The sequence below is a fragment of the Heyndrickxia vini genome (assembly GCF_016772275.1).
In the GTDB taxonomy this organism is placed as follows: Bacteria; Bacillota; Bacilli; order Bacillales; family Bacillaceae_C; genus Heyndrickxia; species Heyndrickxia vini.
On record NZ_CP065425.1, the window covers coordinates 1,787,060 to 1,844,730 of the forward strand.

At 34.4% G+C, this 57,671-nt stretch carries 67 protein-coding genes and 1 riboswitch (2 of these 68 running past the window's edge); of the genes, 60 read left to right on the plus strand and 7 right to left on the minus strand.

What is annotated here, in order from left to right; translation table 11 throughout:
- The 6 genes from resB to I5776_RS08945 form a co-directional block, all read left to right on the plus strand.
- Positions 1 to 169, plus strand: the end of a protein-coding gene (gene resB / locus I5776_RS08920; protein WP_202780265.1) for a cytochrome c biogenesis protein ResB. The gene continues 1,463 nt to the left of window position 1, outside the view; the window shows 169 of its 1,632 coding nt (coding positions 1,464-1,632); the start codon falls outside the window, past its left edge; it ends in the stop codon at positions 167 to 169.
- A gap of 12 nt (positions 170 to 181) precedes the next feature.
- A complete protein-coding gene (ccsB, locus tag I5776_RS08925) occupies positions 182 to 1,390 on the plus strand; it encodes a c-type cytochrome biogenesis protein CcsB (protein WP_202780266.1) in 1,209 nt (402 codons plus the stop codon).
- A gap of 100 nt (positions 1,391 to 1,490) precedes the next feature.
- On the plus strand, positions 1,491 to 2,207 hold the full coding sequence (locus I5776_RS08930; RefSeq protein WP_202780267.1) for a response regulator: 717 nt from the start codon (positions 1,491 to 1,493) through the stop codon (positions 2,205 to 2,207).
- The gene (locus I5776_RS08935; RefSeq protein WP_202780268.1) at positions 2,204 to 3,979 is read left to right on the plus strand and encodes an ATP-binding protein; all 1,776 of its coding nucleotides are present in this window, start codon (positions 2,204 to 2,206) and stop codon (positions 3,977 to 3,979) included. Before I5776_RS08930 ends, I5776_RS08935 begins: the two co-directional genes overlap by 4 nt.
- 281 nt (positions 3,980 to 4,260) lie before the next feature.
- On the plus strand, positions 4,261 to 5,103 hold the full coding sequence (locus I5776_RS08940) for a peptidoglycan DD-metalloendopeptidase family protein (protein ID WP_202780269.1): 843 nt from the start codon (positions 4,261 to 4,263) through the stop codon (positions 5,101 to 5,103).
- A 91-nt stretch (positions 5,104 to 5,194) separates the two neighbouring features.
- Positions 5,195 to 5,341: riboswitch (FMN riboswitch) on the plus strand.
- A 199-nt stretch (positions 5,342 to 5,540) separates the two neighbouring features.
- The gene (locus I5776_RS08945; protein WP_202780270.1) at positions 5,541 to 6,113 is read left to right on the plus strand and encodes an ECF transporter S component; all 573 of its coding nucleotides are present in this window, start codon (positions 5,541 to 5,543) and stop codon (positions 6,111 to 6,113) included.
- Between the two features lie 32 nt (positions 6,114 to 6,145).
- On the opposite strand, the gene I5776_RS08950 is transcribed toward I5776_RS08945, so the two are convergent.
- Positions 6,146 to 6,397, minus strand: a complete 252-nt coding sequence (locus I5776_RS08950; RefSeq protein ID WP_202780271.1) for a ferredoxin — start codon at positions 6,395 to 6,397, stop codon at positions 6,146 to 6,148.
- A 229-nt stretch (positions 6,398 to 6,626) separates the two neighbouring features.
- Between I5776_RS08950 and I5776_RS08955 the strand changes: the two genes are divergently transcribed.
- The 5 genes from I5776_RS08955 to I5776_RS08975 all read left to right on the plus strand — a co-directional run bounded on the left by I5776_RS08955 (position 6,627) and on the right by I5776_RS08975 (position 10,962).
- Entirely contained in the window at positions 6,627 to 7,679 is a 1,053-nt protein-coding gene (locus tag I5776_RS08955) for a YpbB family protein (RefSeq protein ID WP_202780272.1), read from the plus strand.
- Positions 7,676 to 9,136 carry a RecQ family ATP-dependent DNA helicase gene (locus I5776_RS08960; protein WP_202780273.1) on the plus strand — a complete coding sequence of 487 codons (1,461 nt, stop codon included), beginning with the start codon at positions 7,676 to 7,678 and terminating at the stop codon, positions 9,134 to 9,136. Before I5776_RS08955 ends, I5776_RS08960 begins: the two co-directional genes overlap by 4 nt.
- Complete coding sequence (locus tag I5776_RS08965; RefSeq protein WP_202780274.1) at positions 9,133 to 9,720, plus strand: CPBP family intramembrane glutamic endopeptidase; 588 nt, start codon at positions 9,133 to 9,135, stop codon at positions 9,718 to 9,720. The genes I5776_RS08960 and I5776_RS08965 overlap by 4 nt, the downstream gene beginning before the upstream one ends.
- A 39-nt stretch (positions 9,721 to 9,759) precedes the next feature.
- Complete coding sequence (locus I5776_RS08970) at positions 9,760 to 10,383, plus strand: LysM peptidoglycan-binding domain-containing protein (protein WP_202780275.1); 624 nt, start codon at positions 9,760 to 9,762, stop codon at positions 10,381 to 10,383.
- A 126-nt stretch (positions 10,384 to 10,509) separates the two neighbouring features.
- Positions 10,510 to 10,962, plus strand: coding sequence for a DUF2663 family protein (locus I5776_RS08975; protein WP_202780276.1), 453 nt, complete (start codon positions 10,510 to 10,512; stop codon positions 10,960 to 10,962).
- A gap of 6 nt (positions 10,963 to 10,968) precedes the next feature.
- Here the strand turns inward: I5776_RS08975 and I5776_RS08980 are convergent, their stop codons facing one another.
- The 3 genes from I5776_RS08980 to I5776_RS08990 are packed head-to-tail and all read right to left on the minus strand — an operon-like array spanning position 10,969 to position 12,056.
- Positions 10,969 to 11,538, minus strand: a complete 570-nt coding sequence (locus tag I5776_RS08980; protein WP_202780277.1) for a manganese catalase family protein — start codon at positions 11,536 to 11,538, stop codon at positions 10,969 to 10,971.
- 28 nt (positions 11,539 to 11,566) lie between these two features.
- The gene (locus tag I5776_RS08985) at positions 11,567 to 11,797 is read right to left on the minus strand and encodes a spore coat protein CotJB (protein WP_246483997.1); all 231 of its coding nucleotides are present in this window, start codon (positions 11,795 to 11,797) and stop codon (positions 11,567 to 11,569) included.
- Positions 11,798 to 11,837: 40 nt separating this feature from the next.
- The gene (locus tag I5776_RS08990; protein ID WP_202780279.1) at positions 11,838 to 12,056 is read right to left on the minus strand and encodes a spore coat associated protein CotJA; all 219 of its coding nucleotides are present in this window, start codon (positions 12,054 to 12,056) and stop codon (positions 11,838 to 11,840) included.
- Between the two features lie 202 nt (positions 12,057 to 12,258).
- Here I5776_RS08990 and I5776_RS08995 point away from each other — a divergent pair, with 202 nt between their 5' ends.
- From I5776_RS08995 to I5776_RS09010, 4 genes are all read left to right on the plus strand, one after another.
- Positions 12,259 to 12,873, plus strand: coding sequence for a CBS domain-containing protein (locus tag I5776_RS08995; RefSeq protein WP_343066452.1), 615 nt, complete (start codon positions 12,259 to 12,261; stop codon positions 12,871 to 12,873).
- A gap of 131 nt (positions 12,874 to 13,004) precedes the next feature.
- A complete protein-coding gene (locus I5776_RS09000) occupies positions 13,005 to 13,556 on the plus strand; it encodes an adaptor protein MecA (protein ID WP_202780281.1) in 552 nt (183 codons plus the stop codon).
- Between the two features lie 211 nt (positions 13,557 to 13,767).
- Entirely contained in the window at positions 13,768 to 15,045 is a 1,278-nt protein-coding gene (locus I5776_RS09005) for a Glu/Leu/Phe/Val family dehydrogenase (RefSeq protein ID WP_202780282.1), read from the plus strand.
- 109 nt (positions 15,046 to 15,154) lie between these two features.
- Positions 15,155 to 16,114 carry a YpdA family putative bacillithiol disulfide reductase gene (locus I5776_RS09010; protein ID WP_202780283.1) on the plus strand — a complete coding sequence of 320 codons (960 nt, stop codon included), beginning with the start codon at positions 15,155 to 15,157 and terminating at the stop codon, positions 16,112 to 16,114.
- A 64-nt stretch (positions 16,115 to 16,178) separates the two neighbouring features.
- Here I5776_RS09010 and I5776_RS09015 read toward each other — a convergent pair whose 3' ends face one another.
- Positions 16,179 to 17,150 (minus strand): asparaginase, encoded by a 972-nt coding sequence (locus I5776_RS09015; RefSeq protein WP_202780284.1) that lies wholly within the window; start codon positions 17,148 to 17,150, stop codon positions 16,179 to 16,181.
- A gap of 112 nt (positions 17,151 to 17,262) precedes the next feature.
- Between I5776_RS09015 and prsW the strand changes: the two genes are divergently transcribed.
- The 8 genes from prsW to rpsA all read left to right on the plus strand — a co-directional run bounded on the left by prsW (position 17,263) and on the right by rpsA (position 24,001).
- Complete coding sequence (prsW, locus tag I5776_RS09020) at positions 17,263 to 17,967, plus strand: glutamic-type intramembrane protease PrsW (RefSeq protein WP_202780285.1); 705 nt, start codon at positions 17,263 to 17,265, stop codon at positions 17,965 to 17,967.
- A 150-nt stretch (positions 17,968 to 18,117) separates the two neighbouring features.
- The gene (gene sleB / locus I5776_RS09025; protein WP_425490377.1) at positions 18,118 to 18,903 is read left to right on the plus strand and encodes a spore cortex-lytic enzyme; all 786 of its coding nucleotides are present in this window, start codon (positions 18,118 to 18,120) and stop codon (positions 18,901 to 18,903) included.
- Between the two features lie 12 nt (positions 18,904 to 18,915).
- A complete protein-coding gene (ypeB, locus tag I5776_RS09030; RefSeq protein ID WP_202780287.1) occupies positions 18,916 to 20,265 on the plus strand; it encodes a germination protein YpeB in 1,350 nt (449 codons plus the stop codon).
- A 109-nt stretch (positions 20,266 to 20,374) separates the two neighbouring features.
- Positions 20,375 to 21,025 carry a flagellar brake protein gene (locus I5776_RS09035; RefSeq protein ID WP_202780288.1) on the plus strand — a complete coding sequence of 217 codons (651 nt, stop codon included), beginning with the start codon at positions 20,375 to 20,377 and terminating at the stop codon, positions 21,023 to 21,025.
- 87 nt (positions 21,026 to 21,112) lie between these two features.
- Complete coding sequence (locus I5776_RS09040; protein WP_202780289.1) at positions 21,113 to 21,316, plus strand: YpfB family protein; 204 nt, start codon at positions 21,113 to 21,115, stop codon at positions 21,314 to 21,316.
- 95 nt (positions 21,317 to 21,411) lie between these two features.
- Entirely contained in the window at positions 21,412 to 22,092 is a 681-nt protein-coding gene (gene cmk, locus I5776_RS09045) for a (d)CMP kinase (RefSeq protein WP_202780290.1), read from the plus strand.
- Positions 22,089 to 22,673, plus strand: coding sequence for a lysophospholipid acyltransferase family protein (locus I5776_RS09050; protein ID WP_202780291.1), 585 nt, complete (start codon positions 22,089 to 22,091; stop codon positions 22,671 to 22,673). Before cmk ends, I5776_RS09050 begins: the two co-directional genes overlap by 4 nt.
- Positions 22,674 to 22,861: 188 nt before the next feature.
- Entirely contained in the window at positions 22,862 to 24,001 is a 1,140-nt protein-coding gene (gene rpsA / locus I5776_RS09055; RefSeq protein WP_202780292.1) for a 30S ribosomal protein S1, read from the plus strand.
- Between the two features lie 99 nt (positions 24,002 to 24,100).
- Here the strand turns inward: rpsA and I5776_RS09060 are convergent, their stop codons facing one another.
- Entirely contained in the window at positions 24,101 to 24,235 is a 135-nt protein-coding gene (locus I5776_RS09060; protein ID WP_202780293.1) for a YpzI family protein, read from the minus strand.
- 103 nt (positions 24,236 to 24,338) lie between these two features.
- Between I5776_RS09060 and I5776_RS09065 the strand changes: the two genes are divergently transcribed.
- The 29 genes from I5776_RS09065 to I5776_RS09205 all read left to right on the plus strand — a co-directional run bounded on the left by I5776_RS09065 (position 24,339) and on the right by I5776_RS09205 (position 50,149).
- Entirely contained in the window at positions 24,339 to 24,941 is a 603-nt protein-coding gene (locus I5776_RS09065) for a YphA family membrane protein (RefSeq protein WP_202780294.1), read from the plus strand.
- 151 nt (positions 24,942 to 25,092) lie between these two features.
- Positions 25,093 to 26,403 carry a ribosome biogenesis GTPase Der gene (der, locus tag I5776_RS09070; RefSeq protein ID WP_202780295.1) on the plus strand — a complete coding sequence of 437 codons (1,311 nt, stop codon included), beginning with the start codon at positions 25,093 to 25,095 and terminating at the stop codon, positions 26,401 to 26,403.
- A gap of 57 nt (positions 26,404 to 26,460) precedes the next feature.
- A complete protein-coding gene (locus I5776_RS09075; RefSeq protein WP_202780296.1) occupies positions 26,461 to 27,501 on the plus strand; it encodes an NAD(P)H-dependent glycerol-3-phosphate dehydrogenase in 1,041 nt (346 codons plus the stop codon).
- A gap of 288 nt (positions 27,502 to 27,789) precedes the next feature.
- Positions 27,790 to 27,993 (plus strand): DUF2768 domain-containing protein, encoded by a 204-nt coding sequence (locus I5776_RS09080; RefSeq protein WP_202780297.1) that lies wholly within the window; start codon positions 27,790 to 27,792, stop codon positions 27,991 to 27,993.
- Positions 27,994 to 28,028: 35 nt separating this feature from the next.
- Entirely contained in the window at positions 28,029 to 28,736 is a 708-nt protein-coding gene (locus tag I5776_RS09085) for a hypothetical protein (protein ID WP_202780298.1), read from the plus strand.
- Between the two features lie 252 nt (positions 28,737 to 28,988).
- Positions 28,989 to 30,467 (plus strand): stage IV sporulation protein A, encoded by a 1,479-nt coding sequence (spoIVA, locus tag I5776_RS09090; protein ID WP_202780299.1) that lies wholly within the window; start codon positions 28,989 to 28,991, stop codon positions 30,465 to 30,467.
- Between the two features lie 248 nt (positions 30,468 to 30,715).
- Positions 30,716 to 30,988 (plus strand): HU family DNA-binding protein, encoded by a 273-nt coding sequence (locus tag I5776_RS09095; protein WP_066228667.1) that lies wholly within the window; start codon positions 30,716 to 30,718, stop codon positions 30,986 to 30,988.
- A 207-nt stretch (positions 30,989 to 31,195) separates the two neighbouring features.
- Entirely contained in the window at positions 31,196 to 31,762 is a 567-nt protein-coding gene (gene folE, locus I5776_RS09100) for a GTP cyclohydrolase I FolE (protein WP_202780300.1), read from the plus strand.
- Positions 31,763 to 31,852: 90 nt separating this feature from the next.
- Positions 31,853 to 32,671 (plus strand): heptaprenyl diphosphate synthase component 1, encoded by an 819-nt coding sequence (locus tag I5776_RS09105; RefSeq protein WP_246483959.1) that lies wholly within the window; start codon positions 31,853 to 31,855, stop codon positions 32,669 to 32,671.
- Between the two features lie 31 nt (positions 32,672 to 32,702).
- Complete coding sequence (locus I5776_RS09110; RefSeq protein WP_202780301.1) at positions 32,703 to 33,410, plus strand: demethylmenaquinone methyltransferase; 708 nt, start codon at positions 32,703 to 32,705, stop codon at positions 33,408 to 33,410.
- Between the two features lie 16 nt (positions 33,411 to 33,426).
- On the plus strand, positions 33,427 to 34,389 hold the full coding sequence (hepT, locus tag I5776_RS09115) for a heptaprenyl diphosphate synthase component II (RefSeq protein ID WP_202780302.1): 963 nt from the start codon (positions 33,427 to 33,429) through the stop codon (positions 34,387 to 34,389).
- Between the two features lie 103 nt (positions 34,390 to 34,492).
- Positions 34,493 to 34,939, plus strand: coding sequence for a nucleoside-diphosphate kinase (gene ndk / locus I5776_RS09120; RefSeq protein WP_202780303.1), 447 nt, complete (start codon positions 34,493 to 34,495; stop codon positions 34,937 to 34,939).
- A gap of 126 nt (positions 34,940 to 35,065) precedes the next feature.
- A complete protein-coding gene (locus I5776_RS09125) occupies positions 35,066 to 35,839 on the plus strand; it encodes a CheR family methyltransferase (protein WP_202780304.1) in 774 nt (257 codons plus the stop codon).
- A gap of 154 nt (positions 35,840 to 35,993) precedes the next feature.
- Positions 35,994 to 37,166, plus strand: a complete 1,173-nt coding sequence (gene aroC / locus I5776_RS09130) for a chorismate synthase (protein ID WP_202780305.1) — start codon at positions 35,994 to 35,996, stop codon at positions 37,164 to 37,166.
- 1 nt (position 37,167) lies between these two features.
- Entirely contained in the window at positions 37,168 to 38,226 is a 1,059-nt protein-coding gene (gene aroB, locus I5776_RS09135) for a 3-dehydroquinate synthase (RefSeq protein WP_202780749.1), read from the plus strand.
- Positions 38,227 to 38,242: 16 nt separating this feature from the next.
- Complete coding sequence (gene aroH / locus I5776_RS09140; RefSeq protein WP_202780306.1) at positions 38,243 to 38,608, plus strand: chorismate mutase; 366 nt, start codon at positions 38,243 to 38,245, stop codon at positions 38,606 to 38,608.
- 13 nt (positions 38,609 to 38,621) lie between these two features.
- Positions 38,622 to 39,734 (plus strand): histidinol-phosphate transaminase, encoded by a 1,113-nt coding sequence (hisC, locus tag I5776_RS09145; RefSeq protein ID WP_202780307.1) that lies wholly within the window; start codon positions 38,622 to 38,624, stop codon positions 39,732 to 39,734.
- Between the two features lie 24 nt (positions 39,735 to 39,758).
- A complete protein-coding gene (locus I5776_RS09150; RefSeq protein WP_202780308.1) occupies positions 39,759 to 40,862 on the plus strand; it encodes a prephenate dehydrogenase in 1,104 nt (367 codons plus the stop codon).
- Positions 40,863 to 40,898: 36 nt separating this feature from the next.
- Positions 40,899 to 42,191 carry a 3-phosphoshikimate 1-carboxyvinyltransferase gene (gene aroA, locus I5776_RS09155; RefSeq protein ID WP_202780309.1) on the plus strand — a complete coding sequence of 431 codons (1,293 nt, stop codon included), beginning with the start codon at positions 40,899 to 40,901 and terminating at the stop codon, positions 42,189 to 42,191.
- 77 nt (positions 42,192 to 42,268) lie between these two features.
- Positions 42,269 to 43,156, plus strand: a complete 888-nt coding sequence (locus I5776_RS09160) for a hypothetical protein (RefSeq protein ID WP_202780310.1) — start codon at positions 42,269 to 42,271, stop codon at positions 43,154 to 43,156.
- 36 nt (positions 43,157 to 43,192) lie between these two features.
- Complete coding sequence (locus I5776_RS09165) at positions 43,193 to 44,455, plus strand: tetratricopeptide repeat protein (RefSeq protein ID WP_202780311.1); 1,263 nt, start codon at positions 43,193 to 43,195, stop codon at positions 44,453 to 44,455.
- A 34-nt stretch (positions 44,456 to 44,489) separates the two neighbouring features.
- Positions 44,490 to 45,029, plus strand: a complete 540-nt coding sequence (locus I5776_RS09170) for a ReoY family proteolytic degradation factor (RefSeq protein ID WP_202780312.1) — start codon at positions 44,490 to 44,492, stop codon at positions 45,027 to 45,029.
- A 184-nt stretch (positions 45,030 to 45,213) separates the two neighbouring features.
- Positions 45,214 to 45,672, plus strand: a complete 459-nt coding sequence (locus I5776_RS09175) for a YpiF family protein (protein ID WP_202780313.1) — start codon at positions 45,214 to 45,216, stop codon at positions 45,670 to 45,672.
- A 156-nt stretch (positions 45,673 to 45,828) separates the two neighbouring features.
- A complete protein-coding gene (locus I5776_RS09180; protein ID WP_202780314.1) occupies positions 45,829 to 46,338 on the plus strand; it encodes a QcrA and Rieske domain-containing protein in 510 nt (169 codons plus the stop codon).
- Positions 46,339 to 46,352: 14 nt separating this feature from the next.
- Entirely contained in the window at positions 46,353 to 47,027 is a 675-nt protein-coding gene (gene qcrB, locus I5776_RS09185) for a menaquinol-cytochrome c reductase cytochrome b subunit (protein ID WP_058002373.1), read from the plus strand.
- A 57-nt stretch (positions 47,028 to 47,084) separates the two neighbouring features.
- Positions 47,085 to 47,858, plus strand: a complete 774-nt coding sequence (locus tag I5776_RS09190; protein WP_202780315.1) for a menaquinol-cytochrome c reductase cytochrome b/c subunit — start codon at positions 47,085 to 47,087, stop codon at positions 47,856 to 47,858.
- A gap of 89 nt (positions 47,859 to 47,947) precedes the next feature.
- Complete coding sequence (gene lhaT / locus I5776_RS09195; protein ID WP_202780316.1) at positions 47,948 to 48,547, plus strand: lipoprotein heptaprenylglyceryl N-acetyltransferase LhaT; 600 nt, start codon at positions 47,948 to 47,950, stop codon at positions 48,545 to 48,547.
- Positions 48,548 to 48,626: 79 nt separating this feature from the next.
- Entirely contained in the window at positions 48,627 to 49,412 is a 786-nt protein-coding gene (gene ypjB / locus I5776_RS09200; protein WP_202780317.1) for a sporulation protein YpjB, read from the plus strand.
- Positions 49,413 to 49,471: 59 nt separating this feature from the next.
- Positions 49,472 to 50,149, plus strand: a complete 678-nt coding sequence (locus tag I5776_RS09205) for a zinc metallopeptidase (RefSeq protein WP_202780318.1) — start codon at positions 49,472 to 49,474, stop codon at positions 50,147 to 50,149.
- A gap of 126 nt (positions 50,150 to 50,275) precedes the next feature.
- Here I5776_RS09205 and I5776_RS09210 read toward each other — a convergent pair whose 3' ends face one another.
- The gene (locus I5776_RS09210) at positions 50,276 to 51,148 is read right to left on the minus strand and encodes a YitT family protein (RefSeq protein WP_202780319.1); all 873 of its coding nucleotides are present in this window, start codon (positions 51,146 to 51,148) and stop codon (positions 50,276 to 50,278) included.
- A 270-nt stretch (positions 51,149 to 51,418) separates the two neighbouring features.
- Here I5776_RS09210 and I5776_RS09215 point away from each other — a divergent pair, with 270 nt between their 5' ends.
- The 8 genes from I5776_RS09215 to panB form a co-directional block, all read left to right on the plus strand.
- On the plus strand, positions 51,419 to 51,742 hold the full coding sequence (locus I5776_RS09215; protein ID WP_202780320.1) for a nucleotide pyrophosphohydrolase: 324 nt from the start codon (positions 51,419 to 51,421) through the stop codon (positions 51,740 to 51,742).
- Positions 51,743 to 51,767: 25 nt separating this feature from the next.
- Complete coding sequence (dapB, locus tag I5776_RS09220) at positions 51,768 to 52,571, plus strand: 4-hydroxy-tetrahydrodipicolinate reductase (protein ID WP_202780321.1); 804 nt, start codon at positions 51,768 to 51,770, stop codon at positions 52,569 to 52,571.
- A gap of 20 nt (positions 52,572 to 52,591) precedes the next feature.
- A complete protein-coding gene (gene mgsA / locus I5776_RS09225; RefSeq protein ID WP_202780322.1) occupies positions 52,592 to 53,005 on the plus strand; it encodes a methylglyoxal synthase in 414 nt (137 codons plus the stop codon).
- Complete coding sequence (bshB1, locus tag I5776_RS09230; protein ID WP_202780323.1) at positions 52,998 to 53,702, plus strand: bacillithiol biosynthesis deacetylase BshB1; 705 nt, start codon at positions 52,998 to 53,000, stop codon at positions 53,700 to 53,702. The genes mgsA and bshB1 overlap by 8 nt, the downstream gene beginning before the upstream one ends.
- On the plus strand, positions 53,699 to 54,853 hold the full coding sequence (bshA, locus tag I5776_RS09235; protein ID WP_202780324.1) for an N-acetyl-alpha-D-glucosaminyl L-malate synthase BshA: 1,155 nt from the start codon (positions 53,699 to 53,701) through the stop codon (positions 54,851 to 54,853). Before bshB1 ends, bshA begins: the two co-directional genes overlap by 4 nt.
- Positions 54,850 to 56,058 (plus strand): CCA tRNA nucleotidyltransferase, encoded by a 1,209-nt coding sequence (locus I5776_RS09240; protein ID WP_202780325.1) that lies wholly within the window; start codon positions 54,850 to 54,852, stop codon positions 56,056 to 56,058. Before bshA ends, I5776_RS09240 begins: the two co-directional genes overlap by 4 nt.
- Positions 56,028 to 57,011, plus strand: coding sequence for a biotin--[acetyl-CoA-carboxylase] ligase (locus I5776_RS09245; protein ID WP_202780326.1), 984 nt, complete (start codon positions 56,028 to 56,030; stop codon positions 57,009 to 57,011). Before I5776_RS09240 ends, I5776_RS09245 begins: the two co-directional genes overlap by 31 nt.
- 317 nt (positions 57,012 to 57,328) lie before the next feature.
- Positions 57,329 to 57,671: the start of a 3-methyl-2-oxobutanoate hydroxymethyltransferase gene (panB, locus tag I5776_RS09250; RefSeq protein WP_202780327.1), read on the plus strand. 491 nt of this gene lie beyond the right edge of the window; 343 of the gene's 834 nt are visible here — the first part of the coding sequence; it begins with the start codon at positions 57,329 to 57,331; its stop codon lies beyond the right edge, outside the window.

The following is a 57,671-nucleotide window of genomic DNA, read 5'->3' on the forward strand; positions in this document are numbered from 1 at the left end:
TTGGAATCATCGAAGAATTTGGTTGCAACGTGTGAATGGAGAAGTATTGATTGCCGCACATACAAATAAAAACTGGTTTGGAATAAAAAATGAAATTAAATATGTATTAGAAGATACAAATATTCCTGAACCGCTTGATCAACAAGAAAAGAAAAATGAGAAACATTAAGGAGGGGCGATTTTGTCTGAGTTAGTAAATATTAGCAGTAACTTTCTATATGCTGCATTTATTCTATATTTAATTGGTACGTTCTTTTTTGGTGGTGCTATTCGTCAAAAGAAAATACATGGAAATGAAGATAAACCAAATCGCTGGGGAAACATTGCCATTTTCGTGGCTATAATCGGTTTTATTTCACAATTAATATATTTTATTTTGCGATGGATTGCTTCGGGACACGCACCTGTAAGTAATATGTTCGAATTCGTAACATTTTTTGGGATGATGCTTGTAGCTGCATTTATCATTATTTATTTTATTTATAAGACACCTGTTCTAGGTTTGTTTGCTTTACCAATTGCACTGCTTATTATTGCATTTGCAAGTATGTTCCCAGGCGAATTGAATCCGCTAGTTCCTTCTTTGAAAAGTCATTGGCTTTATATCCATGTGACAACAGTTGCTGCGGGGGAAGCGATTTTGGCAATTAGCTTTGCTGCTGGTCTAATTTACTTAGTAAAAGCAATTGATCAATCCAAACGAAGTGCTCGTACTGTTTGGTTAGAAATTGTTATGTTTGCTTTAATTGCTGTATTAGGCTTTGTTGTTAGCACTACAATCTTTTCGGCAATGGATTATAAAGCTTCTTTCAATTGGGTTGATAAAAAGGGTGTTGAAAAGGTTAATGAGAACGGAATGGTTTATCATATGCCTGCTCTAGTAGGTCCTCATGAAGGTGAATTACAAACCGCAGATCGATTTGAACCGTTGTTCCATGTACCTGCTATTATCAATGCGTTAAAATTAAATACAGTTATCTGGTCACTAATAACAGGTGTTATCATCTACCTATTAATTAGACTCATTTTTAGAAAGCGTATCGGTGCGATTTTACAGCCAATTACAAAAAATCTAAAATTGGATTTTGTTGATGAAATTAGTTATCGTTCTGTTATCATTGGATTCCCAGTATTTACTCTCGGTGGTCTAATATTTGCAATGATATGGGCACAAATTGCGTGGAGCCGTCCGTGGGGATGGGATCCGAAGGAAGTTTGGGCACTTGTTACTTGGCTATTTTATGCCGCTTTTCTTCATCTACGCTTATCCAAAGGCTGGCACGGTGAGAAATCTGCATGGTTAGCAGTTATTGGTTTTGCAATCATTATGTTTAACCTTGTTGCTGTAAACTTAGTTATTGCTGGATTACACTCGTATGCTTCTAATTGATTTAGGATAATTTTAGTAATAAAATAAAGGAAGAATTACAATTTAAAGCCTTCACATTCGTGGAGGCTTTTTCACAAAATATATAAAGGGGAAAATATATATGGATTATGAAGCAAAAATATTAGTTGTTGATGATGAAGATCGTATCCGCAGATTGTTAAAAATGTATCTTGAACGGGAAAATTATTATATTGAAGAGGCGGGTGATGGTGAGACAGCTTTACTAAAAGCGTTAGAAAATGATTATGACTGTATACTTTTAGATTTAATGATGCCAGGGAAAAGCGGGATTGAGGTTTGTAAAGAATTAAGAGATAAAAAGGCTACACCTGTAATTATGCTTACAGCCAAAGGTGAAGAAGCTAATCGGGTGGAAGGCTTTGAAGTTGGGACAGATGACTACATCGTTAAGCCTTTCAGTCCAAGGGAAGTCGTTCTTCGTGTAAAAGCTTTATTAAGAAGATCTTCGACTACTAGCTTTTTGAATACGGATACGAAAACAAAAGATATGATCGTCTATAACCATCTTACGATTGATAATGATGCCCATCGTGTAAGTGCGGATGGAAACGAAGTGAATTTAACACCTAAAGAATATGAATTATTATACTTTTTAGCTAAATCACCGGATAAAGTATTTGATAGGGAGCATTTATTAAAAGAAGTATGGCATTATGAATTTTTTGGTGATTTAAGAACTGTTGATACTCATGTTAAACGACTGCGGGAAAAATTAAACCGTGTTTCGGAACAAGCAGCTAAAATGATTGTTACCGTATGGGGTGTGGGCTATAAATTTGAGGTCACCTCAGAATGAGATTATGGAGAAGTGTTGTAGGGAAACTCTGGTTAACGATATTAGTATTGGTCTCTTTTGTTTTATTTATTTTGACCATATTGTTACTAGAGTTTTTCGAGAATTACCATGTGCAGCAAATCAAAGACGATTTAACGTATACTGCACAAAAAGTAGCAAATATTGTTGAGACTCATGAAGGTGATGACATCGGCAAAGAACTAGCATTAGAATTTGTTGATAAATCAACAAAAGTGATGATCGCTTATAATAAGGATAATGTTTATTATTCCCCAAATATTAATAAAAACGACAAAATATCTCCAATAACCATTTTAGATGATCCTACATTTACTAGCGTTTATAATCAAGGGGAGACCAAGATTAAAGAATTTTCTTCTCCAGAAAATAAATCAAATAATAGATATGAAAATATAATCGTTGCATCTGCGCCCTTACATATTCGCCAAGGACAAACCGGAGCAATATTTATTTATCGATCTTTAGATGTGTTGCAAGAAACAACAAATCAAACGACAAAATTAATTTTATTAGCGGCAGGTATCGCAATTATTTTAACTACTGGATTTGCTTTCTTTTTATCTACTCGAATTGCTGCCCCTTTAAGAAAAATGCGTGAAGCCGTTTTTGAGATAACAAAAGGGAAATTTGACAAAAAGGTCCCGATCCTTACCCATGACGAAATTGGTGAGCTTGCAACTGCCTTTAATCAAATGGGAAAACAATTAAAATTTAATATGAATGCATTAAATCAAGAAAAAGAGCAACTAACAAGTATTTTAAGTAGTATGGCGGATGGGGTGCTTACGTTTAATCGTGATGGGACGATATTAATAACGAACCCACCGGCGGAACGATTTCTTCAACAATGGTACAACGAACAAGGTGAACATGAAGACTTTTTACCTCCTGAAGATTTGCTTTTACAAAAGGTTCTTGAAACTGAAATGGAAAAAACGGATGAACTGACTATACAAGGAAGAACGTATGTTGTAATTGTTAGCCCCTTGTATAATCAAGATAGTGTTCGGGGAGCCGTTGCTGTAATACGGGATATGACGGAGGAACGCAGGCTTGATAAACTTCGGGATGATTTCATTGCTAATGTTTCACATGAGCTGCGGACTCCGATAGCGATGCTCCAAGGATATAGTGAGGCAATCATCGATGATATAGCGGCTTCTGAAGATGAGAAAAAAGAATTTGCCAAAATCATTTACGATGAAACATTACGTATTGGAAGATTAGTTAATGAATTATTAGATTTAGCAAGAATGGAAGCAGGCCATATTTCACTATTTAGAGATGAAGTCCAGATTCATCCATTTATTGAAAGAGTGACGAATAAATTTTACGGGTTGGCAAGAGAGAAACACGTAAATTTATCTTGTGAATTGAATTCAACTACTGAGTCAATATGTTTGGATCCAGATAGAATTGAACAGGTTTTAACAAATCTTATCGATAATGCAATTCGTCATACATCAGTTAATGGATATGTAAAAGTCAAATTAGAGGATCATATTAGCGGAATTGAAATAATGGTGGAAGATAATGGGTCTGGGATTCCCGAAGAGGATCTTCCATTCGTTTTTGAACGATTTTATAAAGCAGATAAAGCAAGAACGAGAGGCAAATCCGGCACTGGATTAGGATTAGCAATTGCGAAAAATATTGTTGAAGCACATGATGGAAAAATATCTGTAAAAAGTAATGTTGGACAAGGGACGACATTTTCCTTCTTTATTCCTAAAAAACATGAAGAATGCTGACGAGAAATCTTGTTTCATGAGAAACATTTTTCGTTTAAATGAGTGGAAAAGCGCAAATTTATTGCGCTTTTTTTTTTTTTTTTTTTTTTTGTGTGTGTGTTTGTATAAAATTTCCTAAATAGCATAAAATAAGTTTTGCTCTAGCAAACTAAATATTGGCATTTTATTCTAAGCTTATTTCAATTCGATTACGTTTTGATTTCAAAAAATGGGCTTTGTTCTAAAAAAAAACAAGCAGTCATATTAGTTTTAGCAAGAGTTTTTATCTGAGGAGGAAAAATATGCTCGACTATTTAAAAAGAATACTAATAGTAGCTTTAATGGGATTTTTTGTAGGTTTAATTTTAATAGGTGGTAGAGCCCAAGCGGCTGAAAATAGTATAAATAAAGCAACAAATGAATGGATATTCCCAGCAAAAGGTGAAATATCCGATGTATTTGATTCGCGTGGAGGTATACATAAAGGATTAGATATTGCAGGAGAATTTAAATCAGATGTTTATGCAGCTGCAGATGGCGTAGTAGTGCGATCTTATTATTCAAGTTCATACGGGAATGTTATTTTCATTCACCATAATAATGGATATGAGACAGTTTATGCGCATTTGAATAAACGAACTGTTAACGAAGGTCAGAAGGTGAAAAAAGGAAATGTCATTGGGCTAATGGGTAATACTGGGCAATCAACAGGAATACATCTCCACTTTGAAGTGCATAAAGGTAAATGGAAAATACAAAAAGAAAATGCAATTGATCCTTTTGTCGTTTTTGGTAAAGGGGAAATTGGTCAATATGTCTTTTCTTTAAATCATGATCCTTATGGAGTTGTAGATGTATCGGGAAAATTAACAGAAAGCAAAAAAAAGGTACATATTACTGCAAAGCGAATTATTGAGGATAACATGGAAATACCTAAACAACTATCGCACCTGAAATATGAAAAACAAATCGCTAAGGATAAGGTGGAGAAGAAAGAAATATACGTAGTCAAGACCGGTGATACATTAAGTAAAATTTCCCGATCTTATCATGTTTCAATCCAACAATTACAGTCATGGAATGATTTAGAAGATGTAAACCTCATCCAACCAAAACAAAAAATAATAATAAAAGCAAATAAATAACGGTAAGAGAAGAATATAAAACTTTGAAATCAAACAAATGGCTTCACAAAATATTTTATTTAAGATATAATTTATATGTAAAAATAATATGATTCGTCTTCGGGGCAGGGTGAAATTCCCGACCGGCGGTAATGAAGCTATTTTAACTATGCTTTTTAGCCCGCGAGCCTAGAAATTTTAGGCAGGATTTGGTGAGATTCCAAAGCCGACAGTACAGTCTGGATGGGAGAAGATGGAGGTGCCGGTATTCAAAAAATGCAGGCTTTGGATAGTTATGTTCAAATTTATGTTTGAACCTATTCAAAAATGCACTTTTGAATATTTATTTGTGCATGCCATTAATTCTCCCTCAAGGTAATTTCCTTGGGGGTTTATTTATTGTATGCATAAGGTAACTTTCTTCTGACATGAGATGAATCTCAAAAGGAGAGAGAGATTTGAAAAAATTGAGTTTAAAAGCATTTGTTGGTCTCGCCATGTTAAGCAGTGTGGCATATGTTCTAATGTTCATTAAGTTTCCTGTACTGCCAGTCTATTCATATCTGACAGTCGATTTTAGCGATATACCAGCACTAATCGCTGCGCTAATTTTTGGCCCTATCGGAGCGATAATAGTTGAAATAATAAAAAATCTATTGGATTACTTAACACATATTAGTGATGTAGGACTTCCAATAGGAAATGTAGCAAATCTTATTGCTGGACTACTATTCGTACTTCCAACTTATTTTGTTTATAATCGTATGAAAACAAAAATGGGAATGACATTCGCACTAATTATTGGAACGATTATTATGGCTGTATTGATGAGTGTACTAAATTACATTGCCATTCTTCCCGCATACTTAGCATTAATGCATTTTGATGTTGGAAATGTTAAAGATTATATCGTAGCTGGTATCTTGCCATTTAATCTTATAAAAGGTGCATTAGTAACAGTAATATTTATGGTTTTATTTACAAAAATGCAAAAGTGGATTAATAAACAAGCGCAGATTAATAATATATAAAAAAAAGCAAGTGCATTAAATGCACTTGCTTTTTAGTCTTCGAATTTTAAAGGGTCACCATCAAAAGGCTCGTCTGCTACTTTTATTGAATCAGTAGGACAACCTTCAAAAGCGTCGATCATATCATCTTCTAAAATATCAGGAATTTCTATAACACCTTTATTTTCGTCTAAAATGACATAAGCGATTCCTTCATCGTCATAATCGTAAATATCTGGTGCTGCCGCTCCACAAGCACCGCAAGCAATACATGTATCTTGATCAACAATTGTATATTTTGGCATGTATGTGACCTCCTAATATCTATATCATTCATTTACCTTGTAATATCAACGTAAAATGACCATTACTTCCTTCATTATAATAAAACTCATCAAAGAACTTTTCAATAGATAAGGATTAAAATAAAGTTTTTAGTTTATTTATACGACTTTATTTGAAAGGAATAATACTAACAATAAACAGCACTTTCATGATAAAATTAGACATAAAAAGACAAAGGGGTAAAAACAAATGACGTTTTTACATGCCTTAATATTATTGATGTTAAAAAAATTAAATGGCTCCCGAACGGTTTTTTCAATTTTCCATTTGTTAAAAGGCAAAAAGTCTTCTCAAACAATCCAAGATGCTCATTTATTTAAAATCGGACCATTTTTTCAAATGTACCCACCTTTACAAAGAAGTACATTTGATCGTTTTGTACAAGATCTAAATACTAAGGGATTAATTAAAGAAACAGAATTGAATAAATATATCGTCACGATTGATGGAGAAAATGAACTGAAGGCTTATTTTCTTCATCGACCTATTCCACAATATTTTAATGGGTTACAATATCAAGATACTGCTATCGTTTTCTGGAAGCGACTAAATTTATTAATTCAAGTTCTATCAAATGCTATTAATAATAAAAAAAAGTACTACCCAATCCAAAGTGATGCTGAGGTTCAAAGATGGGTTAAGACTTTCTTAAAGTCACAAGTAATAAGCAAAGAACAACAAGCAAAACAAATTTACAATGAATTAACTGCCATATTATCAAAGAATCCACCCGAAGATCCTTTGTTTTTTATCATCCGTTTAACAGGTGAAAATCAGATTGGTATTACGTTGGACCAAGCTGCAAAACATTTCACACTTGATAAATATGATTATTGGTTTCGTTTTTTGTTATTAATCCACTATATAATAGATACTTGTATAGGTAATAAAAATCAATATCCCATGCTGTATACGTTAATGTCGGATACATATCGAAATATACCTCTTACGAATTCAACAAACGAAACCTTTTTATTATTAAATAAGGGCTATAGCATCTCTGAAGTTGCAAAGAAACGGAAACTAAAGGAGAGTACGATTCAAGATCATATTGTTGAAATTGTGTTGAATAATTCTAATTTTGATATATCACAGTATGTAAGTAAAGAAATCGAACTAAAAATTATTAAAGTTTCCGAGAACATTTCACCAAAAAAATTGAAACCGATTAAGGAAACAGTCGGAGAGGTTACATATTTCCAAATTAGATTAGCTCTCGCAAAACAAGGGGAATGGGAATGATAAGGAACTTATACGATCACTTAAATAAACAGTTTGGATATGATATGTTTCGGATTGGACAAGAGGAAGTCATTACTTCGGTTATGGAAGGTAAGCATACATTAGCCGTTCTACCAACCGGAACAGGGAAATCATTATGTTACCAACTTCCTGGCTATTTGCTTAAGGGCATTGTTATCATTGTATCCCCTTTACTTTCGCTTATGCAGGACCAAGTTGAACAGTTAAAAATAAATGGAGAAAAGAGAGTTACTGCATTAAATTCTTTCTTAGATCCGAGGGAACGTAACCAAATTATTCAAAATCTACAAAATTACCGATTTATTTATACCTCTCCTGAAATGTTAACGAATAATGGCGTATTACAAAAACTGAAACAAATAGATATCTCGCTTTTTGTCGTTGATGAGGCCCATTGTATCTCCCAATGGGGCCCTGATTTCAGACCTGATTATTTAAATTTGCGTACGATTCGATCAGAATTGAATAATCCAACGACCCTTGCCTTAACAGCTACAGCTACGGAAGATGTCAGGGCCGATATTATAGAACATCTAAATTTATATGATGTAAATCAATTAGTTTATTCTGTTGACCGTCCCAATATTGCTCTAGTTGTAGAAGAAGCGGCCAATTATAGTGATAAGGTTAAAAAATTATTACAATTTGTAAAACAACTACAAAAACCTGGAATTATTTATTTTTCCAGCAAACGTTTAACAGAAGAAATGGCCGCTTTACTAAGAAATAATGGCATTGCTCAATCTGCTGCGTATCATGGAGGAATGGATAGGGAACAAAGAATCTTGATTCAACAACAATTTTTACATAATCAACTACAAGTAATATGTGCAACAAGTGCATTTGGGATGGGAGTAAATAAAGAAAATATTCATTTTGTTATCCATTTTCATATGCCTTATCAATTGGATTCGTATTTACAAGAGATAGGAAGGGCAGGAAGGGATGGTAAAAAAAGCATTGCCATACTTTTATATTCACCGGGAGATGAGTTTCTACCATTACAAATCTTTGAGAATGAGTTGCCATCGGATTATCAGATTGAACAATTTTATTTATTAAATAACAATAGTAGTGATAAAGCATCATTGCTTAACTTAACAGAAATACAACTGCGGTTTTTAACCTATTATCAAAATAAGTATGATAAAAGTGAAGTGGAAAAACATGTTAAACGGATTCGTGATATGCGGATTCAATATAAACAAAATAAATTAAACGAAATGATAAAATGGGTAAAATCAACGACATGTCGACGTGAGGGTATTTTGCATTACTTTCAGGAACAGAAGGTTAATAACGTAACTGATTGTTGTGATGTTTGTGGCGTGGATATCATTAATTATCAAACAGCCTTTCAAGACACTATTAGAAGTCAAAATGAAAATTGGCGATTGATGTTGAAGAATTTATTAATAAGAGGCGATGAAGAATGAAAAGAAATAAACAAGCTGAAATCATTAAACAGTTAACAAAAGAAGAATTATCTTTTCATTTATATATCACGCAACTAATCCTAATAGTAATTTCAATTATATCGGCCTTCTTTTTATTTAAAAATTTTTCGGCATTTTTTAATTTATTTCAATTAGATTCATCTATTTTTACACTTGGGCTAACAAATGGAATCATTATTGTTGTTTTAGATATTGTTTTTATGAAAATACTTCCAAATCATTATTATGATGATGGCGGAATTAATGAGAGTATCTTTAAGAATCGTTCGATTACAGAAATTGCCCTTTTAACTGCAGTCATTGCCATATGTGAAGAACTTCTATTTCGGGGTGTTATACAGACACACTTTGGTTTAATTATTGCAAGTGTAATCTTTGCAATTGTCCATATTCGGTATTGGGGACATTGGTTTTTAATTTTTAATATTTTACTATTAAGCTTTTGGATGGGACTTGTTTATGAATGGTCCGATCACAATTTGTTGGTAACGATAATGATGCATTTTATAATAGATTTTATATTAGGATTAATCATTAAATACAGGAATAAAAACATGGAATAAGGGCTAAAAAGGGCTAATAAGGACTTGGTGGTGAAATGTATGACGACAGATCCTTATCGAGATCAAGTTGAGAAATTAAGAAAAAGAATAGATAAAGTTACTATAGAAAATCAATCGGATTTGAAAAAATTGAATGAAGAGCAGTCTGAAATTTTACCTTCAAGAAGTGAAGTTCGACGCCAAAGAAGTCAATCGAAAAAGAAGAAAAGAAAGAAATTAAAGTTCCCTTTATTAAGGATATTATTAGTATTTTTTATATTACTGCCGATTGCAAGCTTATTATTCTATACGGATTTGTTAAAAAAGTCGCCTTTCCCGAGTTCGAAAGGACCAACTTCAGGTGTAGAGATTTCATATGAAACAAATGATTCTGTAACCAATACAAATTTACCCAAAGAAAATAAGGAAAATGACGATTCGGATTTACCTTCTGATAAACAAACAACTGATGAAAAGGGAAATATAGAAAACGAAAAGAATCAAAATAATCCAGACACGGATTCGAATATTGTCTATCATACTGTCCAAGCAAATGAATCGTTATATAGCATTGCGATGAAGTATTATCATACCGAAGAAGGAATTGAAATAATAAAACAATGGAACCACATAACGAATGACGGAATAATGGTCGGACAGGTATTACAGATTCATTTACCATAATTAATAAGTAGAAATAAAAAAAGATAGCATTTTTTGCTATCTTTTTTTCTATTTAATTAACATTACTTATTGTTTTTATGACATACATTATGGACTTGCTCATAAACTTTTAATGGGGGGATAGTTATGGATTCATCAATTATATCTTTGAAACTTACTGATCAAGCAACAAAGCAAATGTTGCAAAATTTAGTCGATCGAAAGTTAAAATTCGATAGACTTAAACAACGTCATATTTTTTTATTATGGGTTAGTGTTCTTTATAGTTTTACCTGTCTTTATTTTTTATACTACTTCATTTTAGAACCGTACTCTTATTCATTTGCTGACATATTCTCTATTATCGTAGGTGAAAATAATCATCTATTCTTTCTATTCATTGCAATAGGAACATTCGGGGCAACAAAAGTATTATATGAAAAAAAGGAAAAGGCGGAAAAGGAGTACCATGATTTACGTTGTGAAATTATTGATCGCAGTAAGGATTTATGGAAAAATGAAGCTTGGAATTCTAGGAATAGTGTATTTGAAATGATGAAAGAAAAATATAATATAAATCTATACCATGAGAGTAAATAAACGATATTAAAAAACTCTCTTTTTCCCTCTTTCTTCCTTAAGGATTTCTACTGCCTCTCTGAATCGCAGGGAATGGACAATTTCACGTTCTCTAAGAAATCTTAAACTATCATTAATATCTGGATCGTCGCTCATATTAATAATCCATTGATAGGTTGCCCTTGCTTTCTCTTCGGCTGCGATATCTTCATATAAGTCTGCAATGGGGTCACCTTTAGCTTGAATATAAGTTGCAGTCCATGGAACACCACCGGCATTTTCGTAGTAAAGTGCTTTATCATGATTGGCATAATGTGCGCCAAGACCAGCTTCTTTCATTTGATCTGGCGTTGCATCTTTTGTAAGCTTATACACCATTGTTGCAATCATTTCTAAGTGTGCGAACTCCTCGGTGCCAATATCGGTTAATAAACCGATGACCTTATCGGGTATTGTATACCTTTGATTTAAGTAACGGAGTGCAGCAGCTAACTCACCATCAGCTCCTCCGTATTGTTCAATTAAAAATTTTGCAAGCATTGGATTACATTTGCTCACCTTTACAGGATACTGGAGTTTTTTTTCGTATACCCACATTAGCAAAATTCACTCCTTAAAAATTTTTTTATACTTGCCATGGCCATGGAGCATTTTTCCAATCCCAAGGAGCTAGTGAATAACTATAACCGAAACTCGTTAATGCACCGAACTGTTTTTCGAACTCTTTTTTTGCTTTCTTTCGTTGTTGAATAAATAAATTGTATTGTTGAATAGCATCCTGGTCACCTGGATGTGTATCCAAATATAATGTTAGTTCGACAATTACAAAATCTAGAACCTGTAGTTCTTCAAGCATCTGGTAATATTCAGGAGGTACTGGCTTTGGCACTTTTCTTTCACTCCTTTGCTCTTTCGTATGGACTAAAATATGGATCATATAAAGGCTTCCATAATGTTCCTTTTCTTAATGCTTCTTGAGGTGTGAATTGCGGTAAATTGGGTGGTTGAAAATCAATATATAAATTAGGCGGTGTTGAAAAAGTTTTCACCTTAATTGGGGGACACGGGTCAAATGGACTGATGTAAGGTTTATAGCTTTTATAAAACGTAGGCATATTTCTCCCTCCTAAATTTGTCATCATTTAATTTTATGGAATAATATTGTCCATCATGTCTATAATCCAATTAATAAAAATGTTATTGTATTATTAATCAAAAAAATATAATATTTTAAAGGGTATTTTTCGAAATATGTTGAAATATAGATTCATGGTGGATTAATTTAATGAGGTGATGAATGTGTTTGCGAAAAATATAATGATTCCTAAGGCTCGCTGTTTTTATGTGAATGCAGAGGATACTGTCGATCACGCGCTACAGATGTTAAGGTCTAAAAAAGTGGATGGATTGCCAGTTTTAAGTGGAGATGAGTATGTTGGAATGATTACTCACTACCATATTTATAAAAACTTTTTTAACTCCGAAATGCAAAAGGATGAATTTTTAAAAACAAAAAAAGTAAGCGAAATAGCAACACACCAAGAAATATATTTTCAAGGGACAGAAATCTTTGAAAATACATTAGTCGAGTTAAAGGACTTTCCTCTATTTGCGGTAGTTGATGAGGAGAGAAAATTTTTAGGTGTCGTTACTCGATTTGATGTCATTGAGCAATTCCAAAGTGCGTTTGGAATTAAACGTCCAGGTATTCGAATAGCTTTTAGCTCTGTCGAAGTGGAAGGACGTATAGCAAGATTAGCAAATATTATTCAACAATATCACGAGTCCGTAATCTCACTTGTTACTTTTGATGAAACAGATAAATTGGTAAGACGAATTATTTTAAAAATTGAAAAGCGTGATAATGTTGACAAATTTATCAACACTTTGGAAGACTCTGGTTTCCGTGTTTTAAACATTACTGAAGACTAATAAAAAAGTTATTTCCTCCTTATACAATTGATAGGGAGGATTTTTTATCGATACGTCCTTCATTTTTAAATGAACCCTTCTTTTTCGCTTACATAGTATGGTGTTAGAAGCCATATCAGGGGGCGGATTTAATGAAATTAGAGCGAATATCTCAAAATAAAATTAAGTATTCGATTACTTTCGAAGAGCTTTTAGATAAAGGATTGCATGAAGAAGAATTCGAATCATTTATATGGTATGAATTATTTGATGAAATGGTGGAAATTGCCAAACAGAAATATCATTGTGATATACCCGATACGATCTCAATTGAAATCTTTTCACTAAATTCTAGCGAAATCGTTTTAATATTAACTATGGACGAACTTTCCGTTCAAGAGGAAAACCTGTCACCTCCAGTTCTTTCGACCAAAAGTAGTTATTCGACTTTTATTTTTGAATCATTCGAAGATGTTATCACATTGGCGATTTGTCTTGAAAATCTGCAAATACAGACTAAAAGTAAATTAATTTTATTTGAAGATCAATATTATTTGATTCTACCGTCTCAACAACCTGTTTCAAGCATTTGTGAGGAATACGGAAAAAAGACAAATCTGTCAGTTCATATGCTTGAGGAGTATGGAACGATTATTATTGATAATAATGCCTTAAAAATACTTACAAATTATTTTGGAAGATAAAATTTGGAAAAGAATGACCTGAACAAATTATTTTTGTTCAGGTCATTTCTATGAATTAATAAAATTCTTAATCAATTTCAAAAAGTTTGAGAGCGTTTACAAAAATTCTAAAAAGTATCCTATTTTATCTTGCATAAATACAGTAAAGGTGTATACTATGTCTGAAAGCATGATTACTTAATACCGAGTGGTTTTTAGGAGGTTTGCAACAATGGCAGCCGAGACGGGTGCAGATAATCAAGTATTAGAAGAGAAACATGATGTATTAAAGTCTACACAAACAGTAATTCACAAGGCACTTGAAAAATTAGGTTACCCTGAAGAAGTGTATGAATTATTAAAAGAACCAATGCGTTTATTAACAGTGAAAATTCCTGTTCGTATGGATGATGGTTCAATCAAAATCTTTACAGGTTACCGCGCACAACACAATGATGCTGTTGGGCCAACAAAAGGGGGAATACGATTCCATCCTAATGTAACTGAAAAAGAGGTAAAAGCTTTATCAATATGGATGACATTAAAATGTGGTATTGTTAACTTGCCGTATGGCGGTGGAAAAGGCGGAATTATTTGTGATCCTCGTGAAATGTCGTTTCGTGAGCTAGAGGCTTTAAGCCGCGGTTATGTTCGCGCAATAAGCCAAATCGTAGGTCCTACGAAAGACATTCCGGCTCCGGACGTATTTACTAACTCGCAAATAATGGCATGGATGATGGACGAATATAGCCGATTACGTGAAAACGATTCTCCTGGATTTATTACTGGTAAACCACTAGTGTTGGGCGGTTCCCATGGTCGTGAAACTGCAACTGCTAAAGGTGTTACTATATGTATTCGTGAAGCGGCTAAAAAGCGCGGGATTAACCTTGAAGGCGCAAGAGTAGTTGTTCAAGGATTTGGTAATGCCGGAAGCTTTTTATCTAAATTTATGCATGACGCAGGTGCTAAAGTAATTGGGATCTCCGATGCTTATGGTGCATTATATGATCCGAATGGTTTAGACATCGATTATTTACTAGACCGCCGCGATAGTTTCGGTACAGTTACAAAACTGTTTGACAATACCATTTCAAATAAAGAATTACTTGAATTAGATTGTGATATTTTAGTACCAGCTGCAATCGAAAACCAAATTACAGAAGAAAATGCGCATAATATTCGTGCACAAATCGTTGTAGAGGCTGCAAATGGCCCAACAACTTTAGAAGCTACACAAATATTAACAGAACGTGGTATTCTCCTAGTACCAGATGTTTTGGCTTCTGCTGGCGGGGTTACAGTATCTTATTTCGAATGGGTACAAAATAACCAAGGATATTATTGGACAGAAGAAGAAATAGACGAAAAACTTGAAAAGGTTTTAGTGCATTCTTTTGAAAATGTTTATAACACGGCTGAAACAAGAAGAGTGGATATGAGACTAGCTGCCTATATGGTAGGGGTTAGAAAATCTGCTGAAGCTTCTCGTTTCAGAGGTTGGATTTAGCACTTATATTGCAGCAAACATAAAAATCTCCTATCATTATAGATGGGAGATTTTTTGTATATGAACTTTACTGGAAACATTATTCAAAAGGAATTAAGAGGTGGCAACAATGCAAATAGAAGAGTGTATTATTGTTGGGGGAGGTCCATGTGGTCTTTCAGCAGCAATCGCATTAAAAGATAAAGGAATTGACCCACTAATAATCGAAAAAGGGAATATCGTTAATGCTATTTATAATTATCCAACCCATCAAACATTTTTCAGTTCCAGCGAAAAGCTTGAAATTGGTGGGGTCCCATTTATTAATGAGAATTTAAAGCCGAAAAGAAATCAAGCATTAACGTATTACCGAGAAGTGGTAAAAAGAAAAAAACTTCGTATCAATCGATTTGAAAAAGTGGAAACGATAGAAAAACAAAAAGATGCGGGGTTCGTGCTGAGAACGTCAAAAAACGAATACACTGCAAAAAATGTCATAATAGCAACAGGATATTATGATCATCCAAATTATATGAATGTACCTGGGGAAGATTTAGATAAAGTCTTTCATTATTTTAAAGAAGCACACCCTTATTTTGACACAGATGTAGTCGTAATAGGCGGAAAAAATTCTGCGGTTGATGCAGCGATTGAATTAAATAAAGCAGGTGCTAATGTAACAGTTTTATATAGGGGGGAAGAATATTCTAAAAGCGTAAAACCTTGGATTTTGCCTGAATTTGATGCTTTAGTTCGAAACGGCCAAATCAATTTAGAATTTAAGGCAGAACTGTTGGAGATTACAGATAGCACTATTAAATATCGCGTGGATGGAGTAATGAAGGAAATTAAAAATGATTTTGTTTTTGCGATGACAGGGTACCATCCAGATCATCGTTTCCTGCAAAAAATAGGAGTAGCGATAGATCCATTAACAGGTAAACCTGAATTTAATCCGGACACCATGGAAACAAATATAAAAGGAATATTTATCGCCGGTGTTATTGCCGCTGGTAATAATGCGAATGAAATATTTATTGAGAATGGACGTTTTCATGGAGAACTTATTGCTTCATGTATTTGCTCGTAACACACTAGCTAATTATAAAGACCTGTATCGGATCCATTAGATACAGGTCTTTTGCCAATATTGTTTAATGAAATATTTCTTCGATAACTTTCATATCGTTTGTTTGTGAAAGAGCAATCAAAAGCTTAATTCTTGCCTTTTGTCCATTCAGACCATTAGAAAAAATAGCGCCTAATTCTTTTAATTGTTTTCCTCCACCATCATATCCGTATATATCTTGTGCAATTCCATTAAAACATCTTGAGACGATGATTGTAGGAATATTTGTCTCAATCAAAGATTTAATTCCTAGCACTGTATCCGGAGGCATATTTCCTTGACCAAGTGCTTCAATGACAATCCCATCGTATTTTAAATCGCGAATGGCATTAAAGAGCAATGAGTCCATACCAGCATGGGCTTTTAATAATGCTACTCTTTTTGACATTTGATCGATATGGTATTTTTCTTTATGGGTAGGGGTATTATGAAAAAATACTCCTTGCTTTGTAATGATTCCTATTGGTCCATACTGAGGACTTTGAAAAGTCGATACATTACTCGCATGTGTTTTCGTAACGTTTTCCGCAGTATGAATCTCATCGTTTAATACAACTAAGACGCCTTTTCCATTGGCATCATCACATGCCGCAACACGTACGGAAGTAATTAAATTATATAATCCATCCGAACCAATTTCATTACTAGACCTCATCGCACCTGTTACAACAATAGGAATTTCCAGATCTATCGTTAAATCTAGAAAATAAGCTGTTTCTTCAAGTGTATCTGTTCCGTGGGTTATTACAACACCATCAATTGTATTTTGATTCACCTCTTGTTCAATTAATGTTTTTAGTTGGAGCATTTCTTTCATAGTAATATGTGGTGAAGGAAGATTGAAAGGTTCCTTTATGATTAAATTCGCTAAATTATTTAAACCTTTTGTCTGAGTTGACAAAGGATTTTCATTTCCGGGTTTAACTGCACCTGTTTTACTATCTTCGAACATTGAAATAGTTCCACCAGTATGCACAATTAAAATGTTTTTTTTCATGATTTATACCCCCATTAAAAAACAAAGCTTTTCCAAATTTTGAATAAAATATGTTCAATCTATATTATACATGTTACGATAAAAAAAACGTTATAGAAATGAGGCCGAAAAAATGCTGGTAATATTATCAGCAGGAATTGCACCAGGTTTAGCTTTATTAAGTTATTTTTATTTAAAGGATCAATATGAATTTGAACCGATTAAATCTGTATTTAAAGCATTTTTATTTGGTGCATTTCTTACTTTCCCAATTATGTTTATTCAACATGTATTGATGACGGAGAATGTATTACAAGGAAATATTTTTAATGCATTTATTAATATATCATTACTTGAGGAGTTTTTTAAATGGTTTATCCTCTATTTTGTTGTGTACCAATTTGGTGAATTTAACGAACCTTACGATGGGATTGTTTATGGTGCAAGTGTTTCACTCGGTTTTGCGACAGTGGAAAATATTTTGTATTTATTTGCAGACGGAGTATGGACCGCATTCGGGCGAGCCTTATTGCCTGTATCAAGCCACGCATTATTTGGAGTCTTAATGGGATATTATTTAGGAAAAGCGAAATTTTCAATTGATAATTTAAAAAAGAAACAAGCTTTGATATATTCTTTCGCCATACCACTTATTCTTCATGGTTCATATGATTACATTCTTTTATCAAAAACAAAATGGATCTATTATATGATCCCTTTTATGTTATTTTTATGGTGGTTAGCACTAAAGAAAGTAAAACATGCACATATTCTTTCGAAAAATCATCATGAATTAATAACAGAAAACAATAATTCGACAATCGATACAATCGGATAATATTTCCGATTGTTTTTTATTTAGAAATTTTGAATAAAAACCCTTCCGTAACAAAAACTAGGCATAATTCTAAATCATATTATGGAGGGTTAAGACAGAATGAAGTATAACACTTTGCTAAAATTTATGTTCGTGTTAGTTCTTTGTCTCATGACCTTGTCACTTTCAAGCAAGGAAATACCTGTTCAAGCTTTTACTAATCAGGTGATACAAAAAGGAGCGGTAGGTGATGATGTAATTGAACTGCAGGCACGTTTGCAAAATATAGGATTTTACAGAGGAAAAATAGATGGTGTTTTTGGTTGGGGAACATATTGGGCACTACGAAATTTTCAAAAAGACTTCGGATTGGCTATTGATGGACTCGCTGGACCAAAAACAAGAGCAAAATTAGTAAAAGCATCAAATTATAATAAGGCATTTGTAATGGACCAAATTAAAAAAGGAAATGAATTTACTTACTACGGTGGAGTAGATATTGATAAACAAATTAAACCTAAGAAATCGTCCAACGGTAAAACAACACAAAAAAAACCATCGAATTCATCAAATGCTAATGCTGCAAATGTTCCAAACGGTTACTCACAAAATGATATCCAATTATTAGCGAATGCTGTTTATGGTGAATCTAGGGGGGAACCGTATGAGGGACAAGTAGCAGTAGCCGCAGTTATATTAAATCGGATTGAAAGTTCGTCATTTCCTAACACCGTGTCCGGAGTCATTTTTGAACCTGGGGCATTTACGGCGGTAGCAGATGGACAAATATGGTTAACACCAAATGAAACAGCAAAAAAGGCGGTTATTGATGCGATAAATGGTTGGGATCCAACTGGTGAAGCATTGTACTATTTTAATCCTGCTACAGCTACAAGCAAATGGATCTGGTCCAGACCGCAAATTAAGCAGATTGGAAAACACATCTTTTGTATGTAAAGGGGGAGAAAGATGATTAGAGGTATTATTATTACAGTTCTCACGCTCGGGGTAATTGGTACGGGTGTTTGGGGCTATCAAGAGCATCGTGAAAAAAACGCAATATTAATGAATGCAGAAAATAATTATCAACGAGCATTTCATGATTTAGCTTATCAAATGGATACTTTACATGACAAAATTGGTACGACGTTAGCAATGAATTCAAGAAAATCATTGTCACCGGCACTTGCTGATGTTTGGAGATTAACATCAGAAGCCCATGGAAATGTCGGCCAATTGCCTTTAACATTATTACCATTCAACAAAACTGAAGAGTTTCTTTCAAATATCGGTAAATTCAGCTATCGAACAGCTGTAAGAGATTTAGATAAGGAACCACTTTCAAAAGATGAGTATGGAACATTAAAAAATTTATACTCACAAAGCACAAATATCCAGAACGAACTGCGTAAGGTCCAACATCTCGTGTTAAAAAATAACTTGCGTTGGATGGATGTTGAAACGGCACTTGCTACAGGTAAAGAAGCGTCCGATAACACGATTATAGATGGATTTAAAACAGTCGAAAAAACGATTAAAGGCTATGACGAATCCAATATGATGGATCCTTCGCTCGTTAGCTATCAAAAGAAAAACCAAAACTTTGAAGATGCTCCTGGGAAAAAAATTAGCAAAGACGAAGCCATTCAGATTACAAAAAAGTTTACAAAAAAGAATAATTTTTCAAAAGTGAAAGTAACTGAGAATGGGAAAGGTTCAAAATTTGGCTTTTTTAGTGTGACATTTGTAGATAATAATGGAAATGAAGGGAACATGGATATTACAAAAAAAGGAGGTCATCCTATCTATTTTATTGAACGTCGAGACATTGCAAAGCAAAAGCTAAGTTTAAATGAAGGAATGAACTCGGCTAAAAAGTTTATCCATAATAATGATATCCAAAATATGGAGGAATTTGAAACGACCCAATATGATACGATAGGAGTATATTCATTTGTAACAGTTGAAAATGGAGTTAGAATTTATCCGGAGACACTAAAAATAAAAATTGCTTTAGATAATGGTGAAATGGTTGGATTTACAGCTCAAGATCTTTTAAAGAATAAGAAGAAGCGAAATATTCCCAACCCTAAATTAACTAAAAATGATGCAAAAAAACATATCAATCCTAATTTAAAAATTATGGAAAACCGACTGTCCGTCATAGTCAATGACTTAGGCAAAGAAGTCCTTTGCTATGAATTTTTAGGAGTACTTAATGATGATACATATCGTATTTTCATTAATGCAGAATCGGGTGTAGAAGAAAAAGTAGAAAAGTTAAAAAATGCCGAAAAGGTTTATGAAAACACACTTTAAGAAAGGCTCTTGCCTTTCTTTTTTATATGGAAAGAATATCTAGAAAAGTTTAAATAGTCATGTCATAATAAATATAAAGTTAATTTTGCTTAGGAAGGATTGCAATGTCATGTTAAATGTAGGAATGGTCCTTACTCTTGAATCATTAGAAGAAGATGGCGAGAAATATAAATGTAAAGTAGCGGATATTGATGAGGATAAAATTTACATTGATTATCCCATTAGCATAACTACAAACCGTACTGCTTTTCTTTTAAATTCAATACAACTAAATGCAGTTTTCATCACTGAAAACAATGTGGCATATCAATTTCGAACACAAGTAATAGGAAAAGTAAAAAAAAATATACCATTAATTCTTTTACAATTCCCACCTGAGGAAACATTTCAGAAAATACAACGACGACAATTTGTACGAGTGAATTCTGCTGTTGACATATCGGTAAATTGTAAACAATCTGATTGTCATTTTACGACAATTACTGAGGATGTTAGTGCAGGAGGATGCGCGGTAATATTACCTAAACATATAAAGCTCGTTCAAAATGATATAGGTAACATGCTACTAGTTCTTCCGATGCAGTCAGGGGAATATCACTATATTCAAACGAATTTTAAAATCATACGAATTAATGAAGAAGAAAAAAGTATTGCTTCAATAGAATTTACTGATATTCAAGAAAAAGATAAACAGCTATTATTCCGATTTTGTTTCGAAAAACAGCTAGAGTTACGAAAAAAAGGATTATTAAAAAACTAAATTATAGTAACTTGGTATAAAATGTTTTCATAAACCCAATAATGAAAGACAAATTACGGATATTTGTTGTTGGGAGAGTAGAAATCTTTGAAAACAATTGAACGATGGTTTATTAAATTAATTGTCATTCATTTTATTTTTTTATTAATTATCCAAGTGTTTTTACATAATTCTCGTTACTTCCAAGACATACAGAAAATTACCTTCTATGAAGGAGTAAGTAAAATCAATGAAACTCCAATTGTAGAAACGTGGGGTCACTTAAAGGATTCTTTTAATGAAGGCAGATAATTTTCTGTCTTCTTTTCTTTCTTTATATAATATATGTTAAAATAAAAAAGATATAGTGAAATAAAGGTAATTTAATTAGAGTAGGGTGAAATGAAATGAACAAAAAAATTAGAATTGCAATTGATGGTCCTGCAGCTGCCGGAAAAAGTACAGTTGCCAAAATTGTGGCAGAAAACTTGTCGTTTATATACATAGATACAGGAGCTATGTATCGATCACTAACGCTTAAGGCAATTGAAAATGAAGTGGATACAAATAATGAAGAAGCATTAGCAGACCTTCTGCATGCGACTTCGATTGAACTTAAACCAGGTGTAAATGGACAACTTGTATTCGTAGATGGAATTGATGTAACAAATAAAATCCGTCAAGCCCATGTAACAAACAATGTATCGAATGTTTCGAAGCATCGTTTAGTGCGGGAAGATATGGTAAAACGTCAACAAGCATTTGCAAAAGATGGCGCCGTCGTAATGGATGGAAGAGATATTGGAACACATGTTATACCTGATGCGGAATTAAAAATCTTTTTACTAGCGAGTGTAGAAGAACGTGCGGTAAGGCGCCATAACGAAAATATTTCAAAAGGTTATACATCAGATCTTGCTCAATTAAAAAAGGAAATTGAACAGCGAGATAAGCTGGATACAGAACGTGAAGTTGCACCTTTGAAAAAAGCGGAAGATGCGATAATTATCGATACTACATCGTTATCTATCGATGATGTTGTAAATAAAATAATGAACCTTGCTAATGAAAGGATCGAATTAGCGTGACATTTTATTCTTTTGCAAAAGCCGTTGTTTGGAGGATTTTTAAACCTCTGTTTCGAATTCAGATAATAGGATTAGAGAACTTTCCTAAAAGTGGAGGGGTTCTTTTATGTCCTAATCATATCGATAATCTTGACCCACCCGTTGTTGGTATTACAGCTCCAAGACCGGTTATTTTTATGGGGAAAGAGGAATTGTTTAAAACACCTGTAATTAAGACATTAATGATACACTTAAATGTTTTCCCTGTAAAAAGGGGAATGAACGATAGGGAAGCTTTAAGAAAAGGTTTAAAGGTGCTTAAAGATGATCAGGTTTTAGGTTTATTTCCGGAAGGCAAGCGAAGTAAGAACGGAGAACTTGGGGAAGGGCTTTCAGGTGCAGGTTTTTTTGCCCTAAGATCAGAAGCGGCGGTTGTCCCATGTGCAATTATCGGTCCTTATAAGCCATTTAAAAAGCTTAAGGTTGTATACGGAAAACCGATTGATATGAAAGAACTGCGTGAAAAAAAAGCAAGTGCAAGTGAAGTTACTGCTGTTATAATGGATCAGCTTAAAAAGTTAATAGAAACTCATCGTTGCTAAGTCTATTTACTTGACAAAATGTAGCATTTGTTAGAAGTTTATAGAAGGATTATATTTTGAATTATAAGAAATTAGAAAAGTGCGGAAGCTAAATGGAAGTATTTATTCGAGTTTCATAGAAAATGAGAAAAGAACTCGAGAACACAAGTAGCATCAGCTTTCGGTATTTAGATTAAGGAGGAGTACATATGACAGATGAGATGAATCAAGTAGAAGTAAGGACCTTTTCAGAAAATGATAAAGTAAAAGGAACTGTTACAAAGGTTGAGGAAAAGCAAGTTCTTGTTGCCATTGAAGGTAGTAAAATAGATGGTATTATCCCAATCAGTGAATTATCAAGCCTTCATATTGAAAAAGCATCCGACGTTGTAGGTGTTGGTGATGTCCTTGATCTCGTTGTAACAAAGGTAGAAGAGGAAGCTCTTGTTGTTTCAAAACGTAAAGTTGACGCGGAATTGGCGTGGGACGAATTGAAACAACGTTTTGAAAATAATGTTGTGTTTGACGCTGTTATTAGCGATGTGGTTAAAGGTGGCCTAGTAGTTGATTTGGGAATTAGAGGTTTTGTTCCGGCGTCACTTGTTGAGGATTATTATGTTGAAGACTTTGAGGATTATAAGGGCAAAACATTGTCATTTAAAATTGTCGAATTAGATCGAGAAAAAAATCGAATTATACTCTCCCATCGTGCAGTTGTAGAAACAGAAAAATTAGAGAAAAAGAAACAGGCTTTAAATCATATCCAAGCTGGACAAATACTTGAAGGAGTTGTTCAGAGAATTACAGATTTTGGAGCTTTCGTAGATATTGGCGGTGTTGACGGACTTGTTCATATTTCTCAATTATCCCACGAGCATGTTGATAAACCGTCAGATGTTATTGAAGAGGGTCAAACAGTTAAAGTAAAAGTTCTTTCTGTTGATCATGATAATGAACGAATTTCTTTATCAATTAAAGAAACACAACCTGGACCATGGGCAAACATTGAAGAGAAAGCACCTAAAGGGGCTGTCTTTACAGGTAAAGTGAAAAGACTAGTTTCATTCGGAGCATTTGTTGAAGTTCTACCAGGTGTTGAAGGATTAGTTCATATTTCACAAATTTCCCATAAGCATATTAATACACCGCATGAAGTATTAAAAGAAGGTCAAGAAGTGCAAGTGAAGGTTTTGGAAGTGAATTCCGCGGAAAATCGCTTGTCACTTAGCATTAAAGATCTTGAAGAGCGTAATACGGAAGAAGTCATCGATTATGAACTTCCAGAGGAAGCAAAAGGCTTTCAATTGGGAGAAGTAATTGGCGAAAAATTAAAGGAATTGAAAAAGTAATTGTGAAATAAAAAAACTCTCAAATGAGAGTTTTTTTATTTTTGATTACGTATAACAAGGCATGCTTGTCGGGAATGAACTTGCCTCTCACAATTTATCTTACCCTCTTTGGTTTTTTCTGGCTTCTTCTGGTCCTTCAAGCTTTGTTGATCCGTTATAGTGTAGTGCTTGGTCTCTATCTGACTCTACTCGATGACTTGCCTTCAATTTTTTTTCTTGGCGATCTTTTCCCATTGCAAAACACCTCCTCATTAATTAGGATTTCTACAGAAAAAATAACTATTCATGGTTAGAACTTTTTTTATTTTCCCATAATGAGAATGAAGGAGGTGTTGTTGTGAGTGGTTTTTATTATCTTATTTTTCTTTGGAGTGTCTGGATTATCTCAACATTTATCATGAGTAAACAAAATAATATAAGATCGCGGTTAGCTGTTCTATCATTGCTTTTATTAATTCTTTTTCCCTATACCATCAACTTGTTTACAATGACTATTCAATTGCCATCACTTGTGATGTTAGGAATTTGCTTTTATTATTTTTCAATACTTTCATTTGTGAAGAAAATGTATATGGGCGTATCTATTCTCATTATGATGTCGGGTTTTTGTGGAGTATTATTGCTGGAATTATATGATCCTGTTTGGATGTTCTTTGATCGTCGATTATTACTTGCTGGATTCCTTTTCCTATTGTCAAAACTACTGTTTTCACAATCATTATATTCGCAAATTATTTGTACAACAGCAGGAACTTTGCAGGGGGAGGCAATCTATTCGCTAATTTTAAAAAAATGGAACTTTCCTTATACAATAGGCAGCTCTGATTATTTAGATATTTTTACAATATTTTTAGGCATTAGTCTAACTTGGACATTTGTTAATTATGTACTTTCGAATATCTCTTCGAAAAGTAATATTGAAAGAGAAAAGCAAGGTTAATCTTCATTTTTTAGCCTCTCTCTTCCAATCTATTTATTGCTTGTCATACATATTATTGATAAACTATCTAGGTTAGTCTTTTGCAACATCTTTTTTTAATGCACAAAATACGAATGAGATGGAAGAAAATATATATGAAAGGGTGATTACGGTGACAAAACCAGTTGTCGCGATTGTAGGTCGTCCGAATGTAGGAAAGTCAACAATTTTTAATCGTATTGTCGGTGAACGTATTTCTATCGTTGAAGATGTACCTGGAGTTACTAGAGATCGAATTTATAGTTCAGCTGAGTGGTTAACCCATGATTTTAATATTATTGATACGGGTGGTATTGATATTGGAGATGAACCATTTCTAGAACAAATTCGCAGTCAAGCGGAGATTGCTATTGATGAAGCGGACGTTATTATTTTTATCGCTAGCGGAAGAGAAGGGATTACTTCGGCTGATGAAGTAGTTGCAAAAATTTTGTATAAATCAAAAAAACCAGTCGTTTTAGGAATTAACAAAATTGATAATCCTGAAATGAGAGATCAGATTTATGATTTCTATTCCCTTGGATTTGGCGAACCATTTCCTATTTCGGGAGCACACGGTATAGGTTTAGGAGATCTTTTAGATGAAGTGGCCAAACACTTCCCTAAGTCAGAGGATACAGAATATGATGAAGATACCATTAAATTTAGTTTTATTGGGCGTCCTAATGTTGGAAAATCATCACTTGTAAACGCTATACTAGGAGAAGAGCGTGTAATTGTAAGTGATGTTGAAGGAACGACTCGGGATGCTATTGATTCAATGTATACGTTTGATGATCAAGAATATGTAATTATTGATACAGCTGGGATGCGAAAAAAAGGAAAGGTATATGAGAGTACCGAAAAATACAGTGTTCTTCGTGCGCTACGAGCAATTGAAAGGTCTGACGTTGTTTGTGTTGTAATAAATGGTGAAGAGGGAATAAGAGAACAGGATAAGCGTATTGCTGGCTATGCGCATGAAGCTGGCAGAGCAGTAGTCATTGTTGTGAATAAATGGGACGCAGTAGAAAAAGATGAAAAAACGATGAAGAAATTTGAAGAAAATATTCGTGAACATTTTCTCTTTTTATCCTACGCACCAATCGTATTTTTATCTGCTAAAACAAAAAAAAGGGTCCAAACATTAATTCCTGTTATTCAAACAGTTAGTGAAAACCATGCGATGCGTGTTCAATCAAGTATTTTGAATGAAGTGATTATGGATGCTGTAGCGATGAATCCTACACCAACAGATAAAGGGAAAAGATTAAGAATTTACTATGCAACACAAGTTGCCATTAAGCCACCAACATTTGTTGTTTTTGTTAATGAACCAGAATTAATGCATTTTTCTTATGAGAGATTTTTAGAAAATCGAATCCGTGATGCGTTTGATTTTGAAGGTACACCGTTAAAAATTATTTGTCGTCGGAGAAAATAAGTAAAACGCGTCGCTTGGACCAAAAGCTACATATTAATAGATAATTAGGTGATAAAAATGACTTGTGAAAAAGAAAAAATTGCAGTTATAGGTGCAGGTAGCTGGGGAACAGCGCTTGCAATTGTGTTAGCAGATAATGAACACCAAGTTCACTTATGGGGTCATAAGAAAGAGCAAATCGAGGAGATTAATCATACCCACACAAATAATAAATATTTGCCTGGTATTCAATTATCAGAATCTATTATTGGATTTGATTCTTTAGAGACGGCGATGGAGGAAATAAACAATATTGTACTCGCTGTTCCAACCAAGGCCATACGTGAAGTGCTTGGAAAAATCGTCGAATTTCAAACAAAACCAGTCACAATTATCCATGTTAGTAAAGGGATTGAACCTGATACCTTATTAAGAATATCAGAAATGATTAAGGAAGAAATGCCCAAAGATCTTCTGAAAGATATTGTTGTTTTATCCGGACCGAGTCACGCAGAGGAAGTAAGTTTAAGACATCCAACAACCGTAACGGTTTCCTCGCAAAACGACGAAGCTGCTAAACTTGTACAAGATTTATTTATGAATCAAAATTTTCGCGTGTATACTAATTCAGATATTATTGGTGTCGAAATTGGCGGGGCGTTGAAAAACATTATTGCATTAGCTGCAGGAATTTCCGATGGTCTTGGTTACGGCGATAATGCCAAAGCTGCTTTGATTACTAGAGGATTGGCAGAGATAGCCCGTTTAGGAACGAAAATGGGTGCTAAACCGTTAACGTTTTTAGGCCTTTCTGGCATTGGCGATTTAATTGTTACATGTACAAGTGTACACTCCAGAAATTGGAGAGCCGGAAATATGCTTGGAAAAGGAATGAAACTTAATGAGGTGCTGGAAAATATGGGAATGGTTGTTGAAGGAGTAAGGACAACCAAAGCTGCCCACCAGTTGGCTGATAAATATGATGTGCAAATGCCAATTACAAATGCATTGTACAGTGTATTATTTAATGAGTTCAATCCAAAAGAAGCAGTTGATAACCTAATGGGAAGATTAAAAACGCATGAAAACGAAGATTTAACGAATTTACTAAATGATTAATTATTTTCTTTTTAGGCATTCGACGATGCAAAACTGTACGAAATTGCATAAAATGCCATGAAGTAAAAGCTTTAAACTAGTGGAATGGGTATCTGTCTATTATTTTACTGAGGTAAGGTTAACGCCACTTACCTCAGTTTTTTTTGTCTTTTGGCTCATGTCGCTTTTCGGACAACATTCTATGTTAGCGATAAGTAAGGAATATGTTATAATATGTTCCGTAGTTTGTATAAAATTATTCAAAAATACGAAGCACGCACCAAATTTTTCGAAAAGGTGGAAATATGTATGTCTGAATCGATGCTGAAAATGTGGATATCCATCGCTGGGATGGGTTTATTGGCTATTGCAATGGTTGCCATATATTTTAGTAGATACAAAATGAAAATGAAATTTTTAAAAGTGATTACTGCATTATTTGCTTACTTATGTTTAATTGTTGGGGGCATTATCATGGTATTTGTTGTTTTTACCGGACCAACAGGAAATTAAAAATTATCCCTCTCGGAAAGGATTGAAATAGTATTTTGAAGAGATTTACACTTCTATTTCTAGTTTTATCATCTATTGCACTATTAAGTGGATGTTTATATCCGCAAGAGAAATTAGCAAAAAATCAAGTTCCGTATGAAAGTCAAATTGAGGAAGTCCAAAAAGCTGTTGATAAATTTCAAAAGGAAAATGATGGCATACTCCCCATTAAAACAAAAGATCAACATACGCCTATTTATGAAAAGTATCCAATAGAGTTTAAAAAGATGATCCCACAATATATATCTGATGCTCCCGGCAATTCCTATGAAAATGGCGGTGTTTTTCAATATGTTTTAATAGACGTGGAAGACAAGCCGAAAGTGAAAATATTTGATTTACGAATTGCTGAGAAAATAAGAGAAATACATATGCGAATAGATGCTCAAGGATATCCTCCGTTTAAAGATCAGCTTGCAAATAATGTTTATACAATTAATTATAAAAAAATTGGTTATAAAGAGGAACCGTACGCTATTTCACCTTATACCAACAATAATCTTCCGTTTGTGATAACGACGAAGGGTGAGATTTTTGTGGATTACAGCAGTGATTTATATCATGCTTTAAAAAATAATAAAGCTAGAGTGAAACGTGGAGAAGATATTCGACCTATATTAACGAAAAATTCGCAGTTTGTACCTGCATACTCTTTGCCTTATACAGTAAATAAAAAAAATGAACCTATTTTTTTGACAAAGTAGTCATAACCCTTTCTTTACAAAATATATTGTAGAGGAAGGGTTTTATTTTTATGGCTTTGTTATTATTTTATGTTGATATGGGAATTACCCTCTTATACTCGAAGAATAAGTTAACATGGCCAAAAATGATAGAAAAAAAGTTGATAATTCATCACTTTATTGTCATAAGAGAATAGGACAACATCATACACATATAGTGTCCAAATCATTTTTAAAGATGTACCCGGTAACTTAATGTGGGGAGGGAATCTCTTGGAAAAGGTTGATATTTTTAAAGATATCGCTGAGAGAACAGGCGGCGACATTTATTTAGGCGTAGTTGGAGCTGTACGTACTGGAAAATCGACATTTATTAAGAAATTTATGGAATTAGTGGTATTACCGAATATTGCGAGTGAAGCAGATAGAAATCGTGCACAAGATGAATTACCTCAAAGTGCTGCTGGAAGAACCATCATGACTACAGAACCGAAGTTTGTGCCAAATCAAGCTGTTTCTGTCCATGTAGGTGACGGTTTAGATGTTAATATTCGTCTTGTGGATTGTGTAGGTTACACTGTACCAGGTGCTAAAGGATATGAGGATGAAAATGGCCCCCGTATGATCCATACGCCATGGTATGAAGAACCAATTTCTTTTCATGAAGCTGCAGAAATTGGAACAAGAAAAGTTATACAAGAGCATTCGGTCATTGGTGTGGTTATTACTACAGATGGATCAATTGGAGAAATTCCAAGGCACGATTATGTTGAAGCGGAAGAAAGAGTTATTGAGGAATTAAAAGAGGTTGGAAAACCATTTATAATGGTTATCAATTCGGCTCGGCCCCATCATCCCGAAACAGAGTCCTTACGTAGTTCACTAGCCGAAAAATACGACATTCCGGTAGTAGCAATGTCGGTTGAGAGTATGCGTGAAGGTGATGTGTTGAATGTACTGCGCGAAGCGTTATACGAATTCCCAGTACTAGAAGTAAATGTGAATCTACCAAGTTGGGTAATGGTTTTAACAGAGAATCATTGGTTGCGTGAAAACTATCAAGAAGCAGTTAAAGAAACAGTTAAAGATATTAAAAGGCTAAGAGATGTAGATCGAGTTGTCCAACAATTTAGCGAGTATGAATTTATTCATGATGCCGGATTAGCAGGAATTGAGATGGGGCAAGGGGTAGCAGAAATAGATCTTTATGCACCGGATGAATTGTATGATCAAGTGCTAAAAGAAATTGTTGGTGTTGAAATTCGCGGAAAAGACCATTTACTCGAATTAATGCAGGATTTTTCACATGCTAAAAGAGAGTACGACCAAATTGCTGATGCTTTGAAAATGGTAAAACAAACAGGTTATGGAATTGCTTCACCAACCTTAGGAGATATGAGCTTGGATGAGCCTGAGATTATTCGTCAAGGTTCAAGATTCGGTGTTAGATTAAAGGCAGTTGCTCCTTCAATTCATATGATTAAAGTGGATGTTGAATCAGAGTTTTCCCCAATAATTGGGACGGAAAAACAAAGTGAAGAACTTGTTCGTTATTTAATGCAAGACTTTGAAGATAATCCGCTTTCAATCTGGAATTCCGATATTTTTGGGCGAAATTTAAGTTCAATTGTACGTGAAGGAATTCAGGCTAAACTATCCCTAATGCCGGAGAATGCACGCTATAAGCTTAAAGAAACATTAGAAAGAATAATTAACGAGGGATCGGGCGGATTGATTGCCATTATCCTTTAATAGCAAAATGTCAGGCAAAATGCCTGACATTTTGTCGTTTTTAAGAAAAGTTTCCCATTATTTCGCGATTTATTCTTGCTAAGGTGATTTTATTGTGATAATCTTTTATCAGAATTGTTGTTGATGCTATTTCAGTAACATTCTCTAAGGTTTTTAACGGTTTACATGTATAAACCGGATAAAATGTTTACTAATGTAAATAAACAAAAACAAAATGTTTTTAATTTTTCGCGGAGGAGGTGAACGGCATGAACAAAACAGAACTAATTAATGCTGTTGCTGAAAGCACAGAACTTTCTAAAAAGGATGCAACTAAAGCGGTTGATGCAATTTTCGAATCAATTCAAAATGCATTAGCAAATGGTGATAAAGTCCAATTAATTGGATTTGGTAACTTTGAAGTGCGTGAACGTGCTGCTCGTAAAGGACGTAATCCACAAACTGGTGAAGAAATTGAAATCGCTGCTAGCAAAGTTCCTGCATTCAAACCAGGTAAAGCGCTTAAAGATGCTGTAAAATAATAGTACATACGTCTCGCTTTGAGCGTGAAAGAAAGGGCTGATTATATTAGCCCTTTTTTTCTATTTATAGGGCAAGTTCAACAAAGTAGTTTTTGGAGAATTTTACTATGTAAAATGTTTTACGATTTGTATTTTGCCGTGTTCTTCCCCGTGTGCTAATATTAAGAAGTTATTATGTAATACGATTTACATTGCAGGAGGTACATCATGGGAGAGATAAACCGCGGACAAATTGAAGAAGCAATCCGGCTCATTATAGAAGCAGTTGGAGAAGATCCAAATAGAGAAGGGTTACTAGACACACCAAAACGAGTAGCAAATATGTATGAAGAAATATTTAGTGGAATTAATCAAGATCCAAAGGAGTTATTTGAACTTGTATTTAGTGAAAATTATGAGGAACTTGTTTTAGTTAAGGACATCCCATTTTATTCAATTTGTGAACATCATCTCGTACCTTTCTTTGGAAAAGCCCATATCGCTTATTTACCACGAAACGGAAAAGTTACCGGTCTAAGTAGGCTTGCCCGCGCAATCGAAACAGTTGCCAAACGCCCACAATTACAGGAACGTATTACCTCTACTGTAGCAGATGCTATTAATGAAAAACTAGATCCACATGGTGTAATGGTAGTTATAGAGGCTGAGCAAATGTGCATGACGATGAGAGGTGTGAAAAAACCCGGTTCAAAAACAATAACAACAGCGGTTCGCGGTTCTTTTGAAACCGATCAATATGCTCGCTCGGAAATTTTGACATTAATTAAATCTTAATTAGTCAAATCTCACAGAAAATAAACTTTATATGTTATAATTAATTTTATGTGAATCGTTGTAGAAAAGTAAATTAAATATTGTCAGAAATTGAGGAAGAAATGGGGATTAAGGGAAATGAACTTGCAAGAAAGGATGCAACAAGTTGCTTCAATCAAAGAAAATATTCAACAAAAAATATCACAAAATTATTTAATGCAGTACATAGATAAGCCGTACATTGATGAGGATCGTATTATGATTCTTATTGAAAGCTTAACTGCACTAAAACTACCTGTTGCAAGTATTGAGCGCTATGTAACAACGGCTATGCTCATTCAAATTGCCCTTGATACCCATGATAAAGTAAATAATACGAACGAGTCGTTAAAAAAACAGCAACTAACAGTTCTTGCGGGGGATTATTATAGCGGATTATATTATAAACTATTAGCAGAGGTAGAAAATGTTCCGCTAATAAGTTCTTTGGCTAATGGCATTAAACTTGTCAATGAATATAAAATAATATTGTATCGAATGGAAGACAATAGCCTTAAAGATTATATTCATACATTAAAGAAAACTGAATCAACAATCGTATCAAAATTTATCCGATTTTTTGGATTTAATGATTTGTCGCTATTAAGCGAAGAAATACTTTTGTTAAATAAACTATTAAGGGAAAAAGAAAAAGCTTTAGAAGGCAAAGCCTCCTTCTTTTTTGAAGCATTAAAGAAGTTTATTTTCCCTGCGGATCAAGATTCTTTTCATCAGCTTTCGAATGATAATAAGAATGTCTTAATTCAGACATGTCAAAAATACATAAAGCAAACAAAAGATACTATTTTGAATGCGAAGGAACAGGTTAAACTTAATGAACTAATGGATCAGAGGATAACAATACTCCTTAATCAGGAATCAGGAAGCTAAATGAAACTATTTTTGGAAGAGGGAGAGTCAGGTGCAATCAAAAGAAGAACGTGTACATCATGTCTTTGAGTCCATATATGACAATTATGATAAAATGAATTCTGTAATTAGTTTTCAACAACATCTTAAATGGCGAAAAGATACAATGAATAAAATGGCTGTTGGAAAAGGAAAAAAAGCATTAGATGTTTGTTGTGGAACGGGAGACTGGACAATAGCATTAGCAGATTCAGTAGGACCGGATGGAAAAGTTGTGGGATTAGATTTTAGCAAGAATATGCTTAAAATTGCAGATGAAAAAGTTCAAACATTAGGTTTGAAACAGGTTGAAATTATTCATGGTAATGCAATGGAACTTCCATTTGATGACGATACATTTGATTATGTAACAATCGGGTTTGGTTTAAGAAATGTACCTGATTATTTACATGTACTAAAAGAAATGAATCGTGTCCTTAAGCCTGGTGGAATAGCTGTCTGCCTAGAAACGTCACATCCTACATTATTAGGATATCGTCAACTGTTTAATTTCTATTTTCGTTTCATAATGCCCATTATGGGTAAGTTGTTTGCCAAAAGTTATAAAGAATATTCCTGGTTGCAAGAGTCAGCAAGAGATTTTCCGGGAATGAAAGAGCTTGCGATTTTGTTTGAACGCGCCGGATTTAAAAACATTCAATATAAGTCATATAGTGGAGGTGCGGCAGCATCGCATATAGGCTATAAAGAGAAAAGATAAGCTGGGTGGAAATAATATGAAATTACAAAGATTGTATTCGTTTTTAAAAACGGATATCGATATTATTGAAAAAGAACTTATCACTGCGATACAATCTGAATCGGCTTTATTACAAAATGCATCTTTGAATTTGATTCAAGCTGGTGGAAAAAGAATTCGCCCTGTATTTGTTCTCCTATCAGCTAAATTTGGAAACTATGATATTGAAAGGATTAAAAATGTCGCAGTTTCTTTAGAACTTATTCATATGGCTTCATTAGTGCATGATGATGTAATTGATGATGCAGAATTACGACGCGGGAAGCCAACTGTCAAAGCTACATGGGATAACCGTACCGCAATGTACGCAGGTGATTATATTTTAGCTTGTTCCCTTGAATATATGACAAAGATAAATAACCCAGCCGCCCATCGAATTTTGGCAGATACAATGGTAGAAGTATGTATTGGGGAAATTAAACAAATACAAGATAAATATCGTTTTAATCAAAATCTAAGAGATTATCTTCGTCGAATTAAGAGAAAGACGGCAATTTTGATCGCTGCTAGTTGCCAATTAGGAGCAATTGCTGCTGGTACTGATGAGGAATTACATAAAAAATTATATATGTTCGGTTATTATGTTGGTATGTCTTATCAAATTACTGATGATATATTAGATTTTACTGCATCAGAAAAAGAACTTGGAAAACCTGCCGGTGGTGATTTGCTTCAGGGAAATATTACTTTACCTGTGTTGTATGCAATGCAGAATCACGAAATTGCAGAGATGATCGAAAAGGTCAATGAAAGTACCACTAAAAATGACATGAAATATGTTATTTCTAAAATCAAAGAATCAGGTGCCATAGATAAGTCATATGAAATGAGTCAAAGATATTTAAAGAAGGCAATGGCTATACTGGAAAAGCTTCCAAGTAATCGTTTTAGAAATTCTCTTATTGATGTTGCTAATTTTATAGGGAAACGAAAGTTTTAAAACAAATAATTGAAGCGTTTTCTTATTGCTAAAACTCATATTTAATGATACTATTTTCGAGGATACATAAGTCCAGTTGAGATACAGTGTAGGAGGCATAACTATGGAAAAGACTTTTTTAATGGTAAAACCTGATGGAGTGCAAAGAGAATTAATCGGTGAAATCGTTTCACGTTTCGAGAAAAAAGGTTTTCATCTTGTTGGAGCAAAATTGATGAGTGTTTCTAAAGAATTAGCTGAACAACATTATGGTGAACATAAAGAGCGCCCTTTCTTCGGTGAGTTAGTAGATTTCATCACTTCAAGTCCAGTATTTGCAATGGTTTGGCAAGGCGAAAATGTAATTGCAACTGCACGTCAAATGATGGGTTCTACAAATCCTAAAGATGCTGCTCCAGGGACAGTTCGTGGTGATTTTGGAGTAACAGTAGGGAAAAATATTATTCATGGTTCAGATTCACCTGAAAGTGCGGAAAGAGAAATTGGTCTTTTCTTTAAAGAAGAAGAACTCGTTGAATACACAAAATTAATAAATAACTGGATTTATTAATTTGAAAAGATCGGCATTAAATGCCGATCTTTTTTTTATAGCAACAAAAATAAAAAATATCATTTCACTTTAATAAAATATTCAATATACTTAAGTAAAAATGACTTTTTCATGGGAGATTAGACAATGAGTATTGATTACAAAGAATTTATCATCCAAGTAAAAAGAAAAACAAATATTGATTTGTCTTTATATAAAGAGGCACAAATGAAGAGACGGTTAACATCATTGTATGAAAAAAAAGGGTACACTTCATTTCAGGAATACTTTCAATCGATGAATACAAATCCTGAAATTTTACATGAATTTCTAGACAGAATGACTATAAACGTATCTGAATTTTATCGTAATAAACAAAGATGGGACGTTTTAGAAAATAAAATATTCCCACGTTTATTATCCGAGAAGAAACCATTAAAAATATGGTCTGCTGCTTCTTCAACCGGTGAGGAACCTTATACAATAGCGATGGTACTATCTAAGTATTTACCTTTATCGAATATTTCTATTTTGGCTACTGATTTAGACATTAACGCAATAGAAAAAGCAAAAATCGGAATCTACCCTGAAAGATCATTAAATGAGGTTCCCATCGAAATAAAGAAAAAGTATTTTACTGCGGAAGGAACATTTTTTCGTGTATCGGACGAGATAAAAAAAACGGTGTCTTTTAAACAGCACAATTTACTTGCTGATTCTTTTGAATCGAATTTTGATTTAATCGTATGCAGAAATGTTTTAATTTATTTTACTGAAGAAGCTAAAGATCTACTTTATCATAAATTTAATTCCGCACTTCGAACTGGTGGAACTTTATTTGTAGGAAGTACTGAACAAATCTTTAATCCGCAATCATATCATTTTACAATTGAAGATACTTTTTTTTATAAGAAATTATAAGTGGTATTAAGATAAATACGTAAAAAATTCAATTGTATATGACTTTTGATCATATGTCATTTTCGCAAAGATTCAAAATTTTATAGTTTATCTCTTTTGTAAGTTATGTTATAGTGGTACATAAATCCTTTAAAGTGCTAAAAGGAGGAACATTATGAGGTATTTAACATCGGGTGAATCACATGGCCCGCAGCTCACAACAATTATTGAAGGCTTGCCAGCAGGTATGCCACTCGTAGCTGAAGATATTAATTACGAACTTGCCCGAAGACAAAAAGGTCACGGCCGGGGAAGAAGAATGCAAATTGAAACAGACCGTGCCAATATTGTTAGTGGTGTCCGTCATGGATATACTCTTGGTTCTCCGCTAACGATTGCCGTGGAGAATAACGATTGGAAACACTGGACGAAGATTATGGGAATAGCTCCATTAGAGGAAGGACAAGCAGATGAAATTAAAAGAAAAGTAACCCGTCCGAGACCAGGGCATGCAGATTTAGTTGGAGGTATGAAATATGGTCATCGTGACATGCGAAATGTCTTGGAAAGATCCTCGGCGAGAGAAACTACTGTAAGAGTTGCTGCCGGAGCGGTGGCTAAAAAGCTTTTAACATTATTAGGTATTGAAGTAGCTGGACATGTTTTAGAGATTGGTGGAATTCGTGCGAATCCCGCTGAATATACTTCTTTACAAGAATTAAAAGAAAAAACCGAGAAATCGCCGGTGCGCTGCTACGATGAGAAAGCTGAAGTTAAAATGATGGAAGCAATTGATCAAGCTAAAAAAGATGGGGATTCCATTGGCGGTATAGTGGAGGTTATCGTTGAAGGAGTACCTTCAGGAATCGGTAGTTATGTTCATTATGATCGTAAACTTGATGCGAAAATTGCAAGTGCCATCGTCAGTATTAATGCATTCAAAGGTGTAGAATTCGGCCTGGGATTTGAAATGGCAAGAAAGCCGGGCAGCCAAGTACATGATGAGATTATATGGAATAAAGAAACAGGCTATGAAAGAAAAACAAACCGTTTAGGCGGGTTTGAAGGTGGCATGACAACCGGAATGCCTATAGTTGTCCGGGGGGTTATGAAACCAATTCCTACTTTATATAAACCTTTGCAAAGTGTGGATATTGATTCGAAGGAATCGTTTACTGCAAGTATCGAACGATCTGATAGCTGTGCAGTTCCAGCCGCAAGCGTTGTAGCGGAAGCAGTCGTTGCTTGGGAAGTAGCAGATGCAATAGTTAACCAATACTATAGTGATCGTTTTAGTACATTAAAAGAATTGATTGAGCAAGAAAAGATTAATGGCAGGTCATTTTAAAATGGAAAAAGTAGACATTTGTACAGCATCAAAAAACTATTCGGTTTATATTGGTCCTGATATAATACATCTTTTATCCAATAGTCTAGCAGAATATACTAAAGTCATGATAATTACGGATGAAACAGTCAGTGAGTTGCATATTGGGAAAATTATCGAACAATTTCCCGAGCTGATAGTTTATACCACTCCTAGTGGCGAGAAAGCAAAAACATTTCAAATATATGAAGACTGCCTATCCTTTGCATTAAAACATGGCCTGGATCGAAAATCTGTTATTCTTGCTTTCGGTGGAGGGGCAGTTGGAGATCTTGCGGGATTTGTAGCAGCTACTTATATGCGTGGGATACCGTTTATTCAGATTCCAACGACCATTTTAGCTCATGATAGTGCGGTCGGCGGAAAAGTGGCAATCAATCATTCACTCGGTAAAAACATGGTTGGAGCATTTTATCAGCCTGAGATGGTAATATACGATACGAATTTTTTACATAGTCTACCGGAAAGACAAGTTAGAAGTGGCTTTGCTGAAGTGATAAAGCATGGTTTAATCGCGGATCCAATTTTTTTGCAAGAATTAATGGAGAATTTATCATCTTTAAATCATTTAAATAATATTCAGCTATCAAATTATTTAAAAAAGGGAATTGAAATCAAATCCGCATTTGTAAGCAAAGATGAAAAAGAAACAGGAATTAGAGCATATCTGAACTTTGGACATACATTGGGACATGCAATAGAAGCAAAAGCAGATTTTGGTAAGCTTACGCATGGAGAATCAGTCATGTGTGGAATGGTATATGCTTTAATATTGAGCAATAATATCTTAGGATTAACATTTGATATCCAGTCTTTTATTCAGTGGATAGAAAAATTGGGATATAAATGGAGAATTCCTTCATACATGGAATTTGACACATTATATGAATTAATGAAGAGAGATAAAAAGTCTACATCAGGAAAGCCGGCATTTGTCCTACTGAAGGAAATCGGTAAACCAATGATGATGGAAGTTGAAAAAAGCCTTTTGGAGGATACCTTTTACAAATTATCCGAGTAACAAGAGGGGGAGTAGTATGATTCGCGGGGTTAGAGGAGCAACGACTGTTTCCGAAAATAAGGAAAAGGAAATAATTGATGCCACGGAAACATTAGTGCAAGAAATGATAGAACAAAATGATTTGGAAGCAACAAATGTTGCTTCTGTTTTCATATCAGTAACAGATGATATTGATGCTACTTTTCCAGCAAAAGCATTACGAAGATTCCCATCTTGGACATATGTACCGGTAATGTGTATGAAGGAAATCAATGTAGATGGGGGCTTACCACGCTGCATTCGTATCATGATGCATATTAACACCGAAAAGAAACAACATGAGATTAACCATGTATATTTAAAAAACACACAGATTCTACGGCCAGATCTTTCAAAAAAATAGGTAGGTGGACATAATGAAATGGAAAAATCAAATCGTTAATTTACATGCTTATCAGCCAGGTAAATCCATTGATGAAGTGAAAAAGATGTACAATCTTAAAGAAATATTTAAATTGGCTTCTAATGAAAATCCGTATGGATTTTCTAACAAAGTAAAAAAAATTCTGGACGAAGATTCATCATCAACGTTTTCTTACTATCCTGATGGATATGCTACTAATTTGCGTGAAGAAGCGGCTAAATTCCTTGGTGTTAGACCCACCCAGCTAATCTTCTCGAATGGTACAGATGAATTATTGCAAATTATTTCAAAGGCTCTACTTGAGCCGGGAAAAAATACAGTTATGGCATACCCTACTTTTTCTCAATATAAACATAATGCAATATTGGAAGGTGCCGAAGTACGAGAAATTCCATTAATAGATGGTAATCATGATCTTGATAACATGTTAAAGGCATTGGACGATCAAACAGCTATTGTTTGGCTATGCAGTCCCAATAATCCAACAGGTACATATATCACCAATGATAAATTGATGAAATTTCTCCAACAAGTACCAAAGGATATATTAGTTGTCCTCGATGAAGCGTATTATGAATATGTTGATGCAGATGATTATTATGATGCTTTATCCCTTCTTGACAATTATCAGAATTTAATCGTTACGAGAACATTTTCAAAAATCTATGGTCTTGCAAGCTTTCGAGTGGGTTATGGAATAGCATCGGAAGAAATTATCAGCACGTTAGAACCCGTTCGCCAACCATTCAATACGAATGTTCTGGCCCAAAAGGTCGCGATGGAGGCATTAAAAGATCAAGAGTTTGTTGCAAAATGCGCTACATTGAATAAAAAAGAAATGGAACGATTTTATGCCTTTTGCAAAAAAAATAATTTACACTACTATCCATCTCAAGGGAATTTTATTTTAATTGATTTTCAGTGCGATAGCGACGAAGTTTTTACATTTTTACTATCAACGGGTTACATCGTCCGGTCAGGGAAGCAATTAGGATTTCCTACATCAATTCGTGTAACAATCGGTACGAGTGAACAAAATAGCGGTGTAATGACCTCGATGGAGGCATTTCTAGAAAAACAGGCATTAAAAGCTAAAAATATTTAATATAAACATCCAGGGGGAGACGTTTTGCAAGGAAATATATTTATTATAGGTTTAGGACTAATTGGAGGATCTATTGCCTTATCAATTAAAAAATCGTATCCCGATGTGAAAATTATCGGGTATGATGTTGATCCTAACATAACACACCAAGCGAAAATCCTTAAAGTTATTGATCACGAAGAAAACAGTTTACAACATGGTGCGGAAAATGCTGATTTTATTATCATATCTATTCCTGTTGTAGAAACAGAAAAAATGATTGAACGAATCTCGCATTTTCAATTAAAAGAAAATGTGATTGTAACCGATACAGCTAGTACAAAAAAATCAATAATAAATAAAGCAGCTATCCTAACAGAAAAAGGGATTTGCTTCATTGGCGGTCATCCGATGGCTGGTTCCCATAAAAGTGGCGTCACAGCTGCAAGAGAGCATTTATTTGAAAATGCATTTTACATTCTATCCTCTGTTTCAAAAATATCGAATGAAAGAATAAACGATTTAAAACAATTACTTAATGGTACAAATGCGAAGTTTTTGGAATTGTCAGCAGATGAACATGATAAAATGACAGGAATTTTAAGTCACTTTCCACATATCATTGCTGCCTCACTCGTAGGTCAGGCGCGTTCATATCAAGCTGAATATCCTTTGCTATCAAGGCTTGCGGCAGGTGGATTTCGAGACATTACGAGAATTGCCTCGTCCAATCCAAGTATGTGGGCGGATATTACAATTAGAAATAAACAGGTGTTATTAAGTTTATTAACTGAGTGGAATCAAGATATGGAAAATATTCGCAGTATTATAGAACAAGATGATTATGAAAAGATTTTTCAGTTTTTTGTTCAGGCGAAAACCTATCGGGACGAATTACCTGTCCATACGAAAGGTGTTTTACATTCATTTTATGATTTGTATGTTGATGTACCTGACTATCCGGGTATAATTTCTGAAATAACAGGCTATTTAGCAGAAGAAAGAATTAGTATTACAAATATTAGGATCTTAGAAATGCGTGAAGATATTTATGGTGTCCTGAGAATCAGTTTTCAAAATGCAGAAGATCGCGAAAATGCAAAAAAATGTTTGGAAAATCGAACTTCGTATGAATTATTTATACAATAGGCTTAAAATGAATGAAATAAGGGTGATGAATATAAAATGAATATAGTTGAGCTTCATCCAGCAAATATAGGATTAAAAGGAGCAATCAAAGTTCCGGGAGATAAATCAATCTCACATCGTGCCATTATGTTTGGTGCGATTGCAAATGGGATCACAATAGTTAGAAACTTTTTACAAGGTGCAGACTGTCGAAGTACAATCGAATGCTTTCGGAAATTAGGTGTGAAAATAGAAGAGTCAATCGATGAGATTAAAATATATGGAAACGGATTTGATGGCTTAAAAGAGCCTGTCGACATATTGGATGTTGGAAATTCAGGAACTACGACACGTCTTATTCTTGGCTTATTAGCGGGAAGGCCATTCCACACAGTTATAATTGGTGATGAATCAATTGCCAAAAGACCTATGCATAGAGTAACACTTCCCCTTCAAGAAATGGGGGCAATTATTCAAGGGAGAAATCATGGTAATTATACTCCTTTATCGATTGTTGGGGGTCAATTAAATCCGATAAAATACGAGATGCCTGTAGCTAGCGCTCAAGTAAAATCAGCCCTGTTGTTGGCTGCATTACAAATTGATGGTGAAACGACCATAATAGAACCAGTTTCGACGCGTGATCACACAGAGAGAATGATTAAACAATTCGGCGGTAAAATTAACATCGAACAACATGTGATTAAAATTACAGGGAAACAAAAGCTCCATGGCGCGAAAATAAATGTTCCTGGAGATATTTCTTCCGCAGCGTTTTTTATGGTTGCAGCAGCATTAATCGAGAATAGTAACGTAGTTCTGGAAAATGTAGGTCTAAACCCAACAAGAATTGGTGTCATTGAAGTCCTTAAAGAAATGGGTGCAGATATTCATATCCATGAAAATAATGACCAAACGGAACCGGTAGGAGATATCACAGTTAAAACTTCACAGTTAAAAGGGATAGAGATTGGCGGGGACTTAATCCCGCGCTTAATAGATGAATTGCCAATTATTGCTCTTCTTGCGACACAGGCAGAAGGAACAACCATCATTAAAAATGCTGAAGAATTAAAAGTGAAAGAAACGAATCGTATCGATACGGTTGTAAAAGAGTTGAAAACTTTGGGTGCAGATATCGAAGCGACAAACGATGGAATGATAATTAAGGGCAAAGTCCAGCTACATGGGGGACATGTTCATAGCCATGGTGACCATCGAATAGGAATGATGCTGAGTATTGCCTCATTAATTTCAAAAGATGCCGTCCACCTTGAAGGTACAGACGCTATAAACGTTTCCTATCCAACATTTTTTGAAGATTTAAATCAACTACTAACAAATAAGTAATTACAGATATTTCAATGTCATTTTCCCCTTCTTTGGTGCATAGCTTGTCTATATACCGTTTCGATGGAGGGGAAAATATGTATATTATTGATAGGGCAAATGTTTATTCTGAAGAAGAAGAATGTATAAAGACCAACTCCTTCTATATTAAAAACAATGCAATACATTCAATTAAACCTGCTATCTTTAAAACACCAATCTTGAAAATGGATGTTTCATCTTTTATTATGACTCCAACTCATGTTATGTTTGATTCTCATCTCCCCAGTGAAAACTTTCAGTTGTTAAAACAATACTCCAAAAAAAATTATCTATTAAAGGGATGCCATACAATTATTACTCCCTTTTCCATTCACTACGAATATCAATTTGATCAAGAACTTCACAAAAAAAGGATATCACTACTAAATAGTCCTGTTGATTACGTTTTAGCATTACGGCTTCCGATAAAAACTCTATCACAAAGTTTAATACGAAAATGTAAAAAGGAAAAAATAGCAATAATCTTAGTAGAAATGGAAGATGAATCATCAATCTCTAAAATTCCATGGGGGTGGATTCGGGAAGCGATGTTTCCATATAACCCAATTTTAATTCCAGCGGTCTTGTCCAATAAAGAGGCAAAGCGGAAAGCAATTATAAAAGTTTGGAATGAAGTATTAAATGATGAAAAAATCCCTAGATTAGTTGATGAAATTCAAGAAAAAACGCCAATAACTGTGAAAAATTTGAAGAAATTTGGTCTATATCCGAAAAGAGGAGATTTGCATATTGGTGGAGAAATAAACTATAATCTATATTTTAAAAACAAGATAGTTGCTGAACAAAAGGGGATTCATTATGATAATGATAGATTAGCCATAATGGTACACAAGGGTCGTGTCATTACATCCGAAAATGTAGTAGTATTCCGGCCAGGATGTGGGGAAGAAATAATTATAAATAGAACTTCTCTTTTTGTATAAATATTTTATTGGCTTTAGAAAGGGATCAGCATTTTTATGAATAAAATTCAGCAAATCATACATTTTTTAGAACAAGGTGAACTAGAAAAAGCAAAGGATAGTATTTCTAAGGTAAAAACATCTGGGAATCACGAAGACATATACTTACTTGCAGAAGAATTATTACAATTAGGCTTCTTAATTGAGGCAAAAGATTTATTTGCGTATCTACTGTCATTATATCCCGATGAAGGAGAACTGAAAGTAACATTGGCAGAAATATTAATTGAAATGGATAATGAAGAAGAAGCAATCTCCTATTTAGATTCAGTCAATGAGGCAGATCCTGACTTCCCAAGATCATTATTAATTTTAGCCGATTTGTATCAAATGCAAGGTTTAGCAGAGGTAAGTGAATATAAATTATTGCAAGCTAAAGAAATTTTGCCTGATGAACCTATTGTTGATTTTGCTTTAGGTGAATTATATGCTTCAATTGGGAGAGATATCGAAGCAATTAACTATTATGAAGAATTAATTGTTTCCGGAAATGAAACAATTGCTGGAGTTAATATACACAGTCGTGTTGGTGAGGCACTAAGCTCAGCAGGAAAATTTGAAGAAGCACTCCCATATTTTGAAAAAAGTTTAGCAGCAAATAATGAAATAAATACATTATTTGCTTATGCATTAACGGCATATCAGGCAGGTTTTTACAAGAAGGGAATCGAATTATTTAATCAGTTGAAGACGATTGATCCTGAATACCACTCACTTTACTTATATTTAGCAAAATGCTATGAAAGTGAAGAAGAACTTCAAAACTCCTTGAGAGTAGTCAAAGAAGGAATAGCTGTTGATGAGTATAATAAAGAGCTATTTCAATTTGGAGGAAAGCTTGCTTTGAAAATGGGTAACGAAGAACTGGCTGAAACTTATTTTCGCAATGCGTTAGCATTAGACCCAGGGTATATTGACGCAGCATTAACTTTAAACAAGTTATTTTTACATCAAAATAGATATGAGGACGTATTAGACCTTATTTCACAAATGGAAAAAGAGGGTGACATGGACCCACAATTACATTGGGATGCTGCGGTATCATCTCAAAAACTTGAGAAATTTCGAGATGCATTAAACCACTATCAGCAAGCATATAATGATTTAAAAAATAATCTAGAATTTTTAGCGGATTTTGGATACTTTATGATTGAAGATGGAAAACGATCGGAAGCTTTAACTATTTTTCGATCTCTCGTACATGAAGATCCATTAAATGAAGAATGGACTTCACTTTTGGAACGACTAGAAGAAAACTAAAAGCATATTTCATTATGCAGAGGAGGGATTTTCATTGGCTGCCACCCCTGTATCTGTCAACGAGAAGAAGGATTTTATACGATGGTTTTTAAATCATTATCAACTAAAGAGAAGAGAATCAGTTTGGATTTTGAACTATCTAATGAGCCATGACCAATTGATGGAGAAAGTTCATTTTGTTGACGAAGCTCAGTTTTGTCCCCGTGGATTAATCATGTCAACCCATTGTGTGGAAAATGTTCCGTTCCGTTTTTATAAGGAAAACATCATGACAACAGATGCAGAAAAATCATTCCATGATATTCGCTTAAATAGGGATGAGGATATTTATATCCAACTTAACTTTAAAGCTGCAAATCTTTCTTATCAATATGCAGCAGTACTAGAAGAAAACCCATTTATGCCAAACTTATTACACATAAATGATGAGGATCGAGTCATTGCTGAAAAGTTTTTACAACAAAGTATTGTAAGTTTCCAGAAAGAAAAATTATTAAGCAAGATTGATGAAGCATTAGATAATCATGATTTGATCACCTTCCGAAAATTAACAGAGCAGTTAAAACAACTTTAGCAGTCAATTTCTTTCCCCTCTTGCATAAGCAAGAGGATTTTTTGTATGTCATTATACTTTATTAAAATAATTGTGATACATAATGACTTTCTTTATAATAATAGTGCATAGTTAAGATAAAATGCTGTAAGTTTTTTGCATGTTTTGGAAAAGAAAACGAAATAATAGATTTAGGAGTGTTTATATGCTTTGGAATAGTAAAGATGTAGAAGTATATTTAAAAGAACAAGAATTTATTGATACAGCGGTTGTACCACTATTGCCCATTTCATTTGGTCCAGAAATGAAACAAGCAGCATCCCAAGGAGAATTTATTGATTTATTATCCATGCATCTTGAGAGACAATTTAAAGGTAGAATGCTTCTTTTTCCCGCATTTACTTATTTATCAACGTTGGAAAAAGAACAACAAATGAACATGCTTCAAAATTGGGAGGTGAAATTAAAAGAAACTGGATTTAAACACATCTTTTATTTAACTTCTGATAGTTCATGGACCAATCAGGATAAAGTTAAAAATATCATATGGTTACCGTCGGTCCCACTTGAACATATGGATGAACAATATAAACATTCAATAATGGAAGACCAAGTTAAGCAATTAATTAATATTATTGTTCAAAAATGGCAAACTATAAAATAATTCGATTATTCGTCACATTGTTGACATGTTTTTGAATGACTATCATATTGACCTTGATAGGAGATTGATATATCATGGTTATGTCCTAGTTTGTATTTGTGCGATTATAATTTTTTTGTCCATTGGACTTACCTTACTGTTAGAGGGGGGAAAAGGATGAGCAAGAATCCTGTAACAAGACGTCAATTTCTTAGCTACACACTTACGGGTGTAGGTGGATTTATGGCAGCTGGAATTTTAATGCCGATGGTTCGTTTTGCCGTGGATCCTGTATTACAGCATAGAGGTGCTGGGGAGTTTCATGCAACGAGCAAAAAAGTAGCTGACTTGACAAATGAGCCTACGCGTGTCGAATTTAAATATGAACAAGTCGATGCATGGTACAAGTCAGACGTTACTCAAACCGCTTGGGTGTACAAAGATGCAAAGGGAGAAATTGTAGCACTTTCACCTGTTTGTAAACACTTAGGTTGTAACGTTACTTGGGGAGAAAACAAACAACACCCAAATCAATTCTATTGTCCTTGTCATGGTGGACGCTACGAACTTAATGGCAAAAACGTACCTGGTACACCACCATCGAAGCCATTGGATGCATATCCAACAAAAGTTAAAGATGGTTTCTTGTATTTAGGTAAACCGAAAGAAAATCCATTTGTGAAGTAAAGGAGGCGTAATCATTGCTTAATAAAATCTATGATTGGGTTGATGAGCGCTTAGATATTACGCCTTTATGGCGAGATATCGCTGATCATGAAGTACCAGAACACGTAAATCCTGCACATCATTTTTCTGCGTTTGTTTACTGTTTTGGTGGTTTAACCTTTTTCATTACGGTTATCCAAATCTTATCTGGTATGTTTTTAACAATGTACTATGTACCAGATATCAAAAATGCTTGGGAATCTGTTTACTATCTTCAAAACGAAGTCGCATTCGGACAGATTGTACGCGGTATGCACCATTGGGGAGCAAGTTTAGTAATTGTTATGATTTTCTTACATACACTACGTGTTTTCTTCCAAGGAGCATATAAAAAACCACGTGAATTAAACTGGATTGTTGGAGTACTTATTTTATTTGTTATGCTTGGACTTGGTTTAACAGGTTATTTATTACCTTGGGATATGAAAGCATTATTTGCAACAAAAGTTACATTGCAAATAGCAGACTCGGTACCATTAATTGGACCGTATGCGAAAGAATTGCTTTCGGGTCATCCTGATATTGTTGGTGCCCAAACATTGACTCGTTTCTTTGCGATTCACGTATTCTTCTTACCAGCAGTATTGTTAGGATTAATGGCAGCCCATTTCTTAATGATTCGTAAACAAGGTATTTCGGGTCCACTATAGAATTTAATTGGAACACTATTTGTTTAATGACTTTTTATGAAGAAGGAGGGGGACTTAATGCATCGAGGTAAAGGGATGAAGTTTGTTGGGGATTCACGTATCCTAGACCCTTCTGTACGAAAGCCGATGGGCCCTAAGGATTATTCAGAATATCCCGGAAAAACTGAAGCATTTTGGCCGAACTTTCTATTGAAAGAATGGATGGTTGGTGCAGTATTTTTAGTCGGTTTTTTATGTTTAACTGCAGCGCATCCAGCACCACTTGAGCGTATAGCTGATCCAGCAGATGCAGGGTATATTCCAATGCCTGACTGGTATTTCTTATTCCTATACCAAATGTTGAAATATTCTTATGCATCAGGGCCATATAATATCATTGGATTAATTATTCCTGGTATTGCATTTGTTGGTTTGCTTTTAGCACCTTTCATTGATCGTGGACCACAAAGACGTCCGTTAAAACGTCCATTTGCTACAGGATTTATGTTATTATCAATCGCAGCTGTCTTCTATTTAACTTGGGAAGCAGCAGCACATCATGATTGGAAAAAAGCAGCTGAGCAAGGTAAAATCGTTGCAAAAGTTGATATTGACAAAGAAGATCCAGGATATAAAGTGTTTTCAAAACAATCTTGTATCCAATGTCATGGTGAAAATCTTACAGGTGGACCAGCTGCACCAAGCTTAATTGGTACTGGTCTAAGTGCTAAAGAAGTTGCAGACATTGCACAGCATGGTACAAAAAGCAAGAAAATGCCTGCGAACCAATTTAAAGGTTCTCCTGATGAATTGAAAAAATTATCTGAGTTTGTCGCAGGGCTAAAAAAATAAACGTATAGTAGAAAAGCTGGCAAACATGCCAGCTTTTCTTTCAATATAAATTTATTGAAAAATAAAAAAATAGAAAGAGAGGGGAGCAAATGAGATTTCTCTTTCCGATCTTAGCCAACCGAATGGTTGTCTTGTTATTGTTTATCGTAAATTTATTAGGAACAATTTATGGATACATATGGTACAAACCACAATTCGATGTGACGCCAACTAAATTTCTTCCTTTTGTACCTGACAGCCCAACGGCAAGTTTGTTTTTCACAATTGTGTTATTTGCATTCTTAATCAAAAAAAATTGGCCGTTTATAGAAGCATTAGCAATTGTTACCTTATTCAAGTATGGGGTTTGGGCAGTTGTTATGAATATTTTAACACTGATTGTGACGGGATATTTACCTTGGCAAGGGTATATGTTGATCATTTCTCACGGTTCTATGGCAATAGAAGGCCTTTTATATTCCCCTTTTTATAGAATTAAATTAAAGCATATTGTTTTAGCTGCAATTTGGACCTTACATAATGATGTGATTGATTACGTATTTATGCAATTTCCCAAATATGGTGCATTAGATGTATATGCACGTGAAATAGGATACTTTACATTTTGGTTAAGTGTTCTCTCATTAGGACTTGCATATTATTTTTCTGCTCGAAAAAATAGTTTGAAATTGAATATTTGGAACAACTGATAAAAAGCGCATACATATTTTTGGTCTACACTTGTCCTACTCTTCATACACTTTATTAGTAGTTAGAGGAGGGACAAGAATGAAAGTTAAACTATTTATCCTTCTAGTGACGATGTCATTTTTTTTAGCAAATAACGTATTTGCCATTTCCACACCCGTTATTGAAAAAATGGACAGGTCTGCAGATGAAGCTTTGCAATTGACCAAATTTGGACAGTATGAAGGAGCGGAACATATTCTTGAGCAATTTTCAAATGATATAGTAGAAGCGACCAGTCTTAGTCAATATTTTACAATGGATGAAGTAAAGATTCTTTCAAACTCTCTTAAAAAAGCATTATTTGCTATCAATAATGCTAATCTCTCACCAGAAGAAAAAATAAATAGAGTCACAACATTTCGATTAGTTGTTGATGCGTTGAATTCTCGTTATCAACCATTGTGGACAGAATTACAAGATCCAATCATGACTGCATTTTCTCAAGTGAAAGAGGCAGCAAAGGAAAACAACTATGATATCTTTCGAAGCAAGTTAAACTCTTTTTTAGCTAAATACTCTCTCATTCAGCCGAGTTTAAAAATTGATTTGCCAGTTGATAAAATTCAAAAATTAGATGCGAAAATTACATTTATTGATAAATATAGTTCAAATTTATTGAACGATACGACTGGGATTGTCCAATTAACAAAATTAGAAGCTGATCTTCAAAATATGTTCGATAATATCGATAAGGACGAAACCGATCCATCGTTATGGTGGGTAATTATCACGACAGGAAGTATCATCATTCTAACTCTCTCTTATACAGGATGGAGAAAATATAGAGGTGAAAAGAAGACAAAACAGAAAGAGCATAATGATTGACCCGTGGAGACGAATCTAATAAAATAATACTAAGAAATATTATCTACGTGGAGGATGAAATGGAGTTCATTATTTACTACATCATTATTGCGCTCATTCCAATCTGGGCACAAATGAAAGTGAAAAGTACATTTAACAAATTTGCTAAAGTTCCAACTACGGCAGGTATGAACGGTGCGGAAGTAGCAAGAAGAATTTTAGATGAGAATGGTTTGTATAATGTCAAAGTAGTAGAACATAGTGGTTTTTTAAGCGATCATTATAATCCAATGACCAAAACTGTACATCTATCTTCGTCTAATTACCATGGACAGTCAGTTGCGGGGGCTGCGGTTGCCGCCCATGAGGTTGGTCATGCTATTCAAGATAAAGAAAGTTATGGACCTTTAAGATTTCGTCATTCACTAGTACCGGTTGCAAATATCGGTTCTAATGCATCGTGGATTTTTATCATCATTGGAATGATTTCACAATTACCCAATATGCTATTAATCGGAATTATCTTAATGGGACTAGGCGTTCTTTTCCAAATTGTAACATTACCGGTTGAATTCAATGCCTCATCTAGAGCGTTGGATCAAGTTGTTAATCTCGGTATTATTAATAACAGTGAAGAACGAAGTGCACGGAAGGTTTTAAATGCCGCTGCGTTAACTTATGTTGCAGCAGCTGCTGTTGCGGTGATAGAAATAATCCGTATGATTCTTATTTTTACGAATATTTCAAGAGACGAGTAAAAAAGGAAGGGTAAAAGCCCTTCCTTTTTTTAGTAGGTAAGTAAGTATAAATTTTTGGGATTAATGTTTCTAAAAAGTATCAGCCTTGTTTAGCTCCAACACATGCGTATTTTCTAAAGTGTACTATTATATTTCAATTGGTTTTTTATTTTCATCGAGCGTAAACCCTTCCCCAAGCACATCATGGACGATTGTAACAGATACAAATGCATGTGGATCAATGGAATTAATCAGGCCCTTTAAACGGACTATTTCATTTTTTCCAACAACACAGTAGAGGACATCTTTATCTTCTTTTGTATATGATCCATGTCCTTTTAATACGGTCACACCCCTGTCCATATTTTTCATAATCAGATTGGCGATTTCATCATGCTTCGGTGAAATGATCAATGCTCCTCTTGCTGAATAAGCTCCTTCTTGCATAAAGTCAATAACTCGTGCACCGACAAAAACGGCAACCAATGTGTACATAGCTTCTCGATAATCTAAATACGTAATGAGTGATAATGTAATGACACATGCATCAAAGATAAACATTGTTCGTCCCATTGCAAGTCCTTTATATTTAAAGACGAGACGGGCAATAATATCAACACCGCCAGTTGTTCCTCCGTATCGAAAGATAATTCCCAAACCAATACCAATGAAAATACCTGCAAACAGTGCAGCAAGAAACATATCATGTTCAAGTGGAATAGTGAAATGTTTCCTTTGGAAAACCCATAAAAATAACGAAGTGGCAACAGTACCTATAATCGTATAAATAAATGCTTTTCTTCCAAGTAGCTTCCATCCAATGAAAAAAAGAGGGATATTTAATATTAAATTGGAATAGGAAGGATCTATATTAAAAAGGGAATAGAGCAGTAATGTGATTCCCGTAAAGCCACCCTCAGCCAAATGATTTTGCATATTAAAGTGTACGATTCCAAATGCAAAAATTGCAGAACCTAATAGAATAAACAATATGTTTTTTGTTTTTATACCTATTCGCATATCTGCATCCTCCTGTTCGTTTGTGTATAGAATATCCAATTGATGAACTTTAAGTCGACATAAGAAAATTAATCCAATATTGCACAACGGTCTAATTATATAAAACAGATGAAAAACTAGCAATGGTTGCTTTATTATTTAATTAAAGAGATTGTTAAAATTCATTGTTGATGATTGGAACATCTAAAGCGGAAAATAATTGCGGAACAAAAATATTTGTAAATATATGCAGATTTAGCTAACATGAAATTACAAGTGAGGTGTTGTAAAATGAACGATAAATCAATCAAAGTAATGCAGCAGGAAGTAGATCAATATATTAGCCAATTTAAGGAGGGTTATTTTAGCCCACTTGCGATGGTTGCTCGTTTAACAGAGGAACTTGGAGAATTGGCACGAGAAGTTAATCACTATTATGGGGAAAAACCAAAGAAAGAATCGGAAGAAGAAAAAACTATAGAGGAAGAATTAGGCGATTTGCAATTTGTTATTATGTGCCTTGCAAATTCATTGAATATTGATTTAGAAGTGGCGCATGATCGCGTTATGCATAAATTCAATACCCGTGATAAAGATCGTTGGACAAAAAAATAAAAGTCAAAAAGTGAGGAGAACATTAATGAGCAAGATTCGTGTCATCATCGCTGGCCCGCGAGGAAAAATGGGCAAGTCAGCTGTAAATATGGTTCATCTAAATGAACAGTTTGAATTAGTAAGTGTTTTGGATCATAAGCATGATGGAAAAATGCTAAATGATATAGATGGTTTTGAAAAATATACAGATATTCCCGTTTTTACTAACATAGAAGAATGTCTCCAAAAGTCAAAGGCAGACGTTTTAGTTGATTTAACTACGCCTGAATTCGGTTACTTACATACAAAAACTTCCCTTCAATACGGAGTAAGACCAGTTGTGGGGACTACTGGATTTACAAAAACACAGCTTGATGAGATTAAACAGTTGGCCGAAGAGAAAGAAATAGGCTGTATCATTGCTCCCAATTTTGCAATTGGAGCTGTACTAATGATGAAGTTTTCTCAAATGGCAGCAAAATACTTTCATAATATAGAGATTATCGAACTTCATCATGATCAAAAATTAGATGCTCCTTCAGGTACTGCTGTAAAAACTGCGGAAATGATATCTGCAGTAAGAAAGAAAAAAGAACAAGGCCATCCAAATGAAAAAGAAACAATTAGTGGCGCTAGAGGAGCAAATATAGATGGCATGCATGTACATAGTGTTCGCTTACCTGGTCTGATTGCACACCAACAAGTAATGTTCGGGTCCGAAGGCGAATTGCTAACAATTCGACATGATTCATACAATCGTGATTCATTTATGTCAGGTGTAAAATTATCAATTGAAACTGTAATAAATGTAAGTACTTTAATTTATGGTTTAGAAAATATTATCGAATAATCATTTAAGGGGATGGTTATATGGAAATAGCATTAATCGCACATGATAAGAAAAAAGATGATATGCTACGTTTTATTACAGCTTATAAAAAAATTTTTGCAAAACATCGACTGTATGCAACAGGTACAACTGGAAAAAGAATAATAGAAGAAACAAAATTATCCGTTCATCGTTTTCAGTCAGGTCCATTTGGTGGAGATCAGGAAATCGGTGCATTAATCGCAAAAAATAAACTAGATATGGTGATCTTTTTTCGGGATCCATTAACTGCGCAGCCACATGAACCAGATGTTTCTGCATTAATGAGGTTATGTGATGTTTATTCGGTTCCGCTTGCTACAAATATGGGGACAGCCGAAGTACTTATACGCGGCTTAGAAAAAGGGGACTTAGATTGGCGAAGTATTACTAGAGGTGAAACTAAAAATGAATGAAAAAATAGATATTCTTGCGTTTGGTGCCCATGCAGATGATGTTGAGATTGGAATGGGAGCTTCTATCGCAAAATGGTCTTCAGAAGGCAAATCAGTCGTCATATGTGACTTAACTGAAGCTGAATTATCTTCTAATGGAACAGTGGCAAATAGAAAAAAAGAGGCCATCGATGCAGCAAACCTTTTAGGAGTAAAAGAAAGGGTTTCTCTTACAATCCCAGACCGTGGGCTTTACATAAATAACGATCATATACAAAAGGTTGTAGAAATTATTCGAACATACAAACCATCTATAATTTTTGCTCCCTATTTTGAAGATAGGCATCCGGATCATGGGAATTGTGCGTATTTAGTGAAAGAAGCCGTATTTTCAGCGGGAATTCGGAAATTTACAACAGGCTTATTAGAGGCACATAAGGCAAAAAATTTATACTATTATATGATTAATGGATTTCATAAACCTGATTTTGTCATAGATATCACTTCTTTTATGGAACATAAAGTTGCAAGTTTGAATGCCTATCAAAGCCAATTTGTACAAATGGACAATGGAGTGAAAACCCCGTTAACCGAAGGATATATTGAAAGTGTGAAAGCAAGGGAAAGAATGTTCGGAAAAGAGGTTGGCGTAACTTATGGGGAAGGTTTTAAGGTTACTAAGCCTCTATTATTAAATATGGATGTGTTGGGTGAATGAAAAAAAAGTTAAAAATAGGTATAACTTGTTACCCTACTGTAGGAGGATCCGGTGTAATTGCCACCGAATTGGGTAAATTTCTTGCTGAAAGAGGTCATGAAATTCATTTCATCACATCAAGCATACCGTTTCGATTAAATAAAATGTATCATAATATTTACTTTCATCAAGTGGAGGTAAATCAATATGCAGTCTTTCAATATCCTCCATATGATATCGCGTTAGCTAGTAAAATGGCAGAAGTCATAAAACGAGAAAAATTAGATATACTTCATGTACATTATGCGATGCCGCATGCGGTTTGTGCTATTTTAGGGAAACAAATGGCAGGTACAAATGTGAAACTTGTTACTACTCTCCACGGAACAGACATTACAGTATTAGGTTATGATCCGTCATTAACAGAAGCAATTCGATTTGGAATTGAACAATCAGATTATGTTACAGCGGTTTCAAAAGCATTAGTACATCAAACAAATGAATTAATCCAGCCAAATAAGTACATAGATACTGTTTATAATTTTATTGATGAAAGAATATATAAAAAAATAGATTCGATGTATTTAAAATCGGAATACGGTATTTCTTCTGATGAAAAAGTATTAATCCATGTCTCGAATTTTCGGAATGTAAAAAGGGTTCCAGATGTTGTTAAAATGTTCGCAAAAGTAAGAGAGCGTATTCCCGCGAAATTACTTCTTGTCGGAGATGGACCTGAAATGACGATTATTTGTAAACTTGTTCAGGAATTAAATTTGACTAACGATGTTTTATTGTTAGGGAAGCAAGATAACTTAGAGGAATTGTATTCGATCAGTGATTTAATGTTGTTGTTATCACAAAAAGAGAGCTTTGGGTTAGTTGCCTTAGAAGCTATGGCCTGTGGTGTTCCTTGTATCGGAACAAATATAGGGGGCATCCCTGAAGTAATTACAGATGAATATAATGGATTTATTTGTGAATTAGGCGATATTAATACAATGGCAGAACGAGCACTAACACTTTTAATGGATGAAAAACTTCATCAACAATTTTCTCGAAATGCACTTGAAAGTGTACGTGCAAGGTTTTTATCAAAAAATATTGTAAATCAATATGAAGAAATTTATTATCGTCTTCAATTAGAAAATGAAAAGGTGGAAATGGAATGAATGAACCATTCCTAAGTGCAAAACCAATTATTCAAAAATTGGAAGAACAGAGTTTTGAAGCATATTTTGTTGGAGGTTCAGTCCGAGATTATTTATTAAATCGTTCCATTGCCGATGTTGATATTGCAACATCAGCAACACCGGAGGAAGTGAAAAGTATTTTCCCGGTTACGGTTGATACAGGTATTGAACACGGAACAGTATTAGTCATTTATAATGGAAAAGGTTATGAAGTGACAACCTTCAGAACTGAGACTGAATATATCGATCATCGCCGTCCGGAAACAGTAAAATTTATCCGCTCTTTAACTGAAGATTTAAAACGACGTGATTTTACAATGAACGCGATCGCGATGAATATACACGGTGAAATAATTGACCCATTTCACGGTCGTCTTGCCCTACAAAACCGAATGATAGAGTGCGTCGGAAATGCAAATGAACGATTTCAAGAAGATGCGTTAAGAATGATGAGAGCAATTCGATTTGTAAGCCAATTAAACTTTTCATTAGAAAATGAAACGAAGATTGCAATTAAGGCAAATGCGCAGCTCTTACAACATATTGCAGTCGAACGGATTTTCCAAGAGTGTACAAAACTTTTCCAAGGCAAAAATAAAAATCAGGCAATCCAATTTTTATACGAATGTAATCTGTGGAACTATTTACCTGAATTAAAAAATCATCAAGACCTTCTTCCATGCTTTCAAAAATGGGAAATTAATCACTTATCAGAGAAGCAAGTATGGTTATTGTTGCTTTTTCTTTCAAAAACGAATAATCCAACAGGTTTTTTAAAATCATGGAGAATGCCGACAAAGAAAATAAGTTATTTATCAAAAGCGTTGTTTTTTTTACATAAAAGGTTGAAAGAGGAATGGACCATATATTCACACTATCAAGCAACGAAAGAAATTTCAATAGACGTAGAGTCGGTCTATCAAATGATCCAAAATCAATCAGGTGAAAATATCGAACAAAAGATTAGTGAAATATTTTTGTCAATGCCCATTCAAAAGCCTGAAGAAATGAAAGTGACAGGTGCTGATTTAATGTTATGGTTTGATCGCCCTGGAGGACCATGGATTAAGCGAGCACTAGAAATGATTGAAAAAGCCATATTGCAAAAAAAGGTTTCCAATGAAAAGGGAGCGATAAAGGGGTGGATCTTAACATGCAATCTCCAACAAGAAAAAGATTGCTAGAGGCATTTACAGAGGCAAATGGAGATTTTTTATCAGGACAAGCACTAGCGGATATTTTAGGTTGTTCAAGGACGGCGGTTTGGAAGCATATTGAAGAATTACGAAAAGAAGGCTTTGAATTAGAAGCTGTCCGGAAAAGAGGATACAGAATCGTTTCAACTGAAGATCGTGTAACAGAAAATGAAATAAGCCTTGGCCTTAGCACAAAGTTTATTGGGCATGAAATTCATTTTTTAGATTCAACCGACTCCACCCAAAAGGTAGCACATCAACTATCACAGGAGGGCTGTCCAGAAGGAACAATCGTCATAGCTGAGGAACAAAAAAATGGAAGAGGCAGGTTGACAAGGCATTGGCATTCTCCGAAATACACGGGTGTATGGATGAGTATTGTTTTAAGGCCCACCCTCCCTCCACAAAAGGCTCCTCAATTTACCCTAATCACGGCAATAGCTGTTGTGCAGGCAATAGAGGAGTTGACGAGTGTACTTCCAGAAATTAAATGGCCAAATGATATATTGATTAATGGGAAAAAAGTTACGGGAATTTTAACTGAATTACAAGCAGATGTTGATAAAATTGATTCCATTATTATAGGGATTGGTATTAACGTCAATCAACAGTTAACAGATTTTCCGGATGAGCTTCAATCTATTGCGACATCTTTAGCGATAGAAAGCGGTCGGAAAATTACCCGTGCAAAACTAATACAATGCATTTTAATAAAATTAGAAAAGTATTATCATCTTTATTTAGAAAAGGGGTTTGCCCCTCTTAAAATTTTATGGGAAAGCTATGCAATTAGTATTGGTAAAGAAATAGTTGCCCGCACGGTAACGGGAACAATTACTGGAAGAGCAATAGGCATTACAGAGGAAGGAATTTTGAAAATTGAAGATCATTCCGGATTAACACATGAAATTTATTCCGCAGATATTGAAATTAAGAAATAAAATGATAGTGTCAATTTATTTTATTTGGTATACTTTTTATCGGGTAGTATCCATTGGAACTGCACCTTGCTTTAACTGTTAATAATTTCATAGTGTTCTGCCTTGATCCAAAATGGACGGGGACAGAGGGTCGAGATTTAATGTGAATGATAATGGGGTCCTTCTGCCGGTCAGAATGACTCCTTTTTGCTTTAAATAAATGATATCTCGGTTGGTGTTTTTAAATTAAACTCCAACATGAATTTCTAAAGCAAGGTCGCATTTGTTCAAGCTACTTTCTTATGAAGTCACCTATTGACAAAAAAGGAGGAAAAAGCATGAAACAAACGACTGATTTTTTGAAAATGAAAGAAATGAATGAAAAAATCGCGATGGTTACAGCGTATGATCTTCCTACAGCAAAATTATCAGAAGAAGCGGGAATTGACATCATTCTCGTTGGTGATTCGTTAGGTATGGTTGTTCTAGGATATGATTCTACAGTACCCGTTACGATCGATGATATGGTTCACCATACGAAAGCAGTAAAACGGGGAGCGACGTCCACATTTGTTGTTACCGATATGCCATTTATGACCTACCATTTAAACCGCGAAGCAACATTAACAGCAGCAGCAAAAATCATTCAAGATGGTGGAGCAAATGCTGTTAAAGTGGAAG

Coding starts and splice junctions, on each gene's coding strand:
- bshB1 (WP_202780323.1), top strand. CDS start 52,998: ATGAATGAAAAAATAGATATTCTTGCGTTTGGTGCCCATGCAGATGAT.
- I5776_RS09215 (WP_202780320.1), top strand. CDS start 51,419: ATGAACGATAAATCAATCAAAGTAATGCAGCAGGAAGTAGATCAATAT.
- I5776_RS08950 (WP_202780271.1), bottom strand. CDS start 6,397: ATGCCAAAATATACAATTGTTGATCAAGATACATGTATTGCTTGCGGT.
- I5776_RS09005 (WP_202780282.1), top strand. CDS start 13,768: ATGGCAGCCGAGACGGGTGCAGATAATCAAGTATTAGAAGAGAAACAT.
- I5776_RS09080 (WP_202780297.1), top strand. CDS start 27,790: ATGTCTGAATCGATGCTGAAAATGTGGATATCCATCGCTGGGATGGGT.
- I5776_RS09175 (WP_202780313.1), top strand. CDS start 45,214: ATGCTTTGGAATAGTAAAGATGTAGAAGTATATTTAAAAGAACAAGAA.
- I5776_RS08970 (WP_202780275.1), top strand. CDS start 9,760: ATGACGACAGATCCTTATCGAGATCAAGTTGAGAAATTAAGAAAAAGA.
- prsW (WP_202780285.1), top strand. CDS start 17,263: ATGCTGGTAATATTATCAGCAGGAATTGCACCAGGTTTAGCTTTATTA.
- I5776_RS09075 (WP_202780296.1), top strand. CDS start 26,461: ATGACTTGTGAAAAAGAAAAAATTGCAGTTATAGGTGCAGGTAGCTGG.
- I5776_RS09015 (WP_202780284.1), bottom strand. CDS start 17,150: ATGAAAAAAAACATTTTAATTGTGCATACTGGTGGAACTATTTCAATG.
- I5776_RS08960 (WP_202780273.1), top strand. CDS start 7,676: ATGATAAGGAACTTATACGATCACTTAAATAAACAGTTTGGATATGAT.
- cmk (WP_202780290.1), top strand. CDS start 21,412: ATGAACAAAAAAATTAGAATTGCAATTGATGGTCCTGCAGCTGCCGGA.
- I5776_RS08985 (WP_246483997.1), bottom strand. CDS start 11,797: ATGCTTGAAGAACTACAGGTTCTAGATTTTGTAATTGTCGAACTAACA.
- I5776_RS09180 (WP_202780314.1), top strand. CDS start 45,829: ATGAGCAAGAATCCTGTAACAAGACGTCAATTTCTTAGCTACACACTT.
- I5776_RS09010 (WP_202780283.1), top strand. CDS start 15,155: ATGCAAATAGAAGAGTGTATTATTGTTGGGGGAGGTCCATGTGGTCTT.
- lhaT (WP_202780316.1), top strand. CDS start 47,948: ATGAGATTTCTCTTTCCGATCTTAGCCAACCGAATGGTTGTCTTGTTA.
- hisC (WP_202780307.1), top strand. CDS start 38,622: ATGAAATGGAAAAATCAAATCGTTAATTTACATGCTTATCAGCCAGGT.
- I5776_RS08995 (WP_343066452.1), top strand. CDS start 12,259: ATGATTCCTAAGGCTCGCTGTTTTTATGTGAATGCAGAGGATACTGTC.
- I5776_RS08955 (WP_202780272.1), top strand. CDS start 6,627: ATGACGTTTTTACATGCCTTAATATTATTGATGTTAAAAAAATTAAAT.
- I5776_RS08965 (WP_202780274.1), top strand. CDS start 9,133: ATGAAAAGAAATAAACAAGCTGAAATCATTAAACAGTTAACAAAAGAA.
- mgsA (WP_202780322.1), top strand. CDS start 52,592: ATGGAAATAGCATTAATCGCACATGATAAGAAAAAAGATGATATGCTA.
- I5776_RS08930 (WP_202780267.1), top strand. CDS start 1,491: ATGGATTATGAAGCAAAAATATTAGTTGTTGATGATGAAGATCGTATC.
- dapB (WP_202780321.1), top strand. CDS start 51,768: ATGAGCAAGATTCGTGTCATCATCGCTGGCCCGCGAGGAAAAATGGGC.
- aroC (WP_202780305.1), top strand. CDS start 35,994: ATGAGGTATTTAACATCGGGTGAATCACATGGCCCGCAGCTCACAACA.
- rpsA (WP_202780292.1), top strand. CDS start 22,862: ATGACAGATGAGATGAATCAAGTAGAAGTAAGGACCTTTTCAGAAAAT.
- I5776_RS08975 (WP_202780276.1), top strand. CDS start 10,510: ATGGATTCATCAATTATATCTTTGAAACTTACTGATCAAGCAACAAAG.
- I5776_RS09095 (WP_066228667.1), top strand. CDS start 30,716: ATGAACAAAACAGAACTAATTAATGCTGTTGCTGAAAGCACAGAACTT.
- I5776_RS09165 (WP_202780311.1), top strand. CDS start 43,193: ATGAATAAAATTCAGCAAATCATACATTTTTTAGAACAAGGTGAACTA.
- aroB (WP_202780749.1), top strand. CDS start 37,168: ATGGAAAAAGTAGACATTTGTACAGCATCAAAAAACTATTCGGTTTAT.
- I5776_RS09160 (WP_202780310.1), top strand. CDS start 42,269: ATGTATATTATTGATAGGGCAAATGTTTATTCTGAAGAAGAAGAATGT.
- ypeB (WP_202780287.1), top strand. CDS start 18,916: ATGATTAGAGGTATTATTATTACAGTTCTCACGCTCGGGGTAATTGGT.
- I5776_RS09205 (WP_202780318.1), top strand. CDS start 49,472: ATGGAGTTCATTATTTACTACATCATTATTGCGCTCATTCCAATCTGG.
- I5776_RS08980 (WP_202780277.1), bottom strand. CDS start 11,538: ATGTGGGTATACGAAAAAAAACTCCAGTATCCTGTAAAGGTGAGCAAA.
- bshA (WP_202780324.1), top strand. CDS start 53,699: ATGAAAAAAAAGTTAAAAATAGGTATAACTTGTTACCCTACTGTAGGA.
- I5776_RS09000 (WP_202780281.1), top strand. CDS start 13,005: ATGAAATTAGAGCGAATATCTCAAAATAAAATTAAGTATTCGATTACT.
- ypjB (WP_202780317.1), top strand. CDS start 48,627: ATGAAAGTTAAACTATTTATCCTTCTAGTGACGATGTCATTTTTTTTA.
- ndk (WP_202780303.1), top strand. CDS start 34,493: ATGGAAAAGACTTTTTTAATGGTAAAACCTGATGGAGTGCAAAGAGAA.
- I5776_RS08940 (WP_202780269.1), top strand. CDS start 4,261: ATGCTCGACTATTTAAAAAGAATACTAATAGTAGCTTTAATGGGATTT.
- I5776_RS09210 (WP_202780319.1), bottom strand. CDS start 51,148: ATGCGAATAGGTATAAAAACAAAAAACATATTGTTTATTCTATTAGGT.
- folE (WP_202780300.1), top strand. CDS start 31,196: ATGGGAGAGATAAACCGCGGACAAATTGAAGAAGCAATCCGGCTCATT.
- I5776_RS09035 (WP_202780288.1), top strand. CDS start 20,375: ATGTTAAATGTAGGAATGGTCCTTACTCTTGAATCATTAGAAGAAGAT.
- sleB (WP_425490377.1), top strand. CDS start 18,118: ATGACCTTGTCACTTTCAAGCAAGGAAATACCTGTTCAAGCTTTTACT.
- I5776_RS09125 (WP_202780304.1), top strand. CDS start 35,066: ATGAGTATTGATTACAAAGAATTTATCATCCAAGTAAAAAGAAAAACA.
- aroA (WP_202780309.1), top strand. CDS start 40,899: ATGAATATAGTTGAGCTTCATCCAGCAAATATAGGATTAAAAGGAGCA.
- I5776_RS09245 (WP_202780326.1), top strand. CDS start 56,028: ATGCAATCTCCAACAAGAAAAAGATTGCTAGAGGCATTTACAGAGGCA.
- I5776_RS08990 (WP_202780279.1), bottom strand. CDS start 12,056: ATGCCTACGTTTTATAAAAGCTATAAACCTTACATCAGTCCATTTGAC.
- I5776_RS09060 (WP_202780293.1), bottom strand. CDS start 24,235: ATGGGAAAAGATCGCCAAGAAAAAAAATTGAAGGCAAGTCATCGAGTA.
- I5776_RS09190 (WP_202780315.1), top strand. CDS start 47,085: ATGCATCGAGGTAAAGGGATGAAGTTTGTTGGGGATTCACGTATCCTA.
- aroH (WP_202780306.1), top strand. CDS start 38,243: ATGATTCGCGGGGTTAGAGGAGCAACGACTGTTTCCGAAAATAAGGAA.
- I5776_RS08935 (WP_202780268.1), top strand. CDS start 2,204: ATGAGATTATGGAGAAGTGTTGTAGGGAAACTCTGGTTAACGATATTA.
- I5776_RS09240 (WP_202780325.1), top strand. CDS start 54,850: ATGAATGAACCATTCCTAAGTGCAAAACCAATTATTCAAAAATTGGAA.
- hepT (WP_202780302.1), top strand. CDS start 33,427: ATGAAATTACAAAGATTGTATTCGTTTTTAAAAACGGATATCGATATT.